Source organism: Nocardioides cremeus, from assembly GCF_030518195.1.
Classification (GTDB): Bacteria; Actinomycetota; Actinomycetes; order Propionibacteriales; family Nocardioidaceae; genus Nocardioides; species Nocardioides cremeus.
Genome location: NZ_JAULSC010000011.1, coordinates 56,191 through 112,267, shown reverse-complemented (window position 1 = coordinate 112,267; position 56,077 = coordinate 56,191). Strand labels below are relative to the sequence as shown.

The window sequence follows — 56,077 nt, the reverse complement described above, 5'->3', positions numbered from 1 at the left end:
CGACCTGAGGACTCAAGTGGAAGAGCCGGATCAGACCGGCGGGTCAGCCACGCCCACTCCCCGAGTTCCACCGCGAATCAGCGAAATCACCGATCACGAATCCAACGTCGGTGGATCAGGGTTCAGGACTAGTGCGCGGAAGGTCATGGCTCCACCGTGCCTCGGGCGCCGCCGGCGGGCTTCACCCCCCGCGGTGGGGGAATCCGCCCGTTCCGGACCCGGGGTGGGGCATGATGGAGGGGTCCGAGCAGCGCCGATCCATGGGGGGTCCCGGTGGCAGAGCCAGACTCGCCCGCAGGCGAGCGCTCCGCCGCGCCCTCGGACACTCCCTCGCACACCCCCTGGCAGTGGTCCTCGGTGCGCGAGCGCGCGACGACCGCCGCGCCGGTGCGGGTGCTGCCCTCCGCGGTGGGCGCCGAGCTGGTGGCTGCGCTGCGACCCGTCGAGGTGCCTGTGCCCGCGCCGGGCCCCGAGGGTGACGCGGTGCGTCGCGAGCGGCGTACGACGTGGGGGCTGCGGGTCGCCGGCGCCGCCTTCGTGACCCTGGCCGGCGTGGGGCTGCTGGCCACCGACATCGGGGCGGGCATCCGCGAGGAGGTGCTGGCCCAGCTGCCCGACCTGCTGGTGCCCGGCTCCGGCAGCGAGCCGCTCGAGCCGGCGGCCGGCACGGTCGAGCCGGGGACCGATCGGTCCTCGCTCGACGCGCAGGCCTCGCCGGTGGTGCCCGGCACGCTGCTCACACCCTCCCCGGTGCCGCTGGAGCCGACGGCCCCGGTCGTGGGCCCGGTGGGTCCGGTCACCCCGGTCGACCCGCCAGGACCGACCCCCACCCCGCCTCCGCCCCCCGCACCCCCGCCCGGGCCGACGCCGCCGCGCGGCAACGTCTCCTCGTTGCTCGACCCGGTGCTGGGCGGCGCCGCAGACGTCGCCGGCGGGGCCACGGGCGGGCTGACCGGCCCGGTCACGGGCGCGGTGCTGCCGGTCACCGATGCGGTCACCGACCTGCTCGACGGCGTCGTGGACCCGGTGGTCGGGCTCCTCGGCGACCTGCCTAGAGGTCGCTGACGACCACGTCGAGCTGGGTGCCCTTGGCGCCCGGGTCGCCGGCCTCGACGTGCCAGCCCAGGTCGCGCAGCGCCTCGGCCAGCCGCGCGGGGGTGCGCGGGTTGGCGCCGTCCTCGAGCAGGGCCCGCACCAGGCGGCCCTTGGTGGCCTTGTTGAAGTGGCTGACCACCTTGCGGACCCCGTCGACCTCGTGCAGCACCCGCACCGTCGCGACGCGGGCCGCCAGGTCGGGCGTGGGGCGCCAGAAGGCGGCGTACGTGCTGGAGCGCAGGTCGACGAGCAGCCCGTTGCCCAGCGCCTCGGCGGTGGCCGCCCCGAGCACCTCGCGCCAGGCCCCGGCGACGGGGCCGAGGCCGGGCAGGCTGGTGCCGCCCGAGAGCCGGTAGGCGGGGATGCGGTCACCCGGGCGCACCAGCCCGAAGACGCTGGAGGTGATCGCCAGCCGGCTGGTCGCGCGGCGCCGGGCGGCAGGGGTGAGGGTGGCGACGTCGAGGGCGTCGTAGACGACGCCGGCGTACACCGCGTCGGCGCGTGCGGTGGGGTTGGTGCGCAGCCCGCGGTCGAGGTCGACGAGGTCGAGCTGGGTGCTGCCGACGTCGAGGACCCGCGCCGCCTCCTGCGGATCGCCCGAGCACAGGTCGACCAGCGCGTCGAGCACCCGCTCGCGGGTCGGGGTCAGGCCGGGGAACGACAGGGAGGCCAGGTCGAGCGGCTTGCCGCGCCGGGGAGCGGACTTGCCCTCGCTGGGGGGCAGCAGGATCAGCATGGTGGTCGTTATGGTGCCTGCATGCCCAGCAACCGCGTGCTCCGGGTCCGTACCCATGACGACGGCGTCGCCGCGCACCGGTTGCGCGAGGGCGTCGAACAGCTGAGGAAGGAGCTGGGGGTCACCCCGCACTTCCCGCCCGAGGTGGAGGAGGCGGCCGCGAAGGCGGCCGCCGAGCCCCGGCTGCCCGACCTCGACCGCACCGACCTGCCGATGCTGACCATCGACCCCGAGGGTGCCCGCGACCTCGACCAGGCGATGCACATCGAGCGTGACGGCGACGGCTTCGTGGTGCACTACGCGATCGCCGACGTGGCCGCCTTCGTCAGCCCCGGCGACCCCGTCGACCTCGAGGCCAACCGGCGCGGCGAGACGCTCTACGCGCCGGAGTCGAAGGTGCCGCTGCACCCGCCGGTGCTCAGCGAGGGCGCCGCCTCGCTGCTGGCCGGCGAGACCCGGCCCGCCCAGCTCTGGACGATCCGGCTCGACGCCGAGGGCGAGGGCACCGACGTACGCGTCGAGCGGGCGCTGGTGCGCTCGACGGCCCAGCTGACCTACCAGCAGGCGCAGGCGGGCCTCGACGACGGCTCGGCGCCCGAGACCGTGCGGCTGCTGGCCGAGGTCGGCCCGCTGCGCCTGGCCCGCGAGGCGGCCCGGGGCGGGGTCTCGCTGCCGCTGCCCGAGCAGGAGGTCGAGGTCGAGGGCGAGCACTGGCACCTCGGCTTCCGCGAGCGGCTGCCGATGGAGGACTGGAACGCCCAGATCTCGCTGCTCACCGGCTACGGCGCCGCCGACCTGATGGTCTACGCCCGCGTCGGCCTGCTGCGCACCCTGCCGCCGCCCGACCCGCACGACGTGCAGCGGCTGCACCGCACCGCCCGCGCGCTGGGCATCGATTGGCCCGCCGAGATGCTCTACCCCGACTTCATCCGCACCCTCGACCCGAGGGTGCCCGCGCACGCCGCGATGGTCGACGCCAGCACCCGCCTGCTGCGCGGCAGCGGGTACGTCGGCTTCAACGGCGAGCTGCCCGAGCAGCCGCTGCACGCGGCGCTGGCCGCCGAGTACGCCCACGTCACCGCGCCGCTGCGCCGCCTCGGCGACCGGTACGCCGGGGAGGTCTGCCTGGCCCTGTGCGCCGGCACCGAGGTGCCCGACTGGGTGCTCCAGGCGCTGCCCGGCCTGCCCGAGACGCTGCGCACCTCCGCCCAGCGCGCCAGTGCCTACGAGCGCGGGGTGCTCGACCTGGTCGAGGCCGGCGTGCTGGAGGAGCGGGTCGGCGAGGTCTTCGCCGGGGTGGTCGTCGACGTCGACGAGAAGGACCCCACCCGTGGCTCGGTCGTCGTGCAGTCGCCCGCCGTCGAGGGCCGGCTCACCAGCGGCGGCGCAGACCTGCCGCTCGGCACCCACGTACGCGTGCGGCTCGTCACCGCCGACGTGCAGGAGCGCCGGGTGGCTTTCGAGCTGGCCGAGCAGGGCTGAGCTCCGACCTCACGATCGCCCGGGGGTTCATCGTGCCGGGTGGGCGGTGATCTCCTCGGCGAGGGCGTCGGGGTCGGCGACGGTCAGGGTCACGCCGGGGTGCACGATCCGGCCGGTGGGGTCGATCCCCTTCACCGGGGTGCGCAGCTCGAGGCAGACGGCGGCGTCGCCGTTGGTCGCGAAGGTGACGCCCTTGTCGGTGAACGACAGGTGCGGCGGCCCGACGGTCTTGAGGTAGGCGAAGCCGCCGCTGCGCTGCACCCCGGTGATGTTCTCGATCGGGGTGCGCAGCCGCCAGGCGCCGAAGCGCACCCGCAGCTCGGGCGAGTCGGCTCCCGGTTCGTCGACCTCCACCCACGCCGTGCGGGGGGTGATGGCCAGGGCCAGGGCAGGCAGGCGGTAGGCGGTGCTGAAGGCGAAGGGGTAGCGGTGGGCCATCGGCCCATCACAGCACGTCACCCGCGCCGAGCGGCACGCCCGCGCGGGGGACCGGGGGGTGCGCGGACCAGGCGGGGCCCGCTCAGCGCACCAGCACGTCGGCCAACGGGCGCCTCGGGCTCGGTGCGAGCCGCTCGCGCGAGCTCTCCTGCCAGCCCACCCGCACCAGCAGCTGCGGCACCAGGGCGCTGCCCAGCACGTCGTCCTGCAGGGCCCGGCGGGTCTCCGGGCGCTCCACGACGTGGCTGAGCGGCACCATCGACAGCAGCCCGGTGGTGGCGGTCAGCCAGGCCCGGCTCAGGGCCGCCCCGGCGCGCAGGTGGTCGAGCGGCTCGTCGGTGGGGGTGGCCAGCACCAGCACCCCGTCGGCGCGGTCGATGCCGCCGGGGTCGACGACCGGCCGGTCGTCGAAGCGGGTGGCCGGACCCTCGGTCGCCGGCACGGGGACCCCGTCGTGGGCGCTGCGCTGCACCCAGGCCTGCTGCTCGGCCCGCACCTCGGGGTCCTGCGACAGCAGCGCCCGGGCCTGCTCGACCAGCTCCTCCAGCCGGTGCCGCCGACCCTCGTCGACGACCGGTACGACGGCACAGCCCTCCCGGGCGCCGACCGCCGCCAGGTGCTCGAGCCGCGGAGCCGGCACCTCCCAGCTGGTGAAGCGCCGCCGGTCGGTGACCCGGGCGGTGATGGCGTCCAGGTCGGCGCGCGCCTCCGCCTCCCCGTCCGGCGTCTCCGGCGTCGGCTCGAGGGTCACCCGGGCCAGCAGCGTCGAGGCCGGCCCGGAGGGCAGCCGCTCGACCGTGCAGGCCTGTCCGAGCCCTCGGGCGGCCACCTGCAGGTGGTGCAGGGCGGCGCCGCAGCTGATGCGCAGGTTGCGTCCGTCGGGGTCCGACACCCTCAGCTGGCGCGCGGGGTCGGCGTACAGCTCGACGACGGGGCCGTCGACCCGCCACAGCCAGGGCTGGGTGTTGTGCACGCTCGGGGCGCGGCACGCCAGCTGCAGCAGCCTGCGCACGAGCGGGTCGAGGCCGTCGTCGCGGTCGTGCGCCGCGGTGAGCACGCCCACCACGTCGCTGCGGCTCAGCACCCCGACCACGTGCCCCCGGCCGTCGACGACCGGCAGGCTCGTGACGCTGGAGGAGCCCAGCAGATCGGCCGCGGTGGCCAGGTCGGTGTCGGGGCCGAGCCGCGCGGGCACCGGCGCCATCACGTCGGCGACGACGGACGGCGGCGTGCTGTGGCTCGGCGCGCCCGGAGCCTGGTGCGGGACCCGCCCCCGGATCACGTCGACCTCGTGCAGCAGGCCCTGCAGCCTGCCGGTCGCGTCCACCACGGGCAGCGAGGTGACGTGGTGGTGCCCGAGCAGCGCCAGGGCGTCGTCGACGCCGGCGTCGGTCGTGGTGGTGAGGGGTGGTGCGGTCATGACCTCGGCGACCCGCATGGTCGGCTCCTCTGGTGGGCCCCCTGTCTGACGAGGGGGGCGGTCCGGTGCTCGGGGTCCCAGGCTCCGCCGCCCGGCAGCGGCCGCGTCAGGGCCCAAGGTCCTCGCCGGCGGGGACGCGCGTCGGCCCCGGTTCGCGCTCGTGCTCGGGACGGCTCAGCACCACGGGGCACTCGGCCCACGGCAGCACGGCGCGGGCCACCGGGCCGAGGTACGTCGCCGGCCCGCCCCGGTGCTCCCGGCGGCCCAGCACCAGCAGGTCGGCCGAACGAGCGGCCGCCAGCAGCCCAGACGCGGGATGACCCTCGACCACCGAGACCTCCACGTCGCAGGCGTCGCCCCCGCACTCGGTCACGACCTCGTGGGCGCGCCGGCGCAGCTCGTCGAGACCCTCGGCCGGGTCGGGCGCCAGCGACCCTGGGCGGTTCACCAGCACCCGCAGCACCGCCCGCGCGAGCCGCGCGCGGCGTACCGCCTCGGTGACCGCTGCCCGGTCGGGCCGCTCCGGGTCGAGCCCGACGGCCACCAGTGAGCGCCGGGGCGCGCTCCACGACGGCGGCACCACGCACATCGCGACGTCGGTGAGGTCGGCGAGGGCCGCCGAGACCGAGCTCGTGGAGTGCCACGAGGTGCTGTCGCGGCGACCCGTGACGACCAGGCGGGCGGCCGGCGCGGCGGCCACCAGGACCTCCGCCGGGTCGCCCACCACCTGCTCGGTCTCGACCGTGACCCGGTCACCGGCCTCGTCGCGGCAGGCCGTCGCGGCGGTGCGCAGGGCCGCACGTCCCTGCTCGCGGGCCAGTGCCGTGGCAGCGACCTGCAGCAGGTGGACGGTGCCACCACCGCGCGCGGCCTCCCTGGCGGCCCAGCGGGCCGCCGGCCCGGGGTGCGAGCCCCCGACGGCCACGAGCACGCGTCCACGCGGGGAGGCGTGCCCCGGGTCCGGGGTGGCCTGCGACGAGGTGGGTGCCATCCGACCACGGTGCCGCGCGCGCCCGGCGCGGGGCAGGGCCGTTGGTCGCAGGCACGGGGGGCCGGAGGTCCGTGGCGGTGTGGCGCCGGCGCTGCGGGACCAAGGTCCCGCCGGGTGGTGCCCCTGGGCCGGGGCCCGCCGGCCCGGGGGCGCCTAGGTTCGGAACATGTCAGAAGTCGACGGCTCGGCCGGGCCGCGCGAGCGGCCGGTGATCCGGGTCTACCTGCTCGACGACCACGAGCTGGTGCGACGCGGCACCCGCGACCTGCTGGAGAGCCAGGGCGACATCGAGGTGGTGGGGGAGTCGGGGTCGGCCCAGGAGGCCGCCCGGCGGATCCCCGCGCTGCGCCCCGATGTCGCCGTCCTCGACCAGCGCCTGCCCGACGGCTCCGGGGTCGAGGTGTGCCGGCACGTGCGCTCGGTCGATCCCACGATCGCGGCCGTCATCCTGACCTCCTACGACGAGGACGAGGCGCTCTTCGCGGCCATCATGGCCGGGGCCGCGGGTTACGTGCTCAAGCAGGTCAAGGGCAACGACTTCGTCGAGACCGTACGCCGCGTGGCGGCCGGGCAGTCGATGCTGGACCCCGCCGTCACCGCCCAGGTCCTCGCCCGGGTGCGCGAGGGGCCACCCGAGGACTCGGTCACCAAGCACCTGACGGCCAAGCAGAGCCAGGTGCTCGACCTGGTCGGGGAGGGCCTGACCAACCGCCAGATCGCCGAGCGCCTGGAGCTGGCCGAGAAGACGGTGAAGAACTACGTGTCCACGGTGCTGGGCAAGCTCGGCGTCGAGAGCCGCACCCAGGCCGCCATCATCGCCACCCGCCAGCGCGAGTCCGGGCGCCGCCGGCCGGGAGGTTCATCGGCCGGCCGATGAACCACCCGGGTGGCCGATGAAGTTTTGTCGTCCACCCAGGAGATCCGTCGGCCGGCCGATGAATCTCCGCGGACCTCACCCGGACCTCACCCGGCGACCGGGGCGGCCGGCTCCTTGTCGCGGTGGTAGCGACCCGCACGCGCGGCGCCGGTGAGGCGGGCGCGCTCGGCGAGGACCGCCTGGGCGGCGGCCGTGTTGGCGGGATCGCCCCGCCACGCGTCGAGCACCGGGGCCTGCAGCGCCCGGCCGTAGGAGAAGCTCAGCTGCCAGGGCTGCGGGGCCGCCAGCTTGTTGAGGGCGTCGAGCCGAGCGGTGGCCTGCTGCGGGCTCTGGCCGCCGGAGAGGAAGACGATGCCGGGCACCGAGGCGGGCACGGTGTCCCTCAGCACCGCCACGGTGCGTCCGGCGACCACGTGGTCCTCGAGGTGCTCGGTCTCGGGGGAGAGGGTCCCGGGCAGGACCATGCTGGGCTTGAGCAGGGTGGCGTCGAGGGCGACCCGCTGACCGGCCAGCTCGGCGTACACCTCGCGGAGCACCTGCGCGGTCACCTCGGCGCAGCGCTCCAGGGAGTGCGAGCCGTCCATCAGCACCTCGGGCTCGACCACCGGCACCAGGCCCGCCTCCTGGGCCAGCGCCGCGTGGCGCGCCAGCGCGTGGGCGTTGGCGTGCACGCACGCCGGGGTCGGAAGGCCGGTGTCGATGCGCAGTACCGCCCGCCACTTCGCGAAGCGCGCGCCCAGGGCGGCGTACTCCGCGAGGCGCTCGCGCAGCCCGTCGAGCCCCTGGGTGACCACCTCGCCCGGTGAGCCCGCGAGCGGCACCGTGCCCCGGTCGACCTTGATGCCGGGCACGATTCCGGCGCCGGCGAGCAGCTCGGGCACCAGGGCGCCGCCGCTGGTGCGCTGCCGGATCGTCTCGTCGAAGAGGATGACGCCGCTGACGTGCTCCTCCAGGCCGGGGGTGGTGAAGAGCAGCTCGCGGAGGGCCAGCCGGGTCGCCTCGGTCGACTCGACGCCGATGCGCGCGAGCCGCTTGGTCATCGTGGGCAGGCTCTCGTCGGCGGCCAGCAGGCCCTTCCCGGGGGCCACCAGGGCCTGGGCGGTGGAGGTGGCCGTGGAGGTGGGCGTCGAGGTCGGCATGGGGGTCGGCATGGGTGCTCCCTGTGCTCGGTCGGTCCGTGGGTCGATCGGTAGGTCGGTCGGTCGGTCCCAGGCTGTCGCGGACGGCGCGGGGTGCCCACGGCCGTCCGGCCCGCCGCGGGGGTCCGTTGGGCCCTGGCGCGGGGAGGGGCCCCGGCGCAGGGTGGGTGCGGCCCGGGTCCTCGGGCACCCACGGCACGAGGAGGGGGAGTCACATGGCGGGCGAGAGCAGCGGCGGCGCGGCGGGCGGCGGTGCGATCTACGGCCTCGGTGTGCTCGGCGCCTGGGTCTACTTCTGGCGAGACGCCCCCGAGGGGTTCTGGTGGCACGTCCTGGCGGTGCTGGAGGGCATCGTGTGGCCGGCGTTCATGGTGTACGAGGCCTTCTCGGCCCTCGACTAGGGACCCCGGGTGGGTCGCCGCAGCCGCTTGTCGGTGGCGATGACCAGGCCCGCCAGCGCGGCGACCGCGGCGATCCGCAGCCAGGTGCCTGCGGGCAGCGGTGCGGTGCCGAAGACCGCGTTCATCGCCGGCAGGTAGGTGATGGCCGCCTGTCCCGCGGCCTGGGCACTCACGCCCACGAGCAGCCACCGGTTGGTGAACAGGCCCAGCCGCCAGGCCGGGAGCGTGGGGGAGCGGCAGCTGAAGAGGTAGACGGCCTCGACCACGACGAAGACGTTGAGCGCGGCCGTGCGCGCCTCGGCGAGCCCGGCCCCCCGTGACTGCTCCCACTGGAAGAGCCACCACGACCCGGCGACCAGCAGCGCCGAGACCAGCAGGATGCGGGCCATCAGCGCACCCGTGAGCAGCGGCTGCTCGGGGTCGCGCGGCGGCCGGGTCATGATGCCGTCCTCGCGCGGCTCGAAGGCGAGCATCAGCCCGAGCAGCACCGCCGTGGTCATGTTGATCCACAGGATCTGGGTGGGCAGGATCGGCAGCGCTGCGCCCAGCAGGATCGCCACCAGGATGACCAGGCCCTCGCCGATGTTGGTGGGCAGCGTCCAGGCGATGAACTTCGTCAGGTTGTCGAAGGCGCCACGACCCTCCTCCACCGCGGCCTCGATGGTCGCGAAGTCGTCGTCGAGCAGCACCATGTCGGCCGCGTCCTTGGCCACCTCGGTGCCGCCGGTGCCCATCGCCACGCCGATGTCGGCCTGGCGCAGCGCGGGGGCGTCGTTGACCCCGTCGCCGGTCATCGCCACGACGTGGCCCCGACCCTGCAGCGCCTCGACCAGGCGCAGCTTCTGCTCGGGAGAGACCCGGGCGAGCACGACGGCGCTGTCCACCGCGGCCGGCAGCTCTTCGGCGTCGAGGGCCGCCAGGTCGGTGCCGGTGAGCACCGGCGCGGGGCCGGTGGCCGACTGGTCGAGCAGCCCGACCTGCCGGGCGACGGCGGTGGCCGTGGCGGCGTGGTCGCCGGTGACCATCTTGACCGAGACGCCGGCGGCCAGGCAGGCCGCCACCGCCCGGGCCGCGGCGGGCCGGGGCGGGTCGAGCATCGCCTGCAGGCCGGTGAGCACCAGGTCGTCCGGCACCGCCCCGGCGTCGAACGTCGCCGGGGCGTGGCGCTCGGGGCCGGTCAGCGGACGCACCGCGGTGGCCAGCACGCGCAGCCCCTGCTGGGCCAGTGCATGGGCGGCCTCGAGCGCGAGCGTGCGGTCGACGGGGCCGAGCGACCCGTCGGCGCGCAGCTGGCGGGTGCACCGCTCGACCACCTGCTCGACGGCTCCCTTCACCGCGACCACCTGGTCGGTGGGGTCCACGGCGGTCGGGTCGCGGTGCAGGGTGGCCATCCAGCGGCGCTCGGAGCTGAAGGGGACCGTCGCCTCGCGCGGTGCCAGGGCCTCGACCCGGTCCCGGCCCAGACCCGCCTTGGCGCCGGCGACGAGCATCGCGCCCTCGGTGGGGTCGCCGACCACCCGCCACCGTCCGTCGTGCTCGGCCAGGGCGGCGTCGTTGCACGCCACCCCCACCAGCAGCGTCCACCACAGCGCCGACCGCGGTGCCGGGGCCAGGGTGGCGCCCGCGCCGTCGCACAGCTCGCCGTCGGGGGCGTAGCCCGAGCCGGTCAGCAGCACCTCGCCGGCGGGGGTCCACACGGCGCGCACGGTCATCTGGTTCTGGGTCAGGGTGCCGGTCTTGTCGGAGCAGACCACGGTGGTGCTGCCCAGGGTCTCGACCGCGGGCAGGCGGCGTACGACGGCTCGCCGACGCGCCATCCGGGCCACCCCGATGGCCAGGGTGATGGTGACCGCGGCGGGCAGCCCCTCCGGGATGGCTCCCACGGCCAGCGCCACCGCGGCGGTGAAGGTCTCGGCCATCTCCTGCCCGCGCAGCAGGCCGACGCCGAACGTGGCCGCGGCCAGCGCCACGATGGCCACCGTCAGGAGCTTGCTGAACCAGGCCAGCTTGCGGGTCAGGGGCGTCGAGAGCCCCTCGGCGGCACCGACCAGGCGGTGGATGTCGCCCAGCTCGGTCTCCGCGCCGGTGGCCACGACGACGCCGGTGCCGCTGCCGGTGGTGACCAGGGTCCCGGAGTAGGCCATGTTGCGGCGGTCGGCCACCGCCACGTGGTCGGGCAGCACCACCTCGTCCTTGGCCACCGGCGCCGACTCGCCGGTCAGCGCCGACTCGTCCACGCGCAGCTCGTCGGCGCGGGTCACGCGCAGGTCGGCGGGCACCTTGGCGCCCTCCTCGAGCACGACGAGGTCGCCGGGGACCAGCTCGGCCGACGCCAGGCTGCGCACCTGCCCCTCGCGCACGACGCTCGCGGTGGTGCGCACCATCGAGCGCAGCCCCTCCAGCGCCGCCTCGGCCCGGGACTCCTGGACGAAGCCCACCGCAGCGTTGACGACCACGACGCCCAGGATCACGGTGGAGTCGACCAGCTCGCCGAGGGCGGCGGTCACCAGCACCGAGGCGAGCAGCACGTAGATCAGCGGGTTGTGCAGCTGTCGCGCCAGCCGGCGCAGCGGGCCCGCGCTCCGGGTGGCCGGCAGCGCGTTGGGCCCGAAGCGCAGCAGCCGCCCGGCGGCCTCCGCCTCGCCCAGGCCCCGCTCGGGGTCGGTGGCCAGCAGCAGGACCACCTCGTGGGCGGGGAGCCCGTGGGCGGCGTCGGGCGGGTGCGCAGGCCGGGTCGCGCTCTCGGAGGTGGTGGGGTCGGCCATGGGTGCCAGCGTCGCGTGGAGCGGCCCGGCCGGGGCAGGCACCAACGCCCCGCCCGCGGGGGACCAAGGTCCCGCTGGGGGAGCGGCCCGGGTGCGGACGGGCTGGCCTGTAGGCCGGGTTCTGTCCCCGGGCCTCTCGGACCGGGGGGCGACCATCCATCTAGGCCCACCGTTGCCGGTGGGCTCCAGCGGTCTACCCGCGTGCTCGGGCGGGCCGCCCTCAGACGCACGCGCGCCACCACGAGTGGTGGCTTCTTGACCTTGCTCCAGGTGGGGTTTGCCTAGCCGTCCGGGTCGCCCCGGACGCTGGTGGGCTCTTACTCCACCGTTTCACCCTTGCCCCGTCCGGCCGGAGCCGGTCGTGGCGGTCTGTTCTCTGTGGCACTGTCCCGCAGGTTGCCCCGGGTGGGGGTTACCCACCACCTCGCCCTGTGGAGCCCGGACCTTCCTCGGCGTCCCTCGTGAGGGACGACGCGGTCGCCCGGCCAGCCCGTCCGCGCCTCCAGGGTAGCGGAACACCGGGGTGGCCCCGTGCGTTGGACCTTCCATGAGCGAGGAGTACCCGATCCAGGCCCCGCCGCTGCTCTTCCCCGGGCAGTGGGCGCCCGAGTCCGCCTACCGCACCGCCTTCGACCTGCTGGCCCGCAACGCGCCCGGGCCGGCGCTCGAGGTGATCGAGCCCGCCCTCGACCGCGAGCCCGACAACCGCGGGCTGCGCTCGTTGCGGGCCTGGGCCTTCCTCCTGCGCGCCCAGCTGGGTCGCGCCGAGGACGACCTGCGGGCGCTGGTCGCGGAGCGTCCCGACGACGTCTGGGCCTGCCACGCGCTGGGGCGCAGCCTCGAGCGCCAGAGCCGGTACGCCGAGGCGCTGGGCTTCCTGCGCCTGGCCGCGGTGATGAGCGACGACCACGAGCACCGGGTCGACGTGCTGCGCGTCGAGGGCCGCCTCGGCGACGACGCCTGACCGGCCGCCGGCCACCGCTCAGGGGTTCGTCAGCACCTCGGCGCCGTCGGCGGTCACCAGCAGGGTGTGCTCGAACTGCGCCGAGCGGCGCTTGTCGGCGGTCACGACGGTCCAGCCGTCGTTCCACATCTCCCACTCGTGGGTGCCGAGGTTGAGCATCGGCTCGATGGTGAAGGTCATCCCGACCTCGATCAGGTCGTCGTGCTGCGGGTCGTCGTAGTGCGGCACGATCAGCCCGGAGTGGAAGTGCGTGCCGATGCCGTGGCCGGTGAACTCGCGCACCACGCCGTAGCCGTGCCGCTTCGCGAACGACTCGATGACCCGGCCGATCACGTTGATGCGACGACCAGGCTTGACCGCCCGGATGCCGCGCTCGAGCGCCTCGCGGGTGCGCTCGACGAGCAGCCGCGACTCCTCGTCGACGTCGCCGGCCAGGAAGGTCGCGTTGGTGTCGCCGTGCACGCCGTCGAGGAAGGCGGTGATGTCGATGTTGACGATGTCGCCGTCCTCGACGACCCGGCTGTCGGGGATGCCGTGGCAGACCACCTCGTTGACGCTCGAGCACAGCGACTTTGGGAAGCCGCGGTAGCCCAGCGTCGAGGGGTAGGCGCCGTGGTCGCAGAGGAACTCGTGGCCGATCCGGTCGAGCTCGTCGGTGGTGACGCCGGGCACGACGTGGCGACCGACCTCCTCGCGGGCCTGCGCGGCGAGCCGGCCGGCGACCCGCATCCGCTCGATGGTCTCGGCGTCCTTGACCTCGGGCCCGGTGTAGGGCGCGGGCGCCTCGCGGTCGACGTACTCGGGGCGCACGACGTGGGCGGGCACGGGTCGGCGCGGAGACAGGGTCGCAGGGGCCACGGGAGTCACGCCGACCGAGTCTAGGCGGCGGGCGCACGCGTTAGTCTCGGGGCATGAGCGAAGGCGGCAACCCCGACCAGTACTGGTTCTGCGTCAAGCACCACCGGGTCGAGACGGTCGACGACCTGTGCCCGGCCAAGCACCGCCTGGGCCCCTACGACTCCCGCGAGGCGGCGGCCAACGCTCTCGACATCGCGCAGGCGCGCAACGAGGAGTGGGACGAGGAGGACGAGCGCTGGGACGACGCCGGCCTCGAGGACTGAGCCGGTGGTCTCGCGCCGACGTACCCGTCCTGCCCCGCGCCCCGACGCCGCCGACCCGTGGCCCTTCGTGGGCATGGTCGGCATGGTCACGACCTTCTTCCTGTACGCCGCCAGCGCACCCTTCACGCCCTGGTGGGTGCAGACGCTGATGCTGGTGTGGTGGGCCTTCTGCCTGCTCGTCGCCTCCGCCTGGTTCACCCTGCACCCGCGCTGGGTGCCCTGGGTGGCGGTGGTCTCGGCGCTGAGCTGGTTCGCGGTCGTGCTGCCCGGAGGCATCTGGCTCGGCTGGGAGTGACCCGCTAGCGCGGCGTGACCCGCAGGACCTCGTCGGCGCCGCCGCCGCGGTCATCAGTCCGGCGCGTCCCCGGGCGGGGCCGGCCGCACCTCGAGCCGGGTGATCCGGTGGCCCGCCAGCCCCACGACGTACAGCTCGGCGTCCCCGACCGGCACCCGGTCGCCGAGGTGCGCGATCCGCCCCAGGCGGTGCAGCACGAAGCCGGCGGCGGTCTCGTAGGGCCCGTCGGGCAGCACCAGCCCGGAGGCGGCCCCGAAGTCCTCGATGCTCAGCCCCGCGTCGAGGCCGCCGGTGCCGTTGCGGGCGTGGGCCAGCGGGGCGTCGTACTCGTCGTGGATCTCGCCGACGAGCTCCTCGACCAGGTCCTCGAGGGTGACGATGCCGTCGGTGCCGCCGTACTCGTCGACCACCACGGCGATGTGGCTGCGGTGGTCGCGCATCCAGGCCAGCGTTGGCAGCACCTTGTTGGTGCCGGGCAGGAAGGCGATCTCGCGGGCCAGCGACGAGACCGGCGCCTGCGGGTCGGCGCCCAGGAGGTCGCGCACGTGCAGGAAGCCGTGCACGTCGTCGGGGCCGCGGCCCACCACCGGGTAGCGGGAGAAGGAGTGCTCGAGCACGGTCGCGACGGCCTGGTCGACCGTGGTCGTGGCGCCGAGCACGACCGCGTCGCCGCGCGGGCGCATCACCTCGCGCAGCGTGCTGTCGCCGGCGTCGAAGACGTCGGTGAGGATCTGCCGCTCGGCGGGCTCGAGGCCCTGGTGCTGGTCGACGAGGTAGCGCAGCTCCTCGTCGGACATCTCCTCGGACGCCGCGTGCGGGTCGCCGCCGAGCAGCCGCACCACACCGTTGGTGGAGGCCGACAGGAACCACACCACCGGTCGCATCAGCGTGGCGAAGCGGTCGAGCGGCGGTCCGACCAGCACCGCCACGCTCGCGCTGCGCTGCAGGGCCATCCGCTTGGGCACCAGCTCGCCGAGCACCAGGGAGGTGTAGGCGATGGCCAGGGTGAGGGCGACCAGCGCGAGCGTGTCGGCGGCACCGGTGGGCACGCCGAGGGCGACCAGGGCGGGCGCGAAGTCGGGTGCCAGGGTCGAAGCGCCGTACGCCGCGGAGAAGAAGCCGGCGACGGTGACGCCGATCTGCACCGCGGCCAGGAACCGGTTGGGGTCGCGGGCCACGGAGGCGACCCGTGCGCCGCGCCCGCCCTTGCGCTCGAGCTGGTCGAGCTGCGACTCGCGCAGCGAGACCAGGGCGATCTCGGTGCCGGCGAAGACACCTCCGACGACGACGAAGAGCAGGACGAGGCCGAGGTTGAGCAGGGTCTGGGTGTCCACCGGACCTCCCGGGTCCTAGAAGGTGTGCTCGGGGGCGGGGAAGGTGCCGCCCTTGACGTCGGCGGCGTAGGCGCGCGCCCCCTCGAGCAGCACGCTGTGCACGTCGGCGTACTGCTTGACGAAGCGGGCCATCCGCCCGGTGCGCAGCCCGAAGGCGTCCTGCCAGACCAGCACCTGGCCGTCGCAGCCGGCGCCGGCGCCGATGCCGATGGTGGGGATGGCCAGCTCGGCGCTGATCTCGGCCGCGACGTCGCCGGGCACCATCTCCATCACCACCGCGAACGCGCCGGCCTCCTGCACCGCCAGCGCGTCGCGGCGCACCCGGTCGGCGGTCTCGCCGCGGCCCTGCACCCGGTAGCCGCCCAGGGCGTGCTCGGACTGGGGCGTGAAACCAATGTGCGCCATCACCGGGATGCCGCCGCGGGTGAGCTTCTCGATGACCGGCACCATCTCGACACCGCCCTCGAGCTTCACGCAGTGCGCCCCGGCCTCCTTCATGAACCGCACCGCGGTCAGGTAGCCCTGCTCGGGCGAGGCCTGGTAGCTGCCGAAGGGCAGGTCGCCCACGACCATGGCCCGTCGCGCGGCGCCCGCGACCGCGCGGGTCAGCGGCAGCAGCTCGTCGACGGTGATCGGCAGGCTGGTCTCGTTGCCGAGCACGTTGTTGGAGGCCGAGTCGCCCACCAGCAGCAGGTCGATGCCGGCCTCGTCGAAGGTGGCCGCGGTGTACATGTCGTAGGCCGTGAGCATCGTGATCTTGTCCCCGCGCTCCTTCATCTCGCGCAGGTGGTGGGTGCGCACGCGCCTGGCGGGGGCGGGGCCGGGGGCGGCCGCGGGGGTGCCGCTGCCGTAGGGGGCGGTCTCTTCGCTCATCGTCGAGCTCCTCGTGGTGCATCTCGCGGCTCCCTGCTGGAGTCCACGGACTGCCACCCAGGCTAGGCCCGGGCCTGCTCCGGAGCCGATGTGGTGCTGCTCACCCCGGCCGGGGCCCCGACGGTACGACGTCCGCGGGTCGCCGGAGCGGGGGGAGGACTCGCGGTCCACGACCGGCTAGGTTGCAGCCCATGCGCGTCCTCGTCTCCGGCGGTGCCGGCTACATCGGTTCACACACGGTCCTGGCCCTCATCGAGGCCGGGCACGACATCCTGGTCGTCGACGACTTCTCCAACGCCAAGCCCACGGTCGTCGGGCGGCTCGAGGCGCTGTCGGGGCGCCACATCCCCGTGCACGCCTTCGACCTGACCGACGCCGACAAGACCTCGCACCTCTTCGACACCGAGACGATCGACGCGGTGATCCACTTCGCCGGCTACAAGGCCGTCGGCGAGAGCGTCGCCAAGCCGCTGAGCTACTACGAGAACAACCTCGGCTCGACGTTCTCGCTGGTGCGCGCCATGCAGCGCCACGGGGTGCACAAGCTGGTCTTCTCCTCCAGCGCGACCGTCTACGGCACCGACCAGGCCGCTGCCACCGAGGACCGCCCCACCTTCGCCACCAACCCCTACGGCTGGACCAAGGTGATGCAGGAGCAGATCCTGCGCGACGTCGCCGCCGCCGACCCCGACTCCCGCTTCGCGCTGCTGCGCTACTTCAACCCCGTCGGCGCGCACCCCTCGGGCACGATCGGCGAGGACCCCAGCGACGTGCCCAACAACCTGATGCCCTACATCGCCCAGGTGGCGGTCGGCCGGCGCGAGAAGCTGCAGGTCTTCGGCGACGACTACGACACCGTCGACGGCACCGGTGTGCGCGACTACATCCACGTCGAGGACCTCGCGGCCGGCCACGTCGCCGCGCTCGAGGCGCTCGAGCGCACCGAGGAGCCGGTCAGCACCTGGAACCTGGGCACCGGGCGCGGCACCAGCGTGCTCGAGCTGCTGCACGCCTTCGAGCGGGCCGTGGGCCGCGAGCTGCCGTACGAGGTCGTGGCGCGGCGCGCCGGCGACGTGGCAGCGTCGTACGCCGACCCGTCGAAGGCGAACGCCGAGCTCGGGTGGCGCACCGTGAAGACCGTCGACGAGATGTGCGCCGACACCTGGCGCTGGCAGTCGCAGAACCCCGACGGCTACCCCGACTGACCCGGCACGGGTCCGGGACCACCCCGCTGGTCGTCCCGCGGGCCCGGGTCGGCTGACACACTGCGTGCCGTGGACTTCTACAACGCCTACGCGCACGGGTTCGCCCGGGTCGCGGCCTGCACGTTGCCGGTGGCGATCGCCGACCCGGCCGCCAACGCCGCACGGGTGCTGGAGCAGGCCCGGCACTGCCACGACGACGGGGTCGCGGTCGCCGTCTTCCCCGAGCTGTGCCTGTCGGGCTACGCCATCGAGGACCTGCTGCTCCAGGACGTGCTGCTCGACGCCGTCGACGCGGCGGTGGCGAGCGTGGTCGAGGGCTCGCGAGAGCTGACCACCGTGCTGGTCGTGGGGGCCCCGCTGGTCGTCGACGGCCGGGTCCTCAACTGCGCACTGGTCGTGCACCACGGCGAGGTGCTCGGCGTGGCGCCGAAGTCCTACCTGCCGACCTACCGCGAGTTCTACGAGCGGCGGCACTTCGCACCCGGCGACGACCGCCGCGGCGGCAGCGTGACCGTCGCTGGTCAGTCGGTGCCGTTCGGGCCCGACCTGCTCTTCGACGTCGTCGACGTGCCCGGCCTGGTGCTGCACGTCGAGGTCTGCGAGGACATGTGGGTGCCGGTGCCGCCCTCGGCGGAGGCCGCACTGGCCGGCGCCACGGTGCTGGCCAACCTGTCCGGCAGCCCCATCACCGTGGCGCGGGCCGAGGACCGGCGCCTGCTGGTGCGCTCCGCCTCGCACCGCTGCAACGCGGCGTACGTCTTCGCGGCCGCGGGCCAGGGGGAGTCGTCGACGGACCTGTCGTGGGACGGCCAGACGATGATCTACGAGGTCGGCGAGCTGCTGGCCGAGGGCGAGCGCTTCCCCGAGGGCCCGCGCCGCACCGTCGCCGACGTCGACCTCGACCACCTGCGCCAGGAGCGGCTGCGGATGGGGACCTTCGACGACAACCGGCGCACGCACGCCGAGCGGACCTCGCAGTTCCGCACCGTGCGGCTCGAGCTCGCACCGCCGGCGGGCGACCTGGGGCTGCGGCGCAAGGTCGACCGGTTCCCGTTCGTGCCCGACGACCCCGAGCGGCTCGCGCTCGACTGCTACGAGGCCTACAACATCCAGGTCTACGGCCTGGAGCAGCGGATGCTGGCGATGAGCAGCGAGACCTGGGCGCCCAAGGCCGTCATCGGCGTCAGCGGCGGCCTCGACTCCACCCACGCCCTGATCGTGGCCGCCAAGGCGATGGACCGTGCCGGGCGCCCGCGCAGCGAGATCCTGGCCTACACGATGCCCGGCTTCGCCACCGGCAGCGAGACCAAGGACCTCGCGACCCGGCTGTGCGCCTCGCTCGGGGTCACCTTCGAGGAGATCGACATCCGCCCGGCCGCCGAGCAGATGCTCGACGACCTCGACCACCCCTACTCCGAGGGGGAGGACGTCTACGACGTCACCTTCGAGAACGTGCAGGCCGGGCTGCGCTACGACTACCTCTTCCGCCTGGCCAACCACCGCGGGGGACTCGTCGTCGGCACCGGCGACCTCTCCGAGCTGGCGCTGGGCTGGTGCACCTACGGCGTCGGCGACCAGATGTCGCACTACAACGTCAACGCCGGGGTGCCCAAGACGCTCGTGCAGCACCTGATCCGCTGGGTCGCCGACAGCGGGCAGTTCGAGGACGAGACCAACGACGTGCTGCGCGAGATCCTCGAGCTCGAGATCACCCCCGAGCTGATCCCCGCCACCGAGGACGCGCCCGAGCAGCGCACCGAGGACACCGTCGGGCCCTACTCGCTGCAGGACTTCACGCTCTACCACGTGCTGCGCCGCGGCTACCGGCCCAGCAAGATCGCCTTCCTGGCCTGGCACGCCTGGCACGACGTCGAGGCCGGCGAGTGGCCTCCGGGCTTCCCCGCCGACAAGCGCGGCGCCTACGACCTGGACACCATCCGCGACTGGCTCGAGGTCTTCGTGCGCCGTTTCTTCGCCAGCCAGTTCAAGCGCTCCGCGCTGCCCAACGGCCCCAAGGTCAGCGCCGGCGGCACGATGTCGCCGCGCGGTGACTGGCGGATGCCCTCCGACGCGGCCCCCACCGCCTGGCTCGCCGAGATCGAGGCCAACGTCCCCCACAGCTGACCCGGCCTGAGCTTCGCCCTGACCCGGCCTGAACTTCGCCCTGACCCGGCCCAGACTTCGCCCCGAGCCGGCCCGAAGTTCCTGCGTGCGGGGAAGGGCCGGCTCGGCGGGAAGTTCGGGCCGGGTGGGCGGGAAGTTCGGGCCGGCTCGGCGGGAGATTGGGGACGGGTCAGCGGCGGCGTACGGCGGCCTTCGCCTTCTCGGCCGCGGAGATGGCGGTGGCCTTGGCCCGGTCGGCGCTGCGGCGGGTGCCGGGCGCGCTGGGGGTCAGGCCGGCGCGGCGCAGGTAGTTGTTGGCGCGCAGCACCCGGGCCTCGTCGGCCAGGGCGTGGCTGCGCCAGGTGACCGACAGCGAGATCGACAGCGCGGGGCCGTTGACCACCTTGTGCTGGGTGTAGGGCGGCACGTAGATGCCGTCGCCCGGCTGGAGGTGGTGCTCGACCGGGTCCTGCACGTCGTGTCCCAGGTTGCGGTGCCCGCCGCCGACCAGGCGCTCGGCCTCGCCGGCCCGGGCGTCGGGGCTGGCCCAGCGCCCGGTGACCATCGTCTTGGTGCCCTGCACCTGCAGCAGCACGTTGTGCTCGGGGTCGATGTGGGAGGGCGTCATCGACCCGGGCGCGGAGAGGAAGACGAACCCCTCGCGGTGGTAGGCCTGGCCCGGCCCGGAGACCAGGTCCTCGATCTCGTCGAGGCAGGAGTCGAGCAGTGCGCTGTAGCGCGGGTCCTGCTCGACGTTCTTGACCACGCACCAGGCGCCGTTGGTCTCCAGGCCCAGGATCATCTCGCGCAGCTCGAGGTCGAGGGTGGGCGCGCGACCGTCGGCGACAACGTCGGGCAGCGCGCCGACGTTGTGCTCGATGCTCTCGGCAGGCAGCGAGACGGCGAGGTCGGCCAGCGCCTCGAGAGTCAGCAGGTCGTGCGAGCGCAGGGCGTGGGTCACCTCCTGCGGCTCACCGGTCTCACCGGCGGTGCGCAGGGCGCGCACGGACTGCTCGTCGAGGTGCAGCAGGCTGGTCATGGTCGGTCCTCTCGTGGGTCGGTCGTGGTGCGGTGGCGCCGCACGGCCGCCGCGGTGGTGGCCACGGCCCGCGCCCAGCGCACGGCCAGCGCGCCGCGCCGCGGGCTCAGCGCGACGGCGAGCGTCACCAGAGTCCGGTCGTCGCCGTGCAGGCGTCGTGCCATGGGGTGGTCGGGGGCGGCGCAGGTGTCGACGAGCGCGGCGCCGGAGTCGTGGAAGCGGGAGAGCTGGTCGAGGTAGAGCAGCAGGCCGGGGGAGCAGGCCGCGTGCTGCTCGTCGTAGGCGATCTTGAAGGTGAACTGGGTGTCGCCGTCGCGCAGCACCAGGGCCATCGCCGCGGCTCGGCCCTCGCGTCCGCGCAGCGCCAGGACCTCCAGGCGTCCCTGGGCGGCCAGGGCGCGGCACGCCTCGAGGAAGAACGCCCGCTCGGCCGGGCGGCCGGCGATGGCCCCGCCGTCGGTGCCCTTCCAGCCGGCTGCCTCCAGGGCCAGGAACTCCTGCAGCGCCGTCTCGAGAGCTTGCGCGGTGGCGCCCGCGGCCAGGTCGACGAGCTCGAGCCCGCCGCCGAGGCGTTCGTCGAGGCGTCGGCGCACCCGGCGCAGCTCCTTGCGCCGGCGCCCGCTCAGCCGCAGCTCGGCGTAGTCGTCGTGCTCGTGACGGCGCGTGACCGGGCGCGACTGCTCGTCGAGCCGGCGGGTGACGAGGCCGAGGCAGGCGGCCGCCGCCTCCACCTCCCGCACCACGTCGACATCGGTCTGCGGCAGCACGAACCACGCGTCACCGCTCTCGCGCAGCGCCGCCAGCGCCGCCCGCCAGCCACGCTGGTCGAGCGTGGGGGCGACGAGCGGCGTACCGAGGAAGTGGTGGGTGTGCGCCCACCCCACGCTCGCGCGCACCGGCGTACGACGGGTGCGGCGCCGTGGCGCGACGGGCAGCAGCAGCTCGAGGTGGCCGGGTGAGCCCACGGTCAGCATCCGTACGCCGCCCGGCTCGGCCAGGTGCCGCAGCGCGGGCAGCAGCACCGCGGGGGCCAGGAACGGGTTGGCGTGCCGGGCGCGGGCGCACAGGTCGGCCCAGGCGGCGGCGACCACCGGGTCGCCGGCGAGCTCCCCGGGCTCCACGAGCGCGGCGCTCGAGCACTCCGCGCCGGAGGGCGCGGCGTGGTCGACGGTGGCGCTCACGAGACTCCTGGTCGCTGTCGACGGCGGTCGGTCGCGGGAGCCGTGCGGGTGCGCAGGCGCGCGCCGCCCGCCCCCAGAGATCTGGTGCCCGCGAGGGCGCAGCGGCAAACCGGCACGGTGGTGCCGCCACAGGTGGTCCAGACCAGTCGTGCGGGCGGACCGAGGTGCAACCGCGTGACGTCGCGGTGCGTAGAGCAGATGACCATCACCCATCCACCCGTCCACTCTCGCAGCACCCACCGCCCACAGGAGGCACCCCGTGCGTCGCTCCACCCTCGCCACCCTGGCGACCCTCACCACCGTCACCGCCGGCCTCACCGCCGGACTCACCGGCGGCCCCGCCACGGCCTCCGCGACCGCCGCACCCCAGGCCGGCACCACCCGGGTCGTGCTCCCGATCGAGGACTGCCGCGGCTGCCGGGTGCAGGTCTACTCCGGCCTGGCCACCGACGACGCCGACGAGCCGCGGCTGTGGGCCTCGCTGGAGAAGCGGGTCCGCGACGGCCGGGTCGCCTTCGCGGTGCCGCACTCGCGCACCCCCGGCATGCAGGTCGTGGTCCGTGCGCCCTGGGAGGGCCACACCGGCTACGACACCAACGTCGTCTTCCGCTACGCCGGCCACGACGCCAGCGAGGTGGTCGACACCGAGGTCGCCGCCACCAAGCGCAGGGCCAGCAGCTGCTTCGAGGGCACCTCGCGCGACAAGGTCGTCCTGCCCGTCGTCGTACGACGCGTGGAGGTGCCCGGCGTGCACGGCCCGGTCGCCGGCACCCTGGCGCACCTGGCGACCACCACGCCGTGGCTGGCGCCGATGCGCCGTGCCCACGAGGGCGTCCTGGGCCAGCAGGACGTCACCGTGTGCCGGTGAGACCCTCCGCCCGGCCGGGGGCGCCCACCACTAGGCTCCAGCCATGGGCAAGCAGGAAGACTTCGTACTCCGTGCGCTCGAGGAGCGCGACGTCCGGTTCGTGCGGCTGTGGTTCACCGACGTGCTGGGCTCGCTGAAGTCGGTCGCGGTCGCGCCGGCCGAGCTCGAGAACGCCTTCGACGAGGGCATCGGCTTCGACGGCTCGGCGATCGAGGGCTTCGCGCGGGTCTTCGAGGCCGACATGCTCGCCAAGCCCGACCCCTCGACGTTCCAGATCCTGCCCTGGCGCGAGGAGGGCCCGGCCACGGCGCGGATGTTCTGCGACATCGAGATGCCCGACGGCACCCCGTCGTACGCCGACCCGCGCCACGTGCTCAAGCGCACGCTGAGCAAGGCGGCCGAGCAGGGCTTCGCCTTCTACACCCACCCCGAGATCGAGTTCTACCTCTTCAAGGGCCTGCCGGGCGCCGGCGACGAGCCGGTGCCGGTCGACCGCACCGGCTACTTCGACCACACCGCGCAGTCGGAGGGCGCCGACTTCCGGCGCGAGGCGATCACGATGCTCGAGCAGATGGGCATCTCGGTGGAGTTCAGCCACCACGAGGCCGGGCCGGGCCAGCAGGAGATCGACCTGCGCTACGCCGACGCGCTGACCACCGCCGACAACATCATGACCTTCCGCACGGTGATCCGTGAGGTGGCGCTGAGCCAGGGCATCTGGGCCAGCTTCATGCCCAAGCCGTTCACCACCCACCCCGGGTCGGGCATGCACACCCACCTCAGCCTCTTCGAGGGTGACGAGAACGCCTTCTACGAGGCCGGTGCGCAGTACCAGCTCTCCGCGACCGGGCGCCGCTTCATCGCCGGCATCCTGCACCACGCCCCGGAGATCTCGGTGGTCACCAACCAATGGGTCAACTCCTACAAGCGGATGATGTTCGGCGGCGAGGCGCCCTCCTACATCTGCTGGGGCCACAACAACCGCTCGGCGATGATCCGGGTGCCGATGTACAAGCCGCTCAAGGGCCAGTCGACCCGGGTCGAGCTGCGCACCATCGACGCGGCCTGCAACCCCTACCTGGCCTACGCCGCGGTGCTGGCGGCCGGCATGAAGGGCATCGAGGAGGGCTACGACCTGCCCCGCGAGGCCGAGGACGACGTGTGGTCGCTGACCGAGCGCGAGCGCACCAGCCTCGGCATCAAGCCGCTGCCCAAGAACCTGAACGACGCGATCAGCGTCGCGGAGGACTCCGAGCTGCTGGCCGAGACCCTCGGCGAGCAGGTCTTCGACTTCTTCCTGCGCAACAAGCGCGCCGAGTGGGACGAGTACCGCGGCCAGGTCTCCGCCTTCGAGCGCGACCGCATGCTGCCGGTCCTCTGAGCGTGCCGCGCCCACCCCGGGTGCTGGTGGTCCAGCACGAGGACGACTGCCCGCCGGCCCTGGTCGGCGGGTGGCTCGCCGAGGCCGGGTGCGAGCTCGAGGTGTGCCGCCCCTACGCCGGCGACGCGCTGCCCGCCGACCCGGCGGCGTACGACGCGCTGCTGGTGCTGGGCGGCTCGATGGGCGCCGACGACGACGCCGACCACGCCTGGCTGGGCCCCACCAAGCAGCTGCTGCGCGACGCGGTGGGCGCCGAGGTGCCGACCCTGGGCATCTGCCTGGGCCACCAGCTGCTGGCCAGCGCGCTCGGTGGGCGCGTCGAGGTCAACCCGCGCGGGCGCACCGTCGGCCTGGTGCCGGTGGAGTGGACCGACGCGGCGGCCGACGACCCGCTGGTCGGCGCGCTGGCCACCGCGCGGCGCGGCGTGCACTGGAACAACGACGTGGTCACCGAGGTGCCGCCGGGCGCGCTGGTGCTGGCTCGCACCCCGCAGGGCGACGTCGAGGTGGTGCGCCACGGCCCCGCCGCCTGGGGCGTGCAGCTGCACCCCGAGGTCGACGCATCGGTCGTGGCGCGGTGGGCGGCCTCCGACGACAAGCCCGCGCCGGGTGTCGACACCGCCGCCGAGGTCGCCCGCATCGACGCCGCCCGTCCCGAGCTCGACGAGGCCTGGGCGCCGCTCGCGCTGTCCTTCGCCCGGCTGGTCGGGGAGCGAGCCCTCCGGTGACCCGGGCGGCGACCACGAAGGGCCAGCTGCTGCGGCTGGGCTTCAGCGACGCCGAGCGCTCGCTGCGCTGGCTCGACGACGTGGGCCCGGCCGCCCCCGACCTGGTGCCGCTGCTGGCGCGCACCGCCGACCCCGACCACGCGGTCGCCGGCCTGGTGCGCCTGCTCGAGGCGGCGGGGGACGGGGCGGGGGAGCTGCTGGCGCGGCTGCGGTCCGAGGAGGGCCTGGCCACCCGGCTCTTCGCGGTGCTCGGGGCCAGCGAGGCGCTCAGCGACCACCTCGCGCGCCACCCCGACCAGTGGCGCGAGCTCGACGACCCCACGCTCGAGTGCAGCCGCCCGGCGGCGTACGCCGTGCGCGAGGCGGTGCTGCGCGCCCTCGGCGCCGACCCGGGCGACCCGGTGCCGGTGGCGCAGGGCGACGACGCGGCGCTGGTCGACGTGCTGCGCGTGGAGTACCGCCGGGTGCTGCTGCGCCTCGCCGCCCGCGACCTGGCCCACGGCACCGGTGTCGACGACGTGGCCGCCGAGCTCTCCGACCTGGCCGCCGCGACCCTCGAGGGCGGGCTGGCGATCGCGCGCCAGCGGATGGGCGACAAGGCGCTGCTGGCGCGCCTGGCCGTGGTGGCGATGGGCAAGTGCGGCGCCCACGAGCTCAACTACGTCTCCGACGTCGACGTCATCTTCGTCTACGAGCCGGCCGACGGGGCCGGCGACGACCACGCCGCCAACCGCGCCGCCTCCCAGCTGGCCGCCCACCTGATGCGGATCTGCTCCGAGCCCACCGCCGAGGGCGAGATCTGGCCGGTCGACGCCAACCTGCGCCCCGAGGGCAAGTCCGGCCCGCTGGTGCGCACCCTGGCCAGCCACCAGGGCTACTACGAGAAGTGGGCCAAGACCTGGGAGTTCCAGGCGCTGCTCAAGGCCCGCCCGGTCGCCGGCGACATCGAGCTGGGTCGCGAGTACGTCGAGATGGTCGCCCCGCTCGTGTGGAGCGCCGCCGAGCGCGACGGCTTCGTCGAGGACACCCAGGCGATGCGCCGACGGGTGCTCGACCACATCCCCTCCAAGGAGGCCGAGCGCCAGCTCAAGCTGGGCGCCGGCGGGCTGCGCGACGTGGAGTTCGCGGTCCAGCTGCTGCAGATGGTGCACGGTCGCGCCGACGACACCATCCGCGCGCCCACGACGCTGAGCGCGCTGGCCGACCTGACCCGCGGCGGCTACATCGGCCGCGAGGACGGCGAGCAGCTGCACGACGCCTACGCCTTCCTGCGCACCCTCGAGCACCGCATGCAGCTGCACCGGCTGCGACGCACCCACGTGATCCCCGACGACCCCGACGCGCTGCGCCGCCTCGGGCGCAGCATGGGCCACCTCAAGAGCCCGGTCGACGCGCTGGCCAAGGAGCTCGAGCACCACCGGCGCGAGGTGCGCCGGCTGCACCAGAAGCTCTTCTACCGCCCCCTGCTCGCGGCCGTGGCCCAGCTGCCCGGCGACCAGGCGCGCCTGTCGGCCGACGCCGCCCGCGACCGCCTCGCCGCGCTCGGGTACGCCGACCCGCGCGCCGCGCTGCGCCACCTCGAGGCGCTGACCAGCGGCGTGACCCGCTCGGCCAACATCCAGCGCACCCTGCTGCCGGTGCTGCTCGAGTGGTTCGCCGACGGCCCCGACCCCGACGCCGGCCTCTTCGGCTTCCGGCGCATCTCCGAGGCGCTGGGCGAGACCCCGTGGTACCTGACCACGCTGCGCGACGAGGGCGAGGTGGCCCAGCGCTTGGCGCGGGTGCTCTCCACCTCGCGCTACGCCACCAGCCTGCTCGAGCGCGAGCCGCAGGGCGTGCGGATGCTCGGGCAGTCGCTGGCCCCGCTCGACGCCGAGTCGCTGACCTCGGAGATGCGGGCCGCCGCGGCCCGCCGCGACGACGCCGAGAAGGCGGTCCGCGCGGTGCGGGCGGTGCGTCGGCGCGAGCTGTTCCGCATCGCCTCCGGCGACCTGCTCGGGCTCACCGACGTCGAGGACGTCGGGGCCGGCCTCTCGCGGCTCACCGACGCCACCCTCGAGGTGACCCTCGAGGTCGTGGGGGAGTCGGTGCGCCGGGCCAAGGGTCTCGACCAGGCCCCGACCCGGATGGCGCTGGTCGCGATGGGCCGCTACGGCGGCTTCGAGCTCTCCTACGGCTCCGACGCCGACGTGCTGTTCGTCCACGAGCCCGTCACCGGCGCCGACGGCCACGAGGCGGCGACGTACGCCCAGGCGGTCGCCAACGAGCTGCGGCGGCTGCTGGCGCTGCCCGGCACCGACCCGGCGCTGGTCGTCGACGCCGACCTGCGCCCCGAGGGCAAGCAGGGCGCGCTGGTGCGCACCCTCGACTCCTACGCCGCCTACTACGAGAAGTGGTCGGCGGTCTGGGAGGCGCAGGCGCTGCTGCGCGCCGACGCCGTGGTCGGCGACACCGACCTGTGCCGGCGCTTCCAGGAGCTCGTCGACCCGCTGCGCTACCCCGAGGGCGGCATCAGCGAGGACGACGTCATCGAGGTGCGCCGCATCAAGGCCCGCGTCGACGAGGAGCGGCTGCCGCGCGGAGCCGACCGCAAGACCCACCTCAAGCTGGGTCGCGGCGGGCTCGCCGACATCGAGTGGACCGTGCAGCTGCTGCAGATGCGCTACGCCGGCCAGGTGCCCGGGCTGCGCACCTCGCGGACCCTCCCGGCCCTGGCCGCCGCCCAGGAGGCCGGCCTGCTGGCCGCCGAGGACGCCGCGCTGCTGGCCCAGGCCTGGCGGCGGGTCAGCCGCACCCGCAACGCGGTGACGCTGGTGCGGGGCACGCTCAGCGACCAGGTGCCCTCCGACCTGCGCGAGCGGGCCGCGGTCGCGGCGATCCTGGGCTACGCCGAGGGCACCTCCGAGCAGATGGTCGACGACCACCTGCGCATGACGCGCCTGGCGCACGCCGTGGTCGAGCGGGTGTTCTGGGAGTAGCCGGCACGTGCTGGGTTGGGCCTGGGCCGAAGGTCCCTCGCGGGGCCGACGCTGGTCCCTGGGCCGGTGGGACGCGCCCGACGCACGCTGGGCCTGAGCGGGTCCGCTGCCACGACGGACCCGGCGCCGACCGGGGGAGGCCCGATGGTGGACAGCGCAGCCGGCGTACGGCTGGAGGAGCTCGACGAGGACACCTGCTGGCGGCTGGTGGCCTCGGTGCCGGTCGGCCGGATCGCCTGGAACGAGACCGGCGGCCCGGTGGTGGTGCCGGTCAACCACGTGGTCGCCGACGGCGCCGTTGTGGTGCGCACCGGCGCCTGGTCGGGGCTCGAGCGCCACGTCGACGACAGCGACGTCGCCTACGAGGTCGACCACCTCGACGAGGAGACCCGGGAGGGGTGGAGCGTGCTGGTGCGCGGGCCCGCCGAGGTGACGTACGACGGCGCCGGCACGCACCCGGAGCCGTGGGCGGGCGGGGCCCGGCCGGTGACCGTGCGGGTGCGCCCGCGCAGCGTCAGCGGGCGCCGGCTGGTGGGCGAGGGTGAGGGCGATGCACGCAGCGGTGGGTGACCGGCTGGTGGTGCACAGCCCGCACGTCGGTGCCAAGGAGCGTGAGGGCGTGGTGGTGGAGGTCCGGCACGCGGACGGCTCACCGCCGTACGTCGTGAGGTGGTCCGACACCGGCCACGAGTCGCTGGTCTACCCCGGCCCGGATGCCGAGGTCCGCCCCGCGCGCCGGCAGGACGCGTCCTGAGCAGCCCCTGCGCGAGGGTGGTCGACCCCGACCGGCCGGGGTCCTAGGGTGGGCCGATGAGCGAGCTCCAGGACAAGGCCACGCACCTGCTCGGGCTGCACCGCGACCCGACCCTGCTCACCGTCGTCAACGTGTGGGACGTGATCAGCGCCCGTGTCGTCGCCGACGGCATCGGCACCACCGCGCTGGCCACCGCCAGCCACTCGATCGCGGCGTCGTACGGCTACGAGGACGGCGAGAAGATCCCGGTCGACCTGATGATCGAGGCCTGCGGCCGGATCGCGGCGGCCACCGACCTGCCCGTCAGCGCCGACCTCGAGGCGGGCTACGGCCACCCCGTCGAGACGGTGCGCAAGGCGCTGGGCGTGGGCATCGTCGGCGCCAACATCGAGGACCAGATGCGCCCGCTGCTCGAGGCCGCGACGATCGTCGAGGACGTCGTGGCCGCGGCCGACGACGAGGGCATCGACTTCGTGCTCAACGCCCGCACCGACGCGTTCGTGCTGGCCGGCGACCGCGACCGCGGCGCCGTCCTGGGCGACGCGGTCGAGCGGGGCAAGGCGTTCCTCGACGCCGGTGCGCCCGCGGTCTTCGTGCCGGGGCGGCTGAGCGAGGAGGAGGTCGTGACCCTGGTCGACGCCTTCGGCCCGCAGCGCCTGACCCTCATCGGGGTGCCCGGCAACCCGCCGCTCGACCGGCTCGAGGAGCTGGGGGTCGCCCGCGTCTCCTACGGCCCGATGCCGCAGCGGGTCGCGCTGACGGCGCTCCAGGAGCTGGTCGAGGAGGTGCATCGCGGCGGCGGGGTGCCCGACTCGATGCGCCCCCTGAACTGACTCGCGAGCCGGCACGAGCTCCTGCCGAGCCGGCACGAGTTCCTGCCGAGCCGGCGTGAGTTCCTGGCGTACGGCGGGGTACGCCGCGAGTCGGCTCGTTTGAACCGGCCGGGTCGCGAGTCGGCTGGTTCGAACCGGCCGGGTCGGGGCTGGTCTTGTGGTCTTGCGGGTTGCTTGTGGGAACGGGGGGTCTTTGCCGGGTGGTGGCTTGAGGTGGGGGCTGCAGAGTTTGGTTCATCGCCCCCGGACCGGCACTGTCGCCGGCCTCTAGACAAGGACTTCCCTCATGGCCTCGAACATCTCGTCCTCGCGCAAGTCCCTCACTCGTGTCGTCGCCTCGGTGGCGCTGGTCGCCGGCGCGACCGCAGTGGCCGGTCTGGGCACGTTCGGTTCGTTCACCTCCAGCACTGAGGCGACTGAGGCGGTGGCCTCGGGTGAGACGAAGATCGAGCTGGCCGGTCAGGGCACGCAGGGCCTGGACATGGCTGCGGTCGGGCTGGTGCCGGGCGACACGGTGGAGCGTGCGGTGCAGCTGACCCGTGCGGGTGCCACCGAGGGCTTCGGGTCGGTGGCGCTGACCACGACCTCGGCGGATACGGCGCCCTCGATCCTGACCAGCGACAAGGTCAACGGCCTGCAGCTGAGCATCGACCAGTGCTCGGTCGCGTGGGCCAAGGCCGCCGACTCCAAGCGGATGACCTGTGGTGGCGAGGTCACCTCGATCGTCTCCGCGGTGCCCGTGATCGGTGCGAACCGCGACCTGGCCCAGGTCACCACGGCGCTGAACGGGACCGCGAAGGTCTCGAACCTGCGGATCACCCTGGCCCTGCCCCAGGCGGCCGACAACACCTTCCAGCTCAAGACCGACACCGTGAAGTTCGTCTTCGACGCCACCCAGCGCACCGCCGAGGCCCGCTGACCCACGGTCGCTCCTGCCGACCGTCTCGATCTCCATCCGGGCCGGGCCGCCGACGCCCGGCCCGGATGGACACCACGACCAGGCTCCGACGTCCTCTTGCGAGTTCCTTGAGACAACGTCGCGGGTTTCCCGGGGGAGGGCTTGAGGTCGAGGGAGCAGAGTTCTGCTCATCGGACGGACCGGTCACGGCCCGCCCGACGTGTGGCCGCCGCGGAGGGAGCGGCGGCCGCACGTCACACCTCCCTCACTCGCACCTCCCACACCCCCACCTCGCAGGAGCCGGATCATGAGCAGCCCCGCCGTTCCCCTGGTCGTCGGCCGTCACCGCGCCACCACCACCTCGGTGCGCACCATGGCTCCGCGTCGCAGCACGACCCCGGTCACCGCCGGCGGCACCTCGCCGGCCCCCGCACCGCGGCGCCCCGTCCGGCGTACGGCTCGGGTCCTGCGTCGGCTCGGCCGGGTCGTCACCTCGCTGCTGGTCGTGGCCGCGCTCGCCTTCTTCCTGTTCTTCGCCGTCGGCCCGCACGTGCTGGGCTACCGCACCGCCACGATGCTCACCGGCTCGATGGAGCCCGGCATCATGGTCGGCGACGTGGTGGTGACCGCCGAACGACCGGTCGCCGACGTGGCCGTCGGTGACGTGATCACCTACCACATCCCGATCGAGGACCACCGCGTCGAGACCCACCGCATCACCGAGGTCATCCGCGGCGAGGACGGCTCGGTCGCCGTGCGCACCAAGGGCGACAACAACCCCAACGTCGACCCGTGGGTCGCGACCCTCGAGGGCGAGTCGGTCTGGGAGGTCCAGGCCGTCATCCCCAAGGTCGGCTCCGTGATCCGCGCCCTGCGCACCCCGGTCCTCAACGACGTGATCCTGTACGGCGCCCTGGGCGCGGTCCTTCTCCTCGGCCTGGGCCGCATCTGGTCCGGCGACGACGAGGACGACGAGCCCGCCCCCGCCGACGAGGCCTGAGCCACCACCTCCCGCACCACCGCACCGCCCGGGTCCGACCAGGACCCGGGCGGTTGCTGCGTTTTCGGCCGCCCGCTCGGCGGGGCAGCTCCGCGAGCCGGCGTGACTTCCTGACGAGCCGGCGTGAGTTCCGGGAGCGGGCGGCCTACGCCGGGAAGTGGCGCCGACTCGTGAGGGTCTGCGCACACGGGGAACGGCTGCCTGACTGCACCCCCGCGGACGAATCGCCGGCTGGAAGCGGGCCTCTACCTTGAGCCGTCACCCCCAGCTCCGAACCTGCGGCACCCCCCTGCCCGAGCAGGTGCGGAGCTGGCGGGGGCCGCACCCGCCCCCGCCCTGACCAGGGCGGGTGCGGGGCCGCGGGTGCCGGCCCGGTCATCTCGTTGCGCTGAGGTCGTCCTGCCCCCGCGGAGGAAGTGGCGCCGGGTCGCGGGGAAGTGGTGCCGGCTCGCGGGGAACTGGCGCCGGCTCGCGCGGAACTGGCGCCGGTTCGCGCGGTCTTGCGGATTGCTTGTGGGAACGGGGGGTCTTTGCCGGGTGGTGGCTTGAGGTGCGGGCTGCAGAGTTCTGTTCATCGCCCCGGTCCGGCACCGTCGCCGGCCTCTAGACAAGGACCTCCCTCATGGCCTCGAACATCTCCTCCTCGCGCAAGTCCCTCACTCGTGTCGTCGCGTCGGTGGCGCTGGTCGCTGGTGCGACCGCGGTGGCGGGTCTGGGCACGTTCGGTTCGTTCACCTCCTCGACCGACGCGACGGAGGCGGTGGCGTCGGGGGAGACCAAGATCGAGCTGGCCGGTCAGGGCACGCAGGGCCTGGACATGGCCGCGGTCGGTCTGGTGCCCGGTGACACGGTGGAGCGTGCGGTGCAGCTGACCCGCGCGGGTGCCACCGAGGGGTTCGGGTCGGTGGCGCTGACCACGACCTCGGCTGCTGCGGCGCCCTCGATCCTGACCAGCGACGCCAAGAACGGTCTGCAGCTGTCCATCGACCAGTGCGCCACGGCGTGGGTCAAGGCCGCTGAGTCCAAGCGGATGACCTGTGGTGGCGAGGTCACCTCGATCGTGTCCTCGGTGCCCGTGATCGGTGCGAACCGCGACCTGGCCCAGGTCACCGCGGCGCTGAACGGGACCGCGAAGGTCTCGAACCTGCGGATCACCCTGGCCCTGCCGCAGGCGGCCGACAACACCTTCCAGCTCAAGACAGACACCGTGAAGTTCGTCTTCGACGCCACCCAGCGCGCCGCCGAGGCCCGCTGAGGCTGATCGCTCCGGCCTCGAGCCGGAGACACGTGTGGCCGCCGCGGAGGGAGCGGCGGCCGCACGGCACAATCCGTCTCCTTCGCCACCACCATCCACCCACCGGCCCAGCAGGGCGTCGAAGGAGCCACACCGATGCGCGTCCTCGACACCGCTGTGATCACCCAGCTGGGCACGGACCTCGGTGACCGCGCCTTCGTCGACCGATTCGTCGGCACCTACCTCCGGATGCTCCCGGGCCGCGTGGAGCGCGTCCTGACCGCCCTCGAGGTCGAGGACCACGACGCCCTGATGGACGCGGTGCTCAGCCTGCGCACCTCCGCCACCACCGTCGGCGCCGTCGCGCTGGCGGACCTGGCCCAGGACGTCGAGCAGCACGTGCGCGTGGCCGACACGGTCGGTGCCCGACGCGCCGTACGCCGCCTCTCGAGCACGGCCCGGCAGACCTCCCGGGCGCTGGCCGACATCGCCTCCTGACGCGCCTTGCGTCTTCCTTGAGCAAACCCACCGTTCGAGCGTGGGCTTCCCTGCGCCCGGCTTGCGGCCGTGGCGGCAGAGTTCAACCTGTCAGCCCCCCTTCCACCTGGAGTGCTCCCATGACCCGCCCCGGATCGCACCGCCGCCCGAGCCCCCGACGCCGCGCCACCCGCTCCCGCAGCGGCGCCGGCAGCCGGTTCGCGGCGTCGCTGGCGCTCGTCGCCGGCGCGGCGGCCGTGGCCGGCCTGGGCACCTACGGCTCGTTCACGTCGTCGACCTCGGCGACGGAGTCGGTCTCGGCCGGGCGCATCGAGCTGGGCCTGGCCAACCAGAACCAGGGCTTCAACGTGCCGGCGACCGGCATGGTCCCCGGCGACTCCGCCCAGCGTGCCGTCCAGCTGACCCGCGCCGCCGGCAGCGAGACCTTCGGGTCGGTGACCCTGAGCACCTCCGGCGGCGGACTGCTGGCCAGCGACGCCAACGGCCTCAAGATGACCGTCGAGCAGTGCTCGGTGCCGTGGACCAAGGTCGGCACCACGATGGCCCTGACCTGTGGCGGCACCACCAGCCCCGTGCTCACCCAGCGCGCCGTGCCGATGACCGGTCAGGTGCTGCCGGCCGCGACCCTCAACGCCGTCAACGGCACGGGCGCCGCCGCCAACCTCCGGGTCACCCTGGCCCTGCCGCTGGAGGCGGGCAACAACCTGCAGGGCGCCTCCGGCACCGTCACGTTCACCTTCGACGCCACCCAGCGCACCGGCGAGAACCGCTGAGCCGGGCCCGGCGACCGGTCCGGGTCAGGCGGACAGCGTCTCCATGCGGTAGCCGACACCGCGCACGGTGCGGATCAGGCGCACGCCCTGCTGGCCGGCCTCGATCTTGCGGCGCAGGTTGCCGACGTGCACCTCGACGAGGTGCGTGTCGGTGGCCCAGTCGGTGCCCCACACCGAGCGCAGCAGCGCCTCGCGGGTCCAGACCCGAGCGGGGGTCCGCATCAGCTCGGTGAGCAGGTCGAACTCGGTGCGGGTCAGGGTCAGCTCGGTGTCGCCGTGGAAGGCGCGGCGCCCGTCGACGTCGACGCGCAGCGGGCCGTGCTCGAGCAGCTCGTGGTCGGGCAGCGTCTGCACCGGCGCGGGCGCCGGGTCGGCCGCGGTGCCCACGGGGCCGGTGCCGTCGGGGGTGGTGACCGGCGCGGCCAGCCCACGCGGCTCGACCCGCCGGGGGCGCCGGAAGAGCGCGTTGACCCGGGCCTTGAGCTCACGCACCGAGAACGGCTTGGTCAGGAAGTCGTCGGCGCCGGTCTCGAGACCGAGCAACCGGTCGATCTCGTCGTCGCGCCCGGTGATCATCACGACGTAGGCGTCGGTCAGCTCGCGCAGGCGCCGGCAGGTCTCGATGCCGTCGATGCCGGGCAGTCCCAGGTCGAGGGTGATCAGGTCGGGCTCCTCGGCCCGGACCGCCTCGATCGCCTTGGGGCCGGAGTCGACGGCGGTCACCGCGAAGCCCTGCGTGCCGAGGGTGAACTCGATCAGCGACCGGATGTCCTCGTCGTCCTCGACGACCAGCGCGCGGCGCTCGGGAGCGTCCTGGGTCATGGTCAGTTCCTCCTCGACATCGAGGCCTGGGGGCGCCTCGACGGGCTTGCGGAAACCTTGCGGTCAGGCTCAAGGGGCCTTGCAAAGATGACGACAGAGTAGGGCCTGTTAGGGAGCCCCACTGAGCACTACCCCCGAGGAGACCACTGATGCAGGCCATCGACCGCGCTCGACGCGCCGTGACGGTGCTGCTCGTGGCCGCGTTCCTGCTGGTCGCGCCGCAGATCGCGTTCGCCGGGTTCTCGACGCCGAAGGCCTCGGGACTCGCTGTCGGGGCTGCCTCGCTGGTGGCGCCATCCGCGGTGCAGGGCACCCAGTCCTGCACCTCGACCTTCTTCCGCGAGGGCTTCACGATCACGGTCGACGGCTTCACCGACCCGGGCCCCGCGGGCCAGCCCTACAGCCACACCTACACGCTGGTGCGCGACAACGAGCCCGTCGACTCGATCACCACCACCGCGAAGACCGCGACCCTGTCCTACCGCGGCGGCTTCCGCTTCGGCGGGCGGGACGGCAGCTACACGCTGCGCATCGACTCGGCGCTCCGGTCGTGGACCGCGCCGGCGTTCACCTACGCGACCGGCTGCACCAGCGGCACCTGGAGGTGACGCCGACGCAGCCCGCGCCCGAGAGGCGGGCTGCGTGTGGAGGCGGGTCCCGAGCTCCAGCCCTCCTCTACCCCTGGCGCCGGCAGGCCCAAACCTCCGGCATGATGCGAGGGTGGCCCGCACCCTGCTCGACCTGCTGTACGACGAGGCGCCGCGCGCCGACTTCGACCGGCTCGTCGAGGCGGCGGGCGACGACCCCGAGGCCCGCCGCTCGTACGACGTCGCCCTGCGGCTGCGCGAGCTGATCGCGCGCCAGCGCTCCCGCGAGGCCGAGCTCTCGGCGCTCTACGACACCGCCAGCGACCTGACCGCGATCCGCGACGTCAACGCCATCCTGAGCGCGATCGTGCGCCGTGCCCGCCAGCTGCTCAAGGCCGACATGACCTACCTCTCGCTCAACGACGAGGGCGAGGGGGCGTCGTACATGAAGGTCACCGACGGGGCGCTGTCGGCGGAGTTCCGCACGCTGCGGCTGCCGCTGGGCACCGGGCTGCTGGGGCTGGTCGCCCAGACCGGGGCGCCGTACTTCACCTCCGACTACCAGCACGACGAGCGCTTCGTGCACCGCCGCTTCGTCGACGACGCCGTGGCCGACGAGGGGATCCGCGCGATCCTCGGGGTGCCGCTCGTGCTCGAGGGACGGGTGATCGGCGCGCTGCTGGCCACCCACCGCACGGTGCGGCCCTTCCCGCCCGAGGAGGTCTCGCTGCTGACCTCGTTCGCCGCCCACGCGAGCGTGGCGCTCGAGAACGCCCGGCTCTTCGCCGACCTCGACGAGGCCAACGCGCAGCTGCGTGCCCAGGCCGACGCGGTCGAGGAGGCGGCTCGGGCCCACGACCAGCTGACCGGTCTGCTGCTGCACCGCAGCACCCTCGCCGAGGTGGTCGCGGTGCTGGGCGAGGTGCTGGGCGGCAGCCGGGTCGCGGTCCTCGACGCCGACGGCCAGGTGCTGGCCGGCGAGCCCGCCCCCGGGCCCGGTCCGGGCCGAGCCGCGCTCGACCAGGCGGTCGCCTCGGGCCACTCGGTGGAGCTCGACGACGGCTACCTCGCCCCCGCCCTGGCGGGCCAGGAGCACCTGGCGACCGTGCTGGTGCACGGCGGCCCGTCCCTCGACCGGGCCGGGCGGCGCACGCTCGAGCGCGGTGCGATCGTCGCCGGCCTGGTGCTGCTCTTCGCCCGTTCGGTCGACGAGGCCGAGGAGCGGCTGGGCGGCGCGCTGCTCACCGACCTGATCGAGGGCGGCGACGCCGACCCGGCCCGGCTGCGGCAGCGTGCCCGGAGCCAGCGGCTGCGCCTCGACGCCGGCTGCGTGGTCGCGGTCGCGGAGGTGCCCGCGGGGGAGCGGCACCGCGCGGTGCGCACCGCCGCCCGCCTGGCCCGCGCCGCCGACGGCCTGGCCGTCGAGCACCGCGGCCGACCGGTGCTGCTGGTGCCCGCCCACGACGACGCCCAGGTCGTCGGCCAGCGGCTGCGCGCCGCGCTGGCCGAGACCTGCGGCGAGCCGGTGACGCTCGGGGTGGCCCACGGGCCCGTGCAGCCCCTCGACGGCGCGCTGCCGGCGGCGTACGACGAGGCGCGCCGCTGCCTCGAGGCGCTGCTGGCACTGGGCCGCACGGGGGAGTGCGCCGACCCGGGCGCCCTCGGGGTGACCCGGCTGCTGCTCGGCACCAGCGGCCCCGGCGAGCTCGACGACTTCGTGGAACGTGCGCTGGGCCCGGTCCTCGACCACGACCGGCGGCGCGGCACCGACCTGGTGGTCACCCTGGAGGCGTGGTTCGCGGAGGGTGGCCGGTCCCGGGCCGCCGCCGAGCGGCTGCACGTGCACCCCAACACCGTCGCCCAGCGCCTCGACCGGGTGACCGACCTGCTGGGGGCGCGCTGGCGCGAGCCCGACGCCGCCCTCGACCTGCAGCTGGCGCTGCGGGTGGCCCGGCTGCGGTCGCGGGAGCGCGTGGACTGACCCGCCGATGGCGGGATGTGGCCGCGGCACACAGCGTGGAGCAGATGGTGGTGGCCGGGCACATGGCCCGTGGCGGGCCGGGCTCCTACGGTGAGCGGCATGAGCTCTGTGACCGCCGCCACGCCCGCGTCCCTGGAGGGCCGGCGCGCCCTCGTCACCGGTGGAGCCGGGGGCATCGGCGCCGCCGTCGTCGAGGCCCTGGCCGCCCAGGGCGCCCACGTCGTGGTCGTCGACCGTGACGAGGACGCCGCCGCGAAGGTCGCCGCCCGGGTGGGTGGCAGCGCCGTGGGCGTCGACCTGACCGACCCCGAGGCCATCGAGGCCCTCGACCTCGACGTCGACATCCTCGTCAACAACGCCGGCGTCCAGCACGTCGCGCCGGTGCACGAGCTCGACCCCGCCAAGTTCCAGCAGGTCCACGACCTGATGCTGCGCGCACCGTTCCTGCTCGCCCGCCGGGCGCTGCCCGGCATGTACGAGCGCGGCTGGGGCCGCCTGGTGCACGTCTCGAGCGTGCACGGGCTGCGCGCCTCGGCCTACAAGTCGGCCTACGTCTCGGCCAAGCACGGCCTCGAGGGCCTCTCCAAGGTGCTGGCCGTGGAGGGTGCCGGGCGCGGGGTCACCTCCAACACCGTGTGCCCCGGCTACGTGCGCACCCCGCTCGTCGAAGGCCAGATCGCCGACCAGGCACGGGTCCACGACCTGCCCGAGGACCGCGTCGTCGACGAGGTCCTGCTGGCCCGCACCCCCGTCAAGCGCCTCGTGGAGCCCGAGGAGGTCGCCGGCCTGGTGGCCTGGCTGTGCGGACCGCACTCGGCCTCGATCACCGGCACCTCGCACGTCATGGACGGCGGGTGGACCGCGACGTGAGCCGCCCCACGCCCTTACCCTGGCCCCGCCCCTCCAACCAGACAGGTCGGTGAACAGCTGATGATCGACAAGACGATCGGGTCGGCCGCCGAGGCCGTCGCCGACATCGCCTCCGGCTCCACCCTCGTCGTCGGTGGCTTCGGCCTCTGCGGCATCCCCTCCGTGCTCATCCAGGCCGTGCTCGAGTCGGGCGTCGACGACCTCGAGCTGGTCTCCAACAACGCCGGTGTCGACGACTGGGGCCTCGGGCTCCTGCTCGGCGCCGGGCGGGTGCGCCGCATGGTCGCGTCGTACGTCGGGGAGAACAAGGAGTTCGCCCGCCAGTACCTCTCCGGCGAGCTCGAGGTCGAGCTGACCCCGCAGGGCACGCTCGCCGAGCGGATGCGGGCCGGGGGAGCGGGCATCGGCGCCTTCTTCACCCGCACCGGCGTCGGCACCCAGGTCGCCGAGGGCGGCCTGCCGTGGCGCTACGCCGCCGACGGCAGCGTCTCGATCGCCTCGCCGGCCAAGCAGACGCAGGTGCTGCCCACGCCCGACGGTCCCCAGGAGCACGTGCTCGAGCACGCCATCCACGCCGACGTCGGCCTGGTGCGCGCCTGGAAGGGCGACCGGCACGGCAACCTCGTCTACAAGGACGCCGCCCGCAACTTCAACCCGCCGGCCGCGATGTGCGGGCGGGTCACCATCGCCGAGGTCGAGCACCTCGTCGAGCCCGGCGAGATCGACCCGGCCGAGGTGCACACCCCCGGGGTGTTCGTGCAGCGGGTGGTCGAGCTGACCCCCGACCAGGCCGCTGACAAGCGGATCGAGAAGCGCACCGTGAGGGAGGCCCGCTGATGGGTTGGAGCAGGGACGACATGGCCGCGCGCGCGGCCGCCGAGCTCGAGGACGGCTCCTACGTCAACCTCGGCATCGGGCTGCCCACCAAGGTGCCCGACCACGTGCCCGACGGGGTCGAGCTGGTGCTGCAGTCGGAGAACGGGATCCTGGGCGTGGGGCCCTACCCGGTCGCCGGCACCGAGGACCCCGACCTGATCAACGCCGGCAAGGAGACCGTGACGCTGCGCCGCGGGGCGTCGTACTTCGACTCCGCCACCTCGTTCGCGATGATCCGGGGCGGCAAGGTCGACGCCGCGATCCTGGGTGGCATGCAGGTGGCCGGCAACGGCGACCTGGCCAACTGGATGGTGCCCGGCGCGATGGTCAAGGGCATGGGCGGCGCGATGGACCTGGTGCACGGCGCCCGGCGCGTCATCGTGCTGATGGAGCACACCGCCCGCGACGGCTCGGCCAAGCTGGTGCGCGAGTGCACGCTGCCGCTGACCGGCAAGGCCGTCGTGCACCGGGTGATCACCGACCTCGGCGTCCTCGACGTCACCGGCAGCGGCTTCCGGCTGGTCGAGCTCGCCCCCGACGTCACCGAGGACGAGGTGCGCGAGCGCACCGACGCCGACCTGGAGGTCAGTGCCGACGTTCGGCGATGAACGCCAGCCGGCGCAAGGTCTCGGTGTTGCGCCAGGTCAGCGGCAGGTCGCGCAGCGGCTTGGGCACCAACCGGCCCGGGCCGCTGCTCGCGTCCTCCTCGATGGTCACCTTGGTGCGGTCGGTGCCGAGCGGCTCGAGGTGGATCGTCACGCCGGCCTCGCCACCGGGCCAGGCCTTGGCCTGCACCTGCAGCAGCTCCTCGGGCCGGCACTCGAGGACCTCGGTCTCGTCGTCGACCAGCAGCGGCCAGCTGCCCACCGAGTGGTGCAGCTTGGCGCCGACCGCCGGCCAGGTGTCGTCGACCTCGCGCATCCGCGAGGCACCGACCACCCACAGCGGGTAGAGCCAGCCGTCGGCCAGCACCTTCCACACGGCGGTCGGCGTCGCGGAGATCTCCCTGGTGTTGGTGCTCATGGGCTTTACTGTGGCCCGCATGGTGGATTCCCAAACCGACCACGAGGGTGGTCCCGCCGCTGACCGCCACGACCTGATCCGGGTCCAGGGGGCGCGGGTCAACAACCTGCGCGACGTCAGCGTCGAGGTGCCCAAGCGGCGGCTCACGGTCTTCACCGGGGTCTCGGGGTCGGGCAAGAGCTCGCTGGTGCACGGCACCATCGCCGCGGAGTCGCAGCGGATGATCAACGAGACCTACAGCGCGTTCCTGCAGGGCTTCATGCCCACCCTGGCGCGCCCGGAGGTCGACGTCCTCGAGGGCCTGACCACGGCCATCGTCGTCGACCAGGAGCGGATGGGCGCCAACCCGCGCTCCACCGTGGGCACGGTCACCGACGCCAACGCCATGCTCCGCATCCTCTTCAGCCGTGTCGGGAAGCCCTCGATCGGGCCGCCCACCGCCTTCGCGTTCAACGTGCCCACCCGCACCGCCAGCGGCGTGATGAAGTCGCAGAAGGGCGGTGCCGAGCAGCGCACCGTGGTCCGCGAGGCGGTCTACCAGGGCGGCATGTGCCCGCGCTGCGACGGCACGGGCCGCACCAGCGACATCGACCTCACCGCGCTGTACGACGACACCAGGTCGCTGGCCGACGGCGCGCTCACCGTGCCCGGCTACAGCATGGACGGCTGGTACGGCCGGATCTTCGCCGGCGCCGGACTGCCGATGGACAAGCCCATCGGCAGCTTCACCGCGAAGGAGCTCGACACGCTCCTGCACGCGCCGCCCACCAAGATCCAGGTCGACGGGGTCAACCTGACCTTCGAGGGCCTGATCCCGAAGATGCAGAAGTCCATGCTGTCCAAGGACCTCGAGGCGCTGCAGCCGCACGTGCGCCGGTTCGTCGAACGCGCCACCACGTTCTCGACCTGTCCCGAGTGCGACGGCACCCGGCTCAGCCGGGAGGCGCTGTCGTCGCGCATCCGTGGCGCGAACATCGCCGACCTGTGCCGGATGCAGGTCAGCGACCTGGCCGCGTGGCTGCGCGAGGTCGACGAGCCGGGCGTCGAGCCGCTCGTCGCCGGCCTGCGGCACCTCGTGGACTCCTTCGAGGAGATCGGCCTGGGCTACCTCTCGCTCGACCGTCCCGCCGGCACGCTGTCCGGGGGAGAGGCCCAGCGCACCAAGATGATCCGCCACCTCGGCTCCTCGCTCACCGACGTCACCTACGTCTTCGACGAGCCGACCATCGGGCTGCACGCCCACGACGTCGAGCGGATGAACGCGCTGCTGCTGCGCCTGCGCGACAAGGGCAACACGGTGCTGGTCGTCGAGCACAAGCCGGAGGCCATCGCGATCGCCGACCACGTCGTCGACCTCGGCCCGGGCGCCGGGTCGGCCGGCGGCACCGTGTGCTTCGAGGGCACGGTGGCCGGGCTGCGCGCCAGCGACACCGTCACCGGACGCCACCTCGACGACCGGGCCCGGCTCAAGGACGCGGTGCGGACCCCGACCGGGGCCATCGAGGTCCGGGGCGCGGCCACCCACAACCTGCGCGACGTCGACGTCGACATCCCGCTCGGCGTGCTGTGCGTGGTCACCGGGGTCGCGGGGTCCGGCAAGACCTCGCTGGTGCACGGCTCCGTCGCCGCCCGCGACGACGTGGTGGTCGTCGACCAGGGGCCGATCAGCGGGTCCAGGCGCAGCAACCCGGCGACGTACACCGGCCTGCTCGACCCGGTCCGCAAGGCCTTCGCCAAGGCCAACGGGGTCAAGCCCGCGCTGTTCAGCTCCAACTCCGAGGGCGCCTGCGGCGCCTGCAACGGCGCTGGCGTGATCTACACCGAGCTGGGCATCATGGAGACCGTCGAGTCCACCTGCGAGGAGTGCGGGGGCAGGCGCTTCCGCGCCGAGGTGCTCGAGCACACCCTGGGCGGGCACGACATCGCCGAGGTGCTGGCGATGTCGGTCGACGAGGCGTCCCTGCTCTTCGGCGAGGGCGAGGCGCGCACCCCCGCGGCCTCCGCCGTCCTCGAGCGCCTGGTCGACGTCGGGCTGGGCTACGTGCGGCTCGGGCAGCCGCTGCCCACGCTGTCGGGCGGTGAGCGGCAGCGGCTCAAGCTGGCCACCCACCTGAAGGACAAGGGTGGGGTGCTGGTGCTCGACGAGCCCACGAGCGGCCTGCACCTCGCCGACGTCGAGCAGCTCCTCGGGCTGCTCGACCGGATCGTCGACGCCGGCCGCTCCGTGGTCGTCGTCGAGCACCACCAGGCCTTGATGGCGCACGCCGACTGGATCCTCGACCTGGGTCCCGGGGCCGGGCACGAGGGCGGCCGCGTCGTCTTCGAGGGCACCCCGGCCCAGCTGGTCGCCGACGCGAGCACCCTCACCGGGCAGCACCTCGCGGCGTACGTCGGCGACGGGGGCACGACCGCGCGCTGAGCCCCACCAGGGCATGATCCGTGCGTGAGCGAACTCGTCGTCGTGGCCCTGGCGGCGGTGGCGATCTTCGTGCTGGCCGCGCTGGCCCAGGCCGCCAGCGGCTTCGGCTCCGCGCTGGTCGCGGTGCCGCTGCTGGGCTTCGTGGTCGGACCGGGCGAGGCCCTGGTGGCCGCGACCGTGGCCGGGATGGTGCTCACCGGTGGGGCCTGGCGGCGCGAGCACGGCCACACCGACGCCCCCGTCGTACGCCGCCTCACCGTGGCCGGCGTCCTGGGGATGCCGGCCGGGCTCGCGGTGCTGCTGCTGGCCTCGGAACGGACGCTCACGGTCGTGATCGCGGTGGTGCTGCTGAGCACGGTCGCGCTGCTGGCGGCCGGGGCGCGGCTGCCCACCGGCCGCAGCGCCCAGTGGGGCGCCGGGGTGACCAGCGGTGCGCTGCTGACCTCGACGGGCATGAACGGCCCGCCGCTGGTGCTGGCGCTGCGTGACGAGCCCCCGCACCGGTTCCGGGCCACCCTGCAGGCCACCTTCTGCCTGCAGGACGCCGTGGCGGTCGTCGCGTTCGTGGCGCTGGGCCAGGTCGGCGCCACGGTGCTGGTGGCGGCCGCCGCCGGCCTGCTGGGCATGCCGCTGGGCTGGCGCCTGGGCGACGCGGTCTTCCAGCGGCTCTCGCCCGAGCGGTTCCGGGTGCTGGTGCTGGCCGGCCTGGCCGCGACCGGCACGGTGGCCCTGGCCGGCGCGCTGGGCTGACCGGTCACCCGAGCCGGCGCCAGTTCACCCCGAGCCGGCGCCAGTTCCCCGTGAGCCGGCGCCAGTTCCTGAGGGCCCGGACTGCCTGATCGGGGCCGTCGTCGTCTAGGTTCCGGGGTGTGAGCGCACAGGCCCCTTCCGCTGTCATCCTCGTCCGAGCCGAGAAGTTCGTGCCCAACCCCGCGACGGCCGCCGACAACGCCTTCCAGGCCGACGTGCCCGCCGGTCAGAGCAACGAGCAGACCGCGGCAGCGGCGCTGGCCGAGATGGACCTGGTGGCCGAGGCGCTGCGCGAGGCCGGCGTGGGTGTGCACGTCTTCGCCGACAGCGACCACACCAGGCCCGACAGCGTCTTCCCCAACAACTGGCTCTCCACCCACGCCGGCGGCCAGGTCGCGGTCTACCCGATGTACGCCTCCAACCGTCGCCACGAGCGGCGCGCCGACGTGCTGGAGATGCTGAAGTCGTCCTACCGGGTGCAGACGATCATCGACTACTCCGGTCTCGAGCCCGACGGCATCTTCCTCGAGGGCACCGGCGCGATGGTGCTCGACCACGTCTCGCGGGTGGCCTACACGGCCGTCTCGCACCGCGCCGACACCCACGTCCTCGAGCGCTTCTGCACCGACTTCGGCTACGAGCCGATGGCCTTCGACGCCTTCGACGCCGCGGGCGTGCCGGTCTACCACACCAACGTGATGGCCTGCATCGGCACCGACGTGGCCCTCTTCGCCCTCGAGATGATCACCGACGAGGTGCGCCGCGAGGCGGTGCGCGAGCGGCTGACCGTCAACGGCCGCCGTCTCGTGGAGCTGACCGAGGAGCAGGTCCGCGAGTTCGCCGGCAACGCCGTCGAGCTGTGCGGTCGTACGCCGGACGGCCGGCGCCGCTACATCATGGTGATGTCGGCGCGGGCGCGTCGCAGCCTGCGCGACGACCAGGTCGCGGCCATCGAGGAGTCCTGCGAGATCGTCGCGGTCGAGATCCCGACCATCGAGCTGGCCGGCGGCTCGGTGCGCTGCATGATCGCCGGGGTGCACCTCGACCGTCGGCGCCCGGGCCTGGAGCCCGAGCGCACCCCCGCGGTCGAGGCGATCGACGAGGACCCGCACACCCTCGACGGTCGCGACGTCGCCGGCGACGACTGAGCTACCACTGAGCTACCACTGAGCTACGGGGCCCCGGCCACCGCGGCGGCGGCCCGCTCGGCGGCCAGCAGCGCGCCCTCGACGTGGCCGGCGAAGGCCCCCGCGGTCTCGGTGGAGGCCCAGTGCAGGCGCCCGCCCAGCGCCGGGGCCTGCAGCAGCGGGTGGCCGTAGAGCGAGTGGTCGGCCGGCCGTGAGGCGGCACCGGCCGGGCTGGTCCACGCCTCGCTGCTCCAGTCGGTGACGGTGAGGCTGCGGGGCTCCGCGCCGCGGGGCCCGAGGAGCCGCCCGAGCTGGGCGCGCACCCGTTCCTCCGCGTCGGTGCCCAGCAGCGCCGAGGGCGCGAACCCGAAGATCGCGGCGGGCACCCCGCCGGGTCCCGACATGTCGTGGAGCTCCTGCACCGGCCCGAGCCGGCTGGCGCCGGCTCCCGCGAGGCCCGCGTCGCGCCAGAAGGGCGTGTCGTAGGCCGCCACGACCTTCGCCGCCTGGCCCATCCACGTCGGCACCGCGCCCGCGACGCGCACCAGCTCCGCGGGCAGCTCGACCGGCAGCTCCATGGTGTCGACGGCGACCGAAGGCGGCAGCGCGAGAACGACGTGACGGGCGTGCCAGCGACGCCCGCGCGACTCCACCTCGAGCCGGTCGCCGGGCGCGCTCGCGAGCCGCCGCACCGGGTGCTCGAGCAGCAGGCAGCCGGGCGGCAGCCCGGCCGCCAGCGCGTCGGTGAGCGCGGCGGCGCCCCCGGTGTAGCGGTGAGCCGGCACGTCGATGAGGTTGCCGGGGTGGCGCTGCACGCCGTTGAGGTCCTCCACGACCGTGTCGCCGGCCAGGTGCTGGGCGTACGTCGTCACGCCGAGGCGGCGCGCCAGCGCCAGGACCCGCTCCTCGCCGTCCCAGCACCACGTGGCGCCCAGGTCGAGCCCGTCGGGCGTGCTGAGCAGACGGCCACCGGTGCGCGACCGGGCCTCCAGCACCACCACGTCGTGCCCGGCGCCGACCAGCACGTCGGCGGTCGCGAGACCGCCGATGCCGGCACCCACGACCACGACGTCCACCCGCGTCTCCACGTCCACCTCGCTCATGCCCTCGAGTCTGGTCCCACCCCCGGGGTGGGCGCGCACCCGGGCCGAGGTCCTTCGCGGCAGCCGTGTGCATGCCCCGGATGGGGCATGTCGCCGGTGCGGTCACCGGCGTAGCGTGCGGGCATGGACGGACCGGAGCCCGTCGTCCTGGGGCCTGAGGACGGCGACATCTCGCCCGCCGGGCGCGTCCGCGACCGGTTCCTGCTCGAGGCGCACCAGACCGGTGGCCGCTTCGCGCTGCTCGAGCACCGCTTCGAGCCGCACTCCCTGGCCGCGCCCGTGCACCGCCACGCCCACGAGGACGAGTACACCTTCGTGCTGCAGGGCAGCATCGGGGCGGTCCTCGGCGGCCGCGAGGTGCTCGCGAAGGTCGGCGACCTGGTGCACAAGCCGCGCGGGCAGTGGCACACCTTCTGGAACCCCGGCGACGACGAGGCACGGGTGCTCGAGCTGATCTCGCCGGGCGGCTTCGAGCAGCTCTTCCGCTCGATGATGACCCAGGTCGTCGAGGACCCCGACGACCTGGCCGCCGCCGGGGCGGCGTACGGCGCCGAGATCGACATGGCGGCCACCATGCGCCTCCTGGAGGAGCACGCAGGGCTCTTCGAGCTCTGACCACAGCGACCCGTCGGCCCCGGCCCGGGGGAGGACCGGGCCGGAGCCGACGGGTGTCGGTCAGCCGGTGGTGGTGGCGAAGCGCTCCCAGACCCGGTGCGAGGCCATCAGCTGCTGCACGTCGCCGAGCACCTGGGTCGCGTCGTCCCCGCTCACCACGCCCGGGGCGCCGGAGCAGCCGGCGAGCTCGAGCACCCGGCTGCCCTCGCCCCACGCGCCGATGGCCTTGGCGTGCCGGAAGGCCTCCTCGACCAGCAGCAGCACCCGCGGGTCCACCCGGCTCGCGTCCTCGGCGCCCGCCTTCGCGTCGCGCTGGGGGAGCGCGTCGGGGGCGGGGGCCGGCGCGCCGGCCAGCAGCACCACGTCGAGCTCGATGGAGCGCACCGTGGCGAAGGTGCGCTGCACCGGGACACCGTCGACCTCGCCGCCGTGCGGGGCCACGACCAGCGGCACCATGCCGGCGTCGAAGACGGCCTGGCGCACCGCCTCGACCCCGTCGAGCCCGGCATCGGGGTCGACGACGATGCCGACCAGCCGCCCGTCGGGCGGCCACTCGCCGCCCACCTGCGACAGGGCCGGGCTCGGCGTGGCCTCGACGAGCTCCTCCGTGGGCTCGGGCGCCTCCAGGCCCAGCCCGGTGGCGACCTCCGAGCACAGCACCGGGTCGATGTTGGCCAGGCACTGCAGCTGGCGCTGCTTGACCGCCTCCTCGTAGCACTTGCCCAGCTCGAAGGTGTAGGCGCGGATGATGTGCTCCTGCTCGACCGCGCTCATGCTGCGCCAGAAGAGGCGCGCCTGGCTGAAGTGGTCGTCGTACGACGCCGGCGCGTCGCGCACCTTGGAGGCCTCCGGCACCCGCACCGGCAGGTCCTTGAAGGCCGAGACGTCCGCGTCACCTCCGGCGGTGAAGGGGCACCCGCCGTCGAGCGAGTTCGGTGAGTACGGCGCCACCCCGGCGTGCACGCCGTGCTGGTGGAACCCGTCGCGCAGCATGTCGTTGACCGGCGCGTGCGGCCGGTTGATCGGCAGCTGCGAGAAGTTCGGCCCGCCGAGCCGGGTCAGCTGGGTGTCGACGTAGGAGAAGAGCCGGGCCTGCATCAGCGGGTCGTCGGTGACGTCGATGCCCGGGGGCAGGTGGCCGACGTGGAAGGCGACCTGCTCGGTCTCGGCGAAGTAGTTGGTCGGGTTGGCGGTGAGCACCATCAGCCCGACCGGCTGCACCGGGGCGATCTCCTCGGGCACGATCTTGGTGGGGTCGAGCAGGTCGATGCCCTCGTAGGTCTGCTCGGGGGTGTCGGGGAAGACCTGCACGCCCAGCTCCCAGGCCGGGTAGGCGCCGGCCTCGATGGCGTCGGCCAGGTCGCGGCGGTGGAAGTCGGGGTCGAAGCCGTTGGCCAGCTGGGCCTCCTCCCAGGTCAGCGAGTGCACGCCCAGGCGCGGCTTCCAGTGGAACTTCACCAGGGAGGTCTCGCCGGCCTCGTTCTCGCAGCGGAACGTGTGGACGCCGAAGCCCTCCATCATCCGGTAGGAGCGCGGGATGCCCCGGTCGGACATGTTCCACATCGTGTGGTGCTGGGCCTCGGTGTGCAGCGAGACGAAGTCCCAGAAGGTGTCGTGGGCGCTCTGCGCCTGCGGGATCTCCCGGTCGGGGTGCGGCTTGCCGGCGTGGATGATGTCGGGGAACTTGATGCCGTCCTGGATGAAGAAGACCGGGATGTTGTTGCCGACCAGGTCGAAGGTGCCCTCGTCGGTGTAGAACTTCGTGGCGAAGCCCCGGGTGTCGCGCACGGTGTCGGCCGAGCCGCGCGAGCCCAGCACGGTGGAGAAGCGCACGAAGACCGGGGTCTCCTTGCCGTCGGCGAGGAAGCCGGCCCGGCTGATCGACGTGGCGGTGCCGTAGCCCACGAAGACGCCGTGCGCCGCGGCGCCGCGCGCGTGCACGACCCGCTCGGGGATGCGCTCGTGGTCGAAGTGGGTGATCTTCTCGCGCAGGTGGTGGTCCTGCAGCAGGGTCGGGCCGCGCTCGCCGGCCTTGAGCGAGTGGTCGGTCTCGCGCAGCCGGGCGCCCTGCGAGGTGGTCAGGTGGGCGCCCTGCTGGGCGCGGGCGTTGCGGGGTGCGCCGGTGTCGGTGCCGGTCGCGGTGCGCGGCTGCGGCTCGGCCTGGTCGGGCTTGGGCGGCAGCGGCTCGCGCGGCTGGGTCGGCTCGGCCACCGACGGGGGCTCGCTGCCGGGGGTGCCCGGCACCGTCGGGCCGCTGCTGGCGCCGGTGGCGTCGGCGAGGCCGGCGACGACGCGGTCGAAGGTGTCCTTGGCCAGCTTCTTGGGATCCACGAGATCCTTCTCCTTGCTCGGGAGCGGTAGTAGGGACGGATCTCAGCCCACCAGGCACGACCGGGCTCGTGCTTGCCCCCTGGGGGTGAAGTCGCCCGGGCGTCGGCGGCCCCGGGCGGGCGGCCGGGGCCAGGCGCCGGGCCGCCGGGGGACTCTGGGATGCTGGCCCGTCGTACGACGACACCCGGGGCCGGCGCCGGGCGGGAGCAGGAGGGTCGATGAGCGAGGTCGCGAGCGAGCTCGCCCGGGTCAAGGGCGCCTTCTCCCAGCCGACGCTGACCCTGCTGCACCAGCGCCAGGCGCCGGTGGTCATCACGATCTTCCGGGCGGTCTTCGGCCGCGACAACCGGCCGGTGCCGACCGCCCGGCTGCACGCCCAGGTCGAGGAGCACCTGGCGCGGATCCGCCAGGCCGGGGAGCTCGAGGTGCCCAACGGCAGCGTGCGCGACCTGTGCCACCGCTGGATGCGCGGGCAGTGGCTGGTGCGCTCGCTCGACGAGCGCGGCCACGAGGTCTACGCCCTGACCTCGCACGCCCAGCAGGCGCTGCAGCTGGTCAAGAACCTGACCCGCGACCGGGCCACGCTCAGCGAGCACCGCATCGCGACGCTGCTGGGCACCGTGCGCCGCTTCAACGCCGAGGCCAACCCCGACCGCACGGCGCGGGTCGACATCCTGGGCGCCGAGATCGCGCGGCTGCAGGCCGAGCGCGACCGGCTGGTCGACGGCGCCGAGATGCCCAGCCCCACCGAGGACTACATGCTCGAGGGCTTCACCGAGCTGCTCTCGCTGGTCTCGGCGCTGCCCAGCGACTTCGCCCGGGTCGAGGAGCGCTTCACCCAGATCCGCGGCGAGATCCTGGCCGCCTTCCGGGCCGAGGAGCGCCCGGCCGGCGAGGTCATCGACGACTACCTGTCCCGCGCCGACGCGCTGATGACCGCCACCCCGGAGGGTCGGGCCTTCGAGGGCGCCTTCGCGCTGCTGCGCGACGACGCGCTGGTCAGCCGGCTGCGCGACGACCTGGGCGCGCTGCTCGACCACCCGCTCTCCGACCGGCTGCTCGGCGAGGCCGAGCGCGCCGAGCTGCGGGGCACGGTGCGGCTGGTGCGCGAGGGCCTCGACCGGGTGCTCTCGCAGCGCTCGCGGGTCACCGCGACGCTCAAGGAGTACATCGTCTCCCACGACGCCGTGCGCGACCGCCAGCTGGAGCAGACGCTGCGCCAGGTCGAGTCCGAGCTGATGACCTGGATGGCCTCCACCGGACCACGCGCCACCCACGACGTGGCGCTGCTGCCGGGCCGGGTGGGCCTCGACCACCTGCGCGAGCGCTTCCACGACCCCGACGACGACGTGCTGCCCGACCGGATCAGCGCCGCCGACCCCGACGACGCGCCCCCCGTCTCGCTCGACGAGCTGCTCGCGCAGGGCGGCCCCCAGCTCTCCGTGCTGCGCGGGCGCATCGACGAGGCACTCACCGCCCCCGCGCCGGCCGGCTCGCTGGGCCAGGTCTTCGACTCCCTCGAGCCCGCGCTGCGGCGCCCGGTGGAGATCTTCGGGCTGCTGCACCTGGCCGCCGACCGTGGCTGGCTGAGCCGCGAGGGCCTCGAGGCGTACGCCGCCGTGCGCCCCGACGGCTCGACGCGCACCTTCTCGGTGCCGTGCACCCCGCTGCCCGCCCCCGCTGGCACGACCCCCGACGCAGAGAGCGAGACCCCCGCATGAGCACCCACGTCGAGCACGACCCGACCGACGTCGAGGACCTGCCCGGCGAGCTCGACAACGGGTTCGACGAGGGGTTCGAGGAGGGGGTCGACGACGGGTCGGTCTCGCTGTTCGAGGGTGACGAGGGCGGCCTCGAGCACGGCCAGCGCCACGCCCTGGTCACCCTGCTCAAGCAGCGCTTCATCAGCGCCCGCACCCACCCGCGCGACTGGGCGGTGCTGGTCGAGCACGAGCGGCTGTTGCGCTCGCGGCTCAACGACCTCTTCCTCGACCTGGCCATCGACCGCTCGCGCGAGGTGGCCTGGAAGCGCCAGGCCCTCTCCGAGACCGGCAGCCGCTTCCCGACCCTGCTGCACGACACGGCCTGGTCGCGCGAGGAGACGCTGGTGCTGGTGCACCTGCGCGACCGGCTGCGCAGCGGCCTAGCCGGCGGTGAGACCCGGGTGCACGTCGACCGCGAGGACGTCGTCGACTACGTCGCCAGCTTCCGGCCCGCGCACGCCACCGACGAGTCCGGCGACGAGAAGCGGGCCCGCAACGCGGTCGCGAGCATCGTCAAGGCCGGTTTGCTGATCGGGGCGGTCGGCGACGACCGCTACGAGGTCAGCGAGGCCGTCGAGCCGCTGCTGCCGCTCGAGGTGCTCCAGCAGCTCCTGGAGTCGCTGCAGCGCGCCAACAGCCGCGAGCAGCCGGTCCCCGACGCCGACGACGACCTGTTCGAGCCCGCATCCACCCCCGTATCCACCTCGGGCCGCACCGACGCCCCCACCGGAGGCCAGTGAGCATGTCCATCGACGAGACCGAGCAGGTCGACGAGCGCAGCGGCCTCTTCGAGCACCAGGTGGTCGCCACCCCGGGCGACGACACCATGCAGTGGCGCGCGGGGCTGCTGCAGATGGTCAACTGGGGCGGCTTCGCCGGGCTGACCACGGTGCCGCTCGGCGGTGACGCGACGATGATCTCGGGTGCCTCCGGCGTCGGGAAGTCCACCATCCTCGACGCCTACACGGCGCTGATGATGCCCTCGGACACCAAGTTCAACGGCGCCTCCAACGACGCGGTCAGCGGCCGGGCGCGCGGCGCGGGCCAGCGCAACCTGCTGTCCTACCTGCGCGGTGCGGTCGACGTGGTCGACGACCCCCGCACCGGGCGTCCGGTCGAGAAGCTGCTGCGCGGGCGCGGGGTCGATACCTGGGGCGCGGTCGCGATGACCTTCGTCAACGACCGCGGCGGCTCCTTCACCGCGCTGCGCACCTACTACGTGCCGCGCCGCGCCACCCGCTCCAGCGAGGTGCAGATGCAGCTGGTCAGCCACGAGGGCCCCCTCGACCTGGCCTCGCTCGAGGTCGCGGTCGCCGAGCGCTTCCACGCCAACACCCTCAAGAAGCTCTACCCCGGGGTGCGGGTGCACCGCACCTACGCGGAGTACGCCGAGGTGCTGCACGCCCGCCTCGGCATCGGCGCCGGCGGTGACGGGGCCAAGGCGCTGCGGCTGCTGGCCCGCATCCAGGCCGGCAACCAGGTGCGCAGCGTCGACGAGCTCTACAAGGACATGGTGCTCGAGCGCCCGTCGACGTACGCCGCCGCCGACCGCGCGATCGAGCACTTCGACGACCTCGACGCCGCGCACGCAGCGATGCGCACCGAGGAGGAGAAGCTGGCGCTGCTCGAGCCGATCGCCGGGCTGCACGAGCGCCGCGAGGCCGCCGCCCGACGCCTTGCCCAGCTCGACTCCTACGGGGTGACAGCCGCCGGCGACACGCCGCTGCGGTTGTGGCTGCTACGCACCCACCGCCGCCTCATCGAGGCGGCGGTCGAGACCAACCGCGACGAGCGGGCCGCCACCTCGGAGGCGCTGGCCGGGGCCCGCTCGGCCGAGGCCGCGCTGGTCGCCGACCTCGAGGCCGCCAAGGACGCCCACCGCGACGCCGGCGGCGGCGACCTGCAGGCGCTGGCCGCCCAGGTCGACCACGAGCGCGCGATCCGCGCGGAGCGCGCGGCGCGGCTGGCCGAGCTCGAGGAGCGCGTCTACCCGCTCGTCGGTCTCGCCGACGACGCCGCCGAGGCGGCCCCCGACCTGGACTCCGCGCTCGACTCGGCCGCGGGCTTCGCGGCCCTGCAGCTGCACGCGCGCAAGCAGCTGGCGGCCGGCGACGGCGCCCGCGCCCGGCTGCGCGCCGAGCGCGACGAGGTGCGCGACGCGCTGGTGCCGCTGAAGGAGGAGCAGGCCGCGCTGCGCCGCGAGCGGGCCTCGCTCGAGAGCCGCGCCGGCCGGGTGCCCTCCCACCTGCACGAGCTGCGCGCCGAGGTCGCCCGCGCCGTGGGGATGTCGCCCGAGGAGCTGCCCTACGTCGCCGAGCTGCTCGACGTGGCCCCCGAGGAGGCGCGCTGGCGCACCGCCATCGAGACCGTGCTGGGCGGCACCGCCCGCACCATGCTGGTGCCGGTCGAGCGGCTCGCGCACTTCTCGAGCGCCATCGACGGGCTGCGCCTGCGCACCCGGTTCACCTTCCAGGGCGTCGACCTCGACCTGCCCGACACCGGCCCCTCCGACCCCGAGCGGGTCGCCGGCAAGCTGCTCTTCAAGGACTCGCCCTTCTCGGGCTGGGTCCAGCAGCACGTCGCCGAGCCGTCGCGCAACGCCTTCTGCGTCGAGACCGCCGCCGGCCTCGACGGGCCCGGCTTCCGGGTCACCGAGTCGGGCCAGACCCGCAGCGGCCGACGCGGCGCCCACGGCCGTGGCGAGCAGCGCAGCATCATCGGCTTCTCCAACGAGGAGGCCGTGGCCGAGGTCGACGCCCAGCTCGCCCGCCTCGAGCGCGAGCTGCTCGAGGTCGACGACCGGCTGGGCGCCATCGACCGGCGCGCCGGGGTGCTCGAGCAGCAGCGCTCGGCGTACGACGCCGTGGCGATGGTGCGCCACGACGACGTCGACGTGGCCGGCTGCGACCGGCGCATCACCGAGCTGGAGCGGCGCCGCGAGGCGATCCTCACCGCCGACGACCGGCTGCAGGTGCTGCAGGAGCAGATCGACGACCTGGGCGCTCGCCTCGACACCACGCGCCAGCAGCGCTTCGCCCTCGAGCACCAGCAGAGGGCGCTGGCCGCGCGGCACGGCGAGCTGGTCGAGGACGAGGACCACGTCAACGACCGGCTCGAGGCCACCGAGCGGCCCGAGGGTGCCGGTCTCAGCGACGAGCAGGACGCCGCGCTGCGCGTCGAGCTCGCCGCGGCCGCCGCGCCCGCCGACCCCGACGACCTCGACAGGTTCGCCGAGAACGCCAAGCGGCTCGAGGCCCGGCTGCACGAGGCGGTCTCCGACGCGACCACCGAGCTGGCGCGCGTCGAGGACGACCTGGTCGCGGTCTTCCGGCACTACAAGTCGCGCTGGGACTCGCCCAACCTGGGTGCCACCGCCGACTCCTACCCCGACTACGAGCGCATCCTCGAGGACATCCGCGGCAAGGGCCTGGCCGACCGCCGCTCCGAGTGGCGCCGGCGCCTGACCGAGTGGAGCGGGCAGGACCTGGTGCCGCTGGTCGGGGCGATGGCCGCCTCGGTCGAGGAGATCGAGGACCGGCTGGTGCCGATCAACGCCATCCTCAGGCGCCTCGAGTTCGGCGGCGCCGGCGATCGGCTGCGGATCCGGTTGCGGCGGCTCTCGCCGGTGCACGTGCAGGCCTTCATGAAGGAGCTGCGGGCCCTGTCGGCCGGCAGCCCGGCGACGGCCCCGCTGGAGGAGGCCGACCTCGAGCGACGCTTCGCCGACCTCAGCCGCTTCATGGAGCAGCTGCGCCCGCAGGCACCCGGCGGCGCGCCCACCGACCGCGACCGGCTGCTCGACGTACGCCGCCACGTCGAGGTCAGCGCCGAGCGCTACGACCACCTCTCCGGCGAGCTGCGCGCGACGTACCGGACGCTGGGGGAGAAGAGCGGCGGCGAGAGCCAGGAGCTGGTCGCCTTCATCGTCGGCTCCGCGCTGCGCTTCCGCCTCGGCGACGAGATGCGCTCGCGCCCGCGCTTCGCGCCGGTCTTCCTCGACGAGGGCTTCGTCAAGGCCGACTCCGAGTTCGCGGGCCGGGCGGTGCGGGCCTGGAAGGGCCTGGGTTTCCAGCTGGTGATCGGGGTGCCGCTCGACAAGGTGACCGGCCTCGAGCCGCACATGGACGAGCTGCTGGCCATCACCAAGAACACCGCCACCCACCAGGCCTGGATCACCCCGATCACGCAGGCCGGGTCGACCACCGGGTCGACCACCGGGTAGCGCTGCGGCAGGCTGGGAGCATGACGACCGCCTTCGTCCTGTCCGGTGGTGGCAGCCTCGGTGCCGTGCAGGTGGAGATGCTCCAGGCACTGGCCGCGGCCGGTGTCGAGCCCGACCTGCTGGTCGGCACCTCCGCCGGCGGCCTCAACGCGGCCTGGGTGGGCGCCCACGGCACCTCCCAGGCGTCGCTGGCCGAGCTCGCGGAGGTGTGGATCGAGCTGCGTCGCCGCGACGTCTTCCCGATCCGGCCGCTGCAGCTGCTGCGCGGGCTGACCGGGCACGGCCGCAGCCTCTTCCCGGGCGAGCCGCTCGGTGACCTGGTGGCCCGGCGGGCCGGCATCGACGTCCTGGAGCAGGCACGCATCCCCGTGCACCTGCTGGCCACCGACCTGTTCACCGGTGCCGACGTGCTGCTCTCGACGGGGTCGGTGCGCGAGGCCGCCCGCGCCACCGCGGCGATCCCCGGGGTGCTGCCGCCGGTGCAGGTGGGGGAGCGGTGGCTGGTCGACGGGGCCATCGCGACCCGGGCCGGGGTCTCGCACGCGATCGAGCTGGGCGCGACCCGCGTCGTCGTGCTGCCCGCCGGCGTCCCCTGCGCCATCGCCGCGCCCCCGCGCTCGGCGATCGGGGTGGCGGTGCACGCGCTGTCGCTGCTGATCGAGCAGCAGCTCGTCATCGAGGTCGACATGGAGGTCGAGGGGGTCTCGATCGGGCTGCTGCCGCCGCTGTGCCCGCTGACGATCTCCTCGGCCGACTTCGACCACGCCGCCGAGCTGGTCGAGCGTGGGCGCACCTCCAGCGAGGCCTGGATCGCCGACGGTGGGCTGGCCCGGGCGCGCCCGAGCCGCTACCTCTCGCTGCACCACCACGAGCGCGAGGTGCTCGCCGGCGAGTAGCGTGGCGAGATCGTGGGTCGCCGGTCGCCCCGGCCGGGGCGGCGAGGCCCTCGTCGGAGACGGAGACCGCCATGACCCACTTCCTCCTGTCCATGCACACGGTGGCCGACCAGGCGCCGGTCGAGATGACCGAGCAGCAGGTGCAGGCCACGATGCGCCAGGTCGGCGAGCTCGAGGCCGACATGGGCTCGACCCAGGCGCTGGTGGCCTCCGGTCGCCTCGCCGACGTCGGCTCCGCCAGGGTCGTGCGGGTCGAGGACGGCGAGACGACGACCAGCGACGGTCCGTTCGCGGACGCCGCGGAACGCCTCGGCGGCTTCTACGTCATCGAGGCCGCCGACCTCGACGAGGCGATCTCCTGGGCGGCGCGGACCAGCGCCGCCATCGGCCGCCCGATCGAGGTGCGGGCGTTCGACGGCTTCCGCGTGCCCGGCGCCTCCTGAGCCGCGCCGCCCGGAGCAGGGCCCTCAGCCCTGGTCGGCCTCGGCCGTCGCGGGCAGCGTTTCGGTGGCCCCCAGCCACGGCAGCAGGGCCACCAGGCTGACCAGCGCGGTGGTGGCCAGCGCCCAGCCGAAGCCGGCCTGGTCGGCGATCACGCCGACGAGGATCGGGCCCACGATGGCGCCGGAGTCCTGGGCCATCTGGAAGGCCGCCAGCACCTTGCCGCCGCTGCGGTCGTTGCCGACGACGTCGGCGACGGCGGCCTGCTGGCCGGGGTTGACCAGCCCGGCTCCGAGCCCGGACACCGCGGAGAGCACGAGCAGCACCACCAGGTCTCCGGCCAGGCCGAGCAGCCCGAAGCCCAGCGCGGTCACCGCGAGACCGGTGATCACGAGCGGACGGCGACCCACGGTGTCGGCGATCCGGCCGGCGACCTGCAGCGTCAGCGCCGTGCCCACGGCCGCGACCCCCAGGGCCGCGCCGGCGACCCAGGGCCGGTCGTAGACGGTGATGGCGAACTGGGGGAGCACCGCCACCCGGACCCCGAAGTTGCACCAGCCGTTGGCGAAGCCCGAGGCCAGCGCCGCCCGGTAGGCGGGGTGGTCCAGCGCCTCGCCCACCAGCATCGGAGGACGCTGCGGCTGGTCGGCCGCGGGCCGAAGGCGGGCGCCGCTGAGCCGGGTGCCGACCACGACGACGGCCACGACCAGCGCGCCGGCGTACACGATGAAGGGCAGGCGCAGCCCGAACGAGGCGAGCAGCCCGCCGAGCACGGGCCCGAGCATGCCGCCGACCAGGAACGAGCTGGCGTACGCCGACGAGACGCGCCCGCGGATGCTGGGCGGGG

Annotated in this window: 51 protein-coding genes and 1 other RNA gene (1 of these 52 cut by a window edge); 35 read left to right on the top strand and 17 right to left on the bottom strand. The window is 74.3% G+C overall.

Annotated features, from left to right (window positions below):
* The first annotated feature begins 273 nt into the window (after positions 1-273).
* Positions 274-1,065: a hypothetical protein gene (locus tag QWJ41_RS12570; RefSeq protein ID WP_302708652.1), complete on the top strand. Its 792-nt coding sequence runs from the start codon at positions 274-276 to the stop codon at positions 1,063-1,065.
* Here the strand turns inward: QWJ41_RS12570 and yaaA are convergent.
* The gene (gene yaaA / locus QWJ41_RS12565; RefSeq protein WP_302708650.1) at positions 1,052-1,831 is read right to left on the bottom strand and encodes a peroxide stress protein YaaA; all 780 of its coding nucleotides are present in this window, start codon (positions 1,829-1,831) and stop codon (positions 1,052-1,054) included. The two genes, QWJ41_RS12570 and yaaA, sit on opposite strands and share 14 nt — an antisense overlap.
* A gap of 21 nt (positions 1,832-1,852) precedes the next feature.
* Here yaaA and QWJ41_RS12560 point away from each other — a divergent pair, with 21 nt between their 5' ends.
* Entirely contained in the window at positions 1,853-3,313 is a 1,461-nt protein-coding gene (locus QWJ41_RS12560; protein ID WP_302708648.1) for an RNB domain-containing ribonuclease, read from the top strand.
* Positions 3,314-3,340: 27 nt separating this feature from the next.
* Here the strand turns inward: QWJ41_RS12560 and QWJ41_RS12555 are convergent, their stop codons facing one another.
* From QWJ41_RS12555 to QWJ41_RS12545, 3 genes are all read right to left on the bottom strand, one after another.
* Positions 3,341-3,751 (bottom strand): hypothetical protein, encoded by a 411-nt coding sequence (locus tag QWJ41_RS12555; RefSeq protein ID WP_302708646.1) that lies wholly within the window; start codon positions 3,749-3,751, stop codon positions 3,341-3,343.
* Positions 3,752-3,833: 82 nt separating this feature from the next.
* Entirely contained in the window at positions 3,834-5,189 is a 1,356-nt protein-coding gene (locus tag QWJ41_RS12550; RefSeq protein ID WP_302708644.1) for an Acg family FMN-binding oxidoreductase, read from the bottom strand.
* Between the two features lie 88 nt (positions 5,190-5,277).
* Entirely contained in the window at positions 5,278-6,162 is an 885-nt protein-coding gene (locus QWJ41_RS12545) for a universal stress protein (protein WP_302708642.1), read from the bottom strand.
* A gap of 166 nt (positions 6,163-6,328) precedes the next feature.
* Between QWJ41_RS12545 and QWJ41_RS12540 the strand changes: the two genes are divergently transcribed.
* Positions 6,329-7,039 (top strand): response regulator, encoded by a 711-nt coding sequence (locus QWJ41_RS12540; RefSeq protein WP_336623292.1) that lies wholly within the window; start codon positions 6,329-6,331, stop codon positions 7,037-7,039.
* A gap of 86 nt (positions 7,040-7,125) precedes the next feature.
* Here the strand turns inward: QWJ41_RS12540 and QWJ41_RS12535 are convergent, their stop codons facing one another.
* Entirely contained in the window at positions 7,126-8,190 is a 1,065-nt protein-coding gene (locus QWJ41_RS12535; RefSeq protein WP_302708641.1) for a class I fructose-bisphosphate aldolase, read from the bottom strand.
* Positions 8,191-8,393: 203 nt separating this feature from the next.
* Here QWJ41_RS12535 and QWJ41_RS12530 point away from each other — a divergent pair, with 203 nt between their 5' ends.
* On the top strand, positions 8,394-8,579 hold the full coding sequence (locus tag QWJ41_RS12530; RefSeq protein WP_302708640.1) for a hypothetical protein: 186 nt from the start codon (positions 8,394-8,396) through the stop codon (positions 8,577-8,579).
* On the opposite strand, the gene QWJ41_RS12525 is transcribed toward QWJ41_RS12530, so the two are convergent.
* Complete coding sequence (locus QWJ41_RS12525; protein ID WP_302708638.1) at positions 8,576-11,344, bottom strand: HAD-IC family P-type ATPase; 2,769 nt, start codon at positions 11,342-11,344, stop codon at positions 8,576-8,578. The genes QWJ41_RS12530 and QWJ41_RS12525 overlap by 4 nt on opposite strands.
* Before the next feature lie 94 nt (positions 11,345-11,438).
* Positions 11,439-11,837, bottom strand: an RNA gene (rnpB, locus tag QWJ41_RS12520) — RNase P RNA component class A.
* 54 nt (positions 11,838-11,891) lie between these two features.
* Here rnpB and QWJ41_RS12515 point away from each other — a divergent pair.
* The gene (locus tag QWJ41_RS12515; RefSeq protein ID WP_302708636.1) at positions 11,892-12,308 is read left to right on the top strand and encodes a tetratricopeptide repeat protein; all 417 of its coding nucleotides are present in this window, start codon (positions 11,892-11,894) and stop codon (positions 12,306-12,308) included.
* An 18-nt stretch (positions 12,309-12,326) separates the two neighbouring features.
* Here the strand turns inward: QWJ41_RS12515 and map are convergent, their stop codons facing one another.
* A complete protein-coding gene (map, locus tag QWJ41_RS12510) occupies positions 12,327-13,175 on the bottom strand; it encodes a type I methionyl aminopeptidase (protein WP_302708635.1) in 849 nt (282 codons plus the stop codon).
* Between the two features lie 44 nt (positions 13,176-13,219).
* Here map and QWJ41_RS12505 point away from each other — a divergent pair, with 44 nt between their 5' ends.
* Entirely contained in the window at positions 13,220-13,429 is a 210-nt protein-coding gene (locus QWJ41_RS12505; protein ID WP_302708633.1) for a hypothetical protein, read from the top strand.
* Positions 13,430-13,433: 4 nt separating this feature from the next.
* A complete protein-coding gene (locus tag QWJ41_RS12500; RefSeq protein WP_302708631.1) occupies positions 13,434-13,724 on the top strand; it encodes a hypothetical protein in 291 nt (96 codons plus the stop codon).
* Positions 13,725-13,777: 53 nt separating this feature from the next.
* On the opposite strand, the gene QWJ41_RS12495 is transcribed toward QWJ41_RS12500, so the two are convergent.
* Positions 13,778-15,058 carry a hemolysin family protein gene (locus QWJ41_RS12495; RefSeq protein WP_302708629.1) on the bottom strand — a complete coding sequence of 427 codons (1,281 nt, stop codon included), beginning with the start codon at positions 15,056-15,058 and terminating at the stop codon, positions 13,778-13,780.
* 15 nt (positions 15,059-15,073) lie between these two features.
* The gene (gene panB, locus QWJ41_RS12490; protein WP_302708627.1) at positions 15,074-15,931 is read right to left on the bottom strand and encodes a 3-methyl-2-oxobutanoate hydroxymethyltransferase; all 858 of its coding nucleotides are present in this window, start codon (positions 15,929-15,931) and stop codon (positions 15,074-15,076) included.
* A gap of 191 nt (positions 15,932-16,122) precedes the next feature.
* Between panB and galE the strand changes: the two genes are divergently transcribed.
* Positions 16,123-17,136 (top strand): UDP-glucose 4-epimerase GalE, encoded by a 1,014-nt coding sequence (galE, locus tag QWJ41_RS12485; RefSeq protein WP_302708625.1) that lies wholly within the window; start codon positions 16,123-16,125, stop codon positions 17,134-17,136.
* A 69-nt stretch (positions 17,137-17,205) separates the two neighbouring features.
* Positions 17,206-19,260 carry an NAD(+) synthase gene (locus tag QWJ41_RS12480; RefSeq protein ID WP_302708623.1) on the top strand — a complete coding sequence of 685 codons (2,055 nt, stop codon included), beginning with the start codon at positions 17,206-17,208 and terminating at the stop codon, positions 19,258-19,260.
* 169 nt (positions 19,261-19,429) lie between these two features.
* On the opposite strand, the gene QWJ41_RS12475 is transcribed toward QWJ41_RS12480, so the two are convergent.
* Both QWJ41_RS12475 and QWJ41_RS12470 read right to left on the bottom strand, forming a co-directional pair.
* Positions 19,430-20,278: a JmjC domain-containing protein gene (locus QWJ41_RS12475; RefSeq protein WP_302708622.1), complete on the bottom strand. Its 849-nt coding sequence runs from the start codon at positions 20,276-20,278 to the stop codon at positions 19,430-19,432.
* Positions 20,275-21,459 carry a GNAT family N-acetyltransferase gene (locus tag QWJ41_RS12470; protein ID WP_302708620.1) on the bottom strand — a complete coding sequence of 395 codons (1,185 nt, stop codon included), beginning with the start codon at positions 21,457-21,459 and terminating at the stop codon, positions 20,275-20,277. The genes QWJ41_RS12475 and QWJ41_RS12470 overlap by 4 nt, the downstream gene beginning before the upstream one ends.
* Before the next feature lie 259 nt (positions 21,460-21,718).
* On the opposite strand from QWJ41_RS12470, the gene QWJ41_RS12465 reads away from it, so the two are divergent.
* The 12 genes from QWJ41_RS12465 (at position 21,719) to QWJ41_RS12410 (ending at position 33,404) form a co-directional block, all read left to right on the top strand.
* Positions 21,719-22,327 (top strand): hypothetical protein, encoded by a 609-nt coding sequence (locus tag QWJ41_RS12465; RefSeq protein WP_302708618.1) that lies wholly within the window; start codon positions 21,719-21,721, stop codon positions 22,325-22,327.
* Positions 22,328-22,370: 43 nt separating this feature from the next.
* A complete protein-coding gene (gene glnA, locus QWJ41_RS12460) occupies positions 22,371-23,708 on the top strand; it encodes a type I glutamate--ammonia ligase (protein WP_193669216.1) in 1,338 nt (445 codons plus the stop codon).
* A 2-nt stretch (positions 23,709-23,710) separates the two neighbouring features.
* Positions 23,711-24,436, top strand: a complete 726-nt coding sequence (locus QWJ41_RS12455) for a type 1 glutamine amidotransferase (RefSeq protein ID WP_302708615.1) — start codon at positions 23,711-23,713, stop codon at positions 24,434-24,436.
* Complete coding sequence (locus QWJ41_RS12450) at positions 24,433-27,414, top strand: bifunctional [glutamine synthetase] adenylyltransferase/[glutamine synthetase]-adenylyl-L-tyrosine phosphorylase (protein ID WP_302708614.1); 2,982 nt, start codon at positions 24,433-24,435, stop codon at positions 27,412-27,414. The genes QWJ41_RS12455 and QWJ41_RS12450 overlap by 4 nt, the downstream gene beginning before the upstream one ends.
* Before the next feature lie 144 nt (positions 27,415-27,558).
* Positions 27,559-27,984, top strand: a complete 426-nt coding sequence (locus tag QWJ41_RS12445) for a pyridoxamine 5'-phosphate oxidase family protein (protein ID WP_302708612.1) — start codon at positions 27,559-27,561, stop codon at positions 27,982-27,984.
* Positions 27,965-28,168, top strand: coding sequence for a DUF1918 domain-containing protein (locus tag QWJ41_RS12440; RefSeq protein ID WP_302708611.1), 204 nt, complete (start codon positions 27,965-27,967; stop codon positions 28,166-28,168). Before QWJ41_RS12445 ends, QWJ41_RS12440 begins: the two co-directional genes overlap by 20 nt.
* Before the next feature lie 56 nt (positions 28,169-28,224).
* On the top strand, positions 28,225-29,001 hold the full coding sequence (locus QWJ41_RS12435) for an isocitrate lyase/PEP mutase family protein (RefSeq protein WP_302708609.1): 777 nt from the start codon (positions 28,225-28,227) through the stop codon (positions 28,999-29,001).
* Between the two features lie 286 nt (positions 29,002-29,287).
* Positions 29,288-29,920 (top strand): hypothetical protein, encoded by a 633-nt coding sequence (locus QWJ41_RS12430; RefSeq protein ID WP_302708607.1) that lies wholly within the window; start codon positions 29,288-29,290, stop codon positions 29,918-29,920.
* A gap of 286 nt (positions 29,921-30,206) precedes the next feature.
* Positions 30,207-30,899: a signal peptidase I gene (locus QWJ41_RS12425; protein WP_302708606.1), complete on the top strand. Its 693-nt coding sequence runs from the start codon at positions 30,207-30,209 to the stop codon at positions 30,897-30,899.
* A 622-nt stretch (positions 30,900-31,521) separates the two neighbouring features.
* Positions 31,522-32,154 (top strand): hypothetical protein, encoded by a 633-nt coding sequence (locus QWJ41_RS12420; RefSeq protein ID WP_302708604.1) that lies wholly within the window; start codon positions 31,522-31,524, stop codon positions 32,152-32,154.
* A gap of 135 nt (positions 32,155-32,289) precedes the next feature.
* The gene (locus QWJ41_RS12415) at positions 32,290-32,631 is read left to right on the top strand and encodes an Hpt domain-containing protein (RefSeq protein ID WP_302708602.1); all 342 of its coding nucleotides are present in this window, start codon (positions 32,290-32,292) and stop codon (positions 32,629-32,631) included.
* A gap of 119 nt (positions 32,632-32,750) precedes the next feature.
* Entirely contained in the window at positions 32,751-33,404 is a 654-nt protein-coding gene (locus tag QWJ41_RS12410; RefSeq protein ID WP_302708600.1) for a hypothetical protein, read from the top strand.
* A gap of 24 nt (positions 33,405-33,428) precedes the next feature.
* On the opposite strand, the gene QWJ41_RS12405 is transcribed toward QWJ41_RS12410, so the two are convergent.
* Entirely contained in the window at positions 33,429-34,226 is a 798-nt protein-coding gene (locus QWJ41_RS12405; RefSeq protein ID WP_302708598.1) for a response regulator, read from the bottom strand.
* A 149-nt stretch (positions 34,227-34,375) separates the two neighbouring features.
* Between QWJ41_RS12405 and QWJ41_RS12400 the strand changes: the two genes are divergently transcribed.
* The 5 genes from QWJ41_RS12400 (at position 34,376) to QWJ41_RS12380 (ending at position 39,148) form a co-directional block, all read left to right on the top strand.
* Complete coding sequence (locus tag QWJ41_RS12400) at positions 34,376-34,834, top strand: hypothetical protein (RefSeq protein WP_302708596.1); 459 nt, start codon at positions 34,376-34,378, stop codon at positions 34,832-34,834.
* A gap of 112 nt (positions 34,835-34,946) precedes the next feature.
* Positions 34,947-36,794, top strand: a complete 1,848-nt coding sequence (locus tag QWJ41_RS12395; RefSeq protein ID WP_302708594.1) for a helix-turn-helix domain-containing protein — start codon at positions 34,947-34,949, stop codon at positions 36,792-36,794.
* Positions 36,795-36,893: 99 nt separating this feature from the next.
* Entirely contained in the window at positions 36,894-37,664 is a 771-nt protein-coding gene (locus tag QWJ41_RS12390) for a 3-hydroxybutyrate dehydrogenase (protein WP_302708592.1), read from the top strand.
* 60 nt (positions 37,665-37,724) lie between these two features.
* Positions 37,725-38,501 carry a CoA transferase subunit A gene (locus QWJ41_RS12385; RefSeq protein ID WP_369292731.1) on the top strand — a complete coding sequence of 259 codons (777 nt, stop codon included), beginning with the start codon at positions 37,725-37,727 and terminating at the stop codon, positions 38,499-38,501.
* The gene (locus QWJ41_RS12380) at positions 38,501-39,148 is read left to right on the top strand and encodes a 3-oxoacid CoA-transferase subunit B (RefSeq protein ID WP_302708590.1); all 648 of its coding nucleotides are present in this window, start codon (positions 38,501-38,503) and stop codon (positions 39,146-39,148) included. The genes QWJ41_RS12385 and QWJ41_RS12380 overlap by 1 nt, the downstream gene beginning before the upstream one ends.
* Here QWJ41_RS12380 and QWJ41_RS12375 read toward each other — a convergent pair.
* Positions 39,126-39,563, bottom strand: a complete 438-nt coding sequence (locus QWJ41_RS12375; protein WP_302708589.1) for an SRPBCC family protein — start codon at positions 39,561-39,563, stop codon at positions 39,126-39,128. The genes QWJ41_RS12380 and QWJ41_RS12375 overlap by 23 nt on opposite strands.
* Positions 39,564-39,582: 19 nt before the next feature.
* On the opposite strand from QWJ41_RS12375, the gene QWJ41_RS12370 reads away from it, so the two are divergent.
* From QWJ41_RS12370 to ctlX, 3 genes are all read left to right on the top strand, one after another.
* On the top strand, positions 39,583-41,982 hold the full coding sequence (locus QWJ41_RS12370) for an ATP-binding cassette domain-containing protein (RefSeq protein WP_302708587.1): 2,400 nt from the start codon (positions 39,583-39,585) through the stop codon (positions 41,980-41,982).
* 24 nt (positions 41,983-42,006) lie between these two features.
* Positions 42,007-42,732, top strand: coding sequence for a sulfite exporter TauE/SafE family protein (locus QWJ41_RS12365; protein WP_302708585.1), 726 nt, complete (start codon positions 42,007-42,009; stop codon positions 42,730-42,732).
* 119 nt (positions 42,733-42,851) lie between these two features.
* Positions 42,852-43,880, top strand: a complete 1,029-nt coding sequence (ctlX, locus tag QWJ41_RS12360; RefSeq protein ID WP_302708583.1) for a citrulline utilization hydrolase CtlX — start codon at positions 42,852-42,854, stop codon at positions 43,878-43,880.
* A gap of 23 nt (positions 43,881-43,903) precedes the next feature.
* Here ctlX and QWJ41_RS12355 read toward each other — a convergent pair whose 3' ends face one another.
* Entirely contained in the window at positions 43,904-44,962 is a 1,059-nt protein-coding gene (locus QWJ41_RS12355; protein ID WP_302708581.1) for a flavin monoamine oxidase family protein, read from the bottom strand.
* A 123-nt stretch (positions 44,963-45,085) separates the two neighbouring features.
* On the opposite strand from QWJ41_RS12355, the gene QWJ41_RS12350 reads away from it, so the two are divergent.
* Entirely contained in the window at positions 45,086-45,577 is a 492-nt protein-coding gene (locus QWJ41_RS12350) for a cupin domain-containing protein (RefSeq protein ID WP_302708579.1), read from the top strand.
* 60 nt (positions 45,578-45,637) lie between these two features.
* On the opposite strand, the gene QWJ41_RS12345 is transcribed toward QWJ41_RS12350, so the two are convergent.
* Positions 45,638-47,908 carry a catalase gene (locus QWJ41_RS12345; RefSeq protein ID WP_302708578.1) on the bottom strand — a complete coding sequence of 757 codons (2,271 nt, stop codon included), beginning with the start codon at positions 47,906-47,908 and terminating at the stop codon, positions 45,638-45,640.
* Positions 47,909-48,126: 218 nt separating this feature from the next.
* Here QWJ41_RS12345 and QWJ41_RS12340 point away from each other — a divergent pair, with 218 nt between their 5' ends.
* The 5 genes from QWJ41_RS12340 to QWJ41_RS12320 all read left to right on the top strand — a co-directional run bounded on the left by QWJ41_RS12340 (position 48,127) and on the right by QWJ41_RS12320 (position 55,232).
* Positions 48,127-49,629 carry a DUF3375 domain-containing protein gene (locus QWJ41_RS12340; RefSeq protein ID WP_302708576.1) on the top strand — a complete coding sequence of 501 codons (1,503 nt, stop codon included), beginning with the start codon at positions 48,127-48,129 and terminating at the stop codon, positions 49,627-49,629.
* Entirely contained in the window at positions 49,626-50,411 is a 786-nt protein-coding gene (locus tag QWJ41_RS12335) for a DUF4194 domain-containing protein (protein ID WP_302708575.1), read from the top strand. Before QWJ41_RS12340 ends, QWJ41_RS12335 begins: the two co-directional genes overlap by 4 nt.
* A 2-nt stretch (positions 50,412-50,413) precedes the next feature.
* Positions 50,414-53,893 (top strand): ATP-binding protein, encoded by a 3,480-nt coding sequence (locus QWJ41_RS12330; protein ID WP_302708573.1) that lies wholly within the window; start codon positions 50,414-50,416, stop codon positions 53,891-53,893.
* Between the two features lie 20 nt (positions 53,894-53,913).
* Positions 53,914-54,789, top strand: a complete 876-nt coding sequence (locus QWJ41_RS12325; protein WP_302708571.1) for a patatin-like phospholipase family protein — start codon at positions 53,914-53,916, stop codon at positions 54,787-54,789.
* A 71-nt stretch (positions 54,790-54,860) separates the two neighbouring features.
* Positions 54,861-55,232, top strand: a complete 372-nt coding sequence (locus tag QWJ41_RS12320; RefSeq protein ID WP_302708569.1) for a YciI family protein — start codon at positions 54,861-54,863, stop codon at positions 55,230-55,232.
* A gap of 24 nt (positions 55,233-55,256) precedes the next feature.
* Here QWJ41_RS12320 and QWJ41_RS12315 read toward each other — a convergent pair whose 3' ends face one another.
* Positions 55,257-56,077 carry the 3' portion of an MFS transporter gene (locus tag QWJ41_RS12315; RefSeq protein WP_302708567.1) on the bottom strand. The gene runs 421 nt beyond the window's last position, so 821 of the gene's 1,242 nt are visible here — the last part of the coding sequence; its start codon lies beyond the right edge, outside the window — the gene reads right to left on this strand; its stop codon occupies positions 55,257-55,259.

Excerpts from the sequence above, each read along its gene's own strand:
- yaaA (WP_302708650.1), bottom strand. The coding sequence starts at position 1,831 with ATGCTGATCCTGCTGCCCCCCAGCGAGGGCAAGTCCGCTCCCCGGCGC.
- QWJ41_RS12560 (WP_302708648.1), top strand. The coding sequence starts at position 1,853 with ATGCCCAGCAACCGCGTGCTCCGGGTCCGTACCCATGACGACGGCGTC.
- QWJ41_RS12555 (WP_302708646.1), bottom strand. The coding sequence starts at position 3,751 with ATGGCCCACCGCTACCCCTTCGCCTTCAGCACCGCCTACCGCCTGCCT.
- QWJ41_RS12550 (WP_302708644.1), bottom strand. The coding sequence starts at position 5,189 with ATGCGGGTCGCCGAGGTCATGACCGCACCACCCCTCACCACCACGACC.
- QWJ41_RS12545 (WP_302708642.1), bottom strand. The coding sequence starts at position 6,162 with ATGGCACCCACCTCGTCGCAGGCCACCCCGGACCCGGGGCACGCCTCC.
- QWJ41_RS12540 (WP_336623292.1), top strand. The coding sequence starts at position 6,329 with ATGTCAGAAGTCGACGGCTCGGCCGGGCCGCGCGAGCGGCCGGTGATC.
- QWJ41_RS12535 (WP_302708641.1), bottom strand. The coding sequence starts at position 8,190 with ATGCCGACCCCCATGCCGACCTCGACGCCCACCTCCACGGCCACCTCC.
- QWJ41_RS12530 (WP_302708640.1), top strand. The coding sequence starts at position 8,394 with ATGGCGGGCGAGAGCAGCGGCGGCGCGGCGGGCGGCGGTGCGATCTAC.
- QWJ41_RS12525 (WP_302708638.1), bottom strand. The coding sequence starts at position 11,344 with ATGGCCGACCCCACCACCTCCGAGAGCGCGACCCGGCCTGCGCACCCG.
- QWJ41_RS12515 (WP_302708636.1), top strand. The coding sequence starts at position 11,892 with ATGAGCGAGGAGTACCCGATCCAGGCCCCGCCGCTGCTCTTCCCCGGG.
- QWJ41_RS12505 (WP_302708633.1), top strand. The coding sequence starts at position 13,220 with ATGAGCGAAGGCGGCAACCCCGACCAGTACTGGTTCTGCGTCAAGCAC.
- panB (WP_302708627.1), bottom strand. The coding sequence starts at position 15,931 with ATGAGCGAAGAGACCGCCCCCTACGGCAGCGGCACCCCCGCGGCCGCC.
- galE (WP_302708625.1), top strand. The coding sequence starts at position 16,123 with ATGCGCGTCCTCGTCTCCGGCGGTGCCGGCTACATCGGTTCACACACG.
- QWJ41_RS12475 (WP_302708622.1), bottom strand. The coding sequence starts at position 20,278 with ATGACCAGCCTGCTGCACCTCGACGAGCAGTCCGTGCGCGCCCTGCGC.
- glnA (WP_193669216.1), top strand. The coding sequence starts at position 22,371 with ATGGGCAAGCAGGAAGACTTCGTACTCCGTGCGCTCGAGGAGCGCGAC.
- QWJ41_RS12445 (WP_302708612.1), top strand. The coding sequence starts at position 27,559 with ATGGTGGACAGCGCAGCCGGCGTACGGCTGGAGGAGCTCGACGAGGAC.
- QWJ41_RS12440 (WP_302708611.1), top strand. The coding sequence starts at position 27,965 with ATGCACGCAGCGGTGGGTGACCGGCTGGTGGTGCACAGCCCGCACGTC.
- QWJ41_RS12435 (WP_302708609.1), top strand. The coding sequence starts at position 28,225 with ATGAGCGAGCTCCAGGACAAGGCCACGCACCTGCTCGGGCTGCACCGC.
- QWJ41_RS12430 (WP_302708607.1), top strand. The coding sequence starts at position 29,288 with ATGGCCTCGAACATCTCGTCCTCGCGCAAGTCCCTCACTCGTGTCGTC.
- QWJ41_RS12425 (WP_302708606.1), top strand. The coding sequence starts at position 30,207 with ATGAGCAGCCCCGCCGTTCCCCTGGTCGTCGGCCGTCACCGCGCCACC.
- QWJ41_RS12420 (WP_302708604.1), top strand. The coding sequence starts at position 31,522 with ATGGCCTCGAACATCTCCTCCTCGCGCAAGTCCCTCACTCGTGTCGTC.
- QWJ41_RS12415 (WP_302708602.1), top strand. The coding sequence starts at position 32,290 with ATGCGCGTCCTCGACACCGCTGTGATCACCCAGCTGGGCACGGACCTC.
- QWJ41_RS12410 (WP_302708600.1), top strand. The coding sequence starts at position 32,751 with ATGACCCGCCCCGGATCGCACCGCCGCCCGAGCCCCCGACGCCGCGCC.
- QWJ41_RS12405 (WP_302708598.1), bottom strand. The coding sequence starts at position 34,226 with ATGACCCAGGACGCTCCCGAGCGCCGCGCGCTGGTCGTCGAGGACGAC.
- QWJ41_RS12400 (WP_302708596.1), top strand. The coding sequence starts at position 34,376 with ATGCAGGCCATCGACCGCGCTCGACGCGCCGTGACGGTGCTGCTCGTG.
- QWJ41_RS12390 (WP_302708592.1), top strand. The coding sequence starts at position 36,894 with ATGAGCTCTGTGACCGCCGCCACGCCCGCGTCCCTGGAGGGCCGGCGC.
- QWJ41_RS12385 (WP_369292731.1), top strand. The coding sequence starts at position 37,725 with ATGATCGACAAGACGATCGGGTCGGCCGCCGAGGCCGTCGCCGACATC.
- QWJ41_RS12380 (WP_302708590.1), top strand. The coding sequence starts at position 38,501 with ATGGGTTGGAGCAGGGACGACATGGCCGCGCGCGCGGCCGCCGAGCTC.
- QWJ41_RS12375 (WP_302708589.1), bottom strand. The coding sequence starts at position 39,563 with ATGAGCACCAACACCAGGGAGATCTCCGCGACGCCGACCGCCGTGTGG.
- QWJ41_RS12370 (WP_302708587.1), top strand. The coding sequence starts at position 39,583 with ATGGTGGATTCCCAAACCGACCACGAGGGTGGTCCCGCCGCTGACCGC.
- QWJ41_RS12355 (WP_302708581.1), bottom strand. The coding sequence starts at position 44,962 with ATGAGCGAGGTGGACGTGGAGACGCGGGTGGACGTCGTGGTCGTGGGT.
- QWJ41_RS12350 (WP_302708579.1), top strand. The coding sequence starts at position 45,086 with ATGGACGGACCGGAGCCCGTCGTCCTGGGGCCTGAGGACGGCGACATC.
- QWJ41_RS12340 (WP_302708576.1), top strand. The coding sequence starts at position 48,127 with ATGAGCGAGGTCGCGAGCGAGCTCGCCCGGGTCAAGGGCGCCTTCTCC.
- QWJ41_RS12335 (WP_302708575.1), top strand. The coding sequence starts at position 49,626 with ATGAGCACCCACGTCGAGCACGACCCGACCGACGTCGAGGACCTGCCC.
- QWJ41_RS12330 (WP_302708573.1), top strand. The coding sequence starts at position 50,414 with ATGTCCATCGACGAGACCGAGCAGGTCGACGAGCGCAGCGGCCTCTTC.
- QWJ41_RS12325 (WP_302708571.1), top strand. The coding sequence starts at position 53,914 with ATGACGACCGCCTTCGTCCTGTCCGGTGGTGGCAGCCTCGGTGCCGTG.
- QWJ41_RS12320 (WP_302708569.1), top strand. The coding sequence starts at position 54,861 with ATGACCCACTTCCTCCTGTCCATGCACACGGTGGCCGACCAGGCGCCG.